Source organism: Pseudoalteromonas sp. (assembly GCF_041629635.1).
Lineage (GTDB): Bacteria > Pseudomonadota > Gammaproteobacteria > Enterobacterales > Alteromonadaceae > Pseudoalteromonas.
The window spans coordinates 1-57671 of record NZ_JBFKMX010000002.1 but is presented as its reverse complement, the minus strand read 5'-3'; the positions used below and the strand labels follow the sequence as shown (position 1 = coordinate 57671).

The following is a 57671-nucleotide window of genomic DNA, read 5'->3' as shown; positions in this document are numbered from 1 at the left end:
GCAATAACATCTACATCTCCTCGTTTGAGTAGAGCAACACACCTGGCAAAATTGGGTGATTGTAAAAATGTTAGATTTAGATCTAACAAAGTCGCTAATTTATGCAAGGCTGTAATATGAATACCGCTTGGGGGGTCACCGAGCACTTGATATGGAGGATGATCATCAATACACGCTAAAATGTCATTGTTATGGGCATTCGCATTTACTGAAAAAACGAATGCTAAGACTAATAGCATACTATTTATCGAGAACTTGTTAATTCTGAAAACCGTCATTTAATTTACAAAACACACCATTTTATTGAACCAAGAGAATGATAAAGAGATTCTCTTAATATTAGCATAAGGCCACGCTTGTCATACTTTTACCTACCTTAACACCAGATAAGAAACGATTAAATCCTCTTTCGTATTTTTGATAACTTCTCGGTATAAAAAAGTTCCGTCGGATGTATGGAGGAAAATTTTCGAGTATTTCTCTTATAGTAACTTAACATTTATTTGAGTAGCATAATCAGTGGGCAATTATTGCCATATAAAGGTTGCTATTTTAATCCTTCATTGAATCACTCTTAATCCTTACAAGGTCTAGATTTACAGCTCTGCTGATTGTATCAACAAAGCCTTTCCTTACAGTTTTGCAGTGAATGAACATATTGCTTCAGCATATTAAAAAATAATACTGGGAAGTGAGAGTGAATTTGCAAAAAGGTTTGCAACGTAAGTGCTAGCGCATTTCTGCAATCTAAAAAATGGGTTATTATTTTATTGATGATGCAGTAAGAGCTGCACGCTAACATTACAGTTATAATCGTTAACGGTTGGTTTGAAAGTGGGTCATGATGACCTTATCTGGTTCACGCCAATGGTTGGAATAGATAGCTATCTTTGGCAAGTATTACATTTAGTTGCGATGCGTCATTAATCGCTATGTAAAATTTGCTCTCGGGCGAGCTTAATGTTTTGCCAAAAACGCACAACATCACTTTTGTTTTTATTATAAAAGTGACGATTAAATGGCACATACCAGTAGGTGCGTTTTACAACACCTTGGCTACTAATTACATTATTATATTGATTCAATACTTTAACTCGCTCCATACCTATTCGTTTTTCAACTATATAACCATCTAGTCTTCCAAGGGCGACTTGCTGAATGCCTAAGTTAAGGTCGTAATCATTTTGCGCTGCGATATTATGTTGTTTTAAAAATTGCTCTAACACATAACCCGTAGGAGCCTGTAAACCATACATTTGGATATTTCTATAGTATTCGATATTGAATTTACCTTTTTCAGAAAATAATTTTCCTGCTAATTCAGCTCGATGAAGAAATGACCTATTTTTATACAGAATGATATAGTCAACTTCATTTAAGTAACTTTGTTGATCAGCGGGGTAGGCGAATTGTTTAGAGCGGTGTTCGGTTTTAATCATGGCAAATATGCCATCATAAATGCCATCTTTTACACCCTGTTTGCAACGTTTCCATGGTAAAGCAGTAAAAGAAAGCTCAATGTTCATAGTATTTGCGGCTTGATTTAAAATATCAATTAAGAGTCCAGAAGAAAGAGAATTTTCAGGGGCAACATAGATATAAGGTCGGTACTCTTTATCTTCATGACAAAGCCGCCATGGCTTTGCTATGCAATTAAAACAAATGACTAAGAGTAACAAGAGTTGAACTTTCAGTAGCATTTTATTTTTCGCTATTCAATAAGTTTTAGTATATGCAATTTAATCAATTTTTCTATTAAAGGGATCTACATCTGTGTCATACCAAATGAAGTTCCTCTCTTGCTGTCGTGTTTTATAGGTTTTTTTGGAAATTTATGTCAGAAGTTGATCATAAATACCTTTTGCTTTTATTGCTTTGATGACCTTCGTTATGCTTTAAATAATGTTTTATTGTCGGTGTATCAGATAAAGTGCTCTGCCAAGCAAGTATCAGCTTTCGATTTTGATACTCCAGAAATTTTTAAAAGCGCGTTTTTGAACTGGCTCGCCACAAAAGTAATAGCAGGACAAAAGCCTGAAGCACATAATTTTTCACAAGCAGTCAAAAGAAGTCCATTAAAAACCTTCATGATATTGTTTGAAAATGCCTAAAAAAACCTTGCCTATAGGCTTAGTGTGTTTGAAATAGATTCGTATTCAGAACAGGATTTGGCTAGCGTGGATAATTGATTAAAATGCAATTAAAAGTGCATATATTGACTTATAACTATCCGGCGTTAGCAGTTTAGTGTTAGAAAAGCTCTAGTATTGAATTATTTCTGGGTGCTCTTTCACAATATTGTGAATGGCATTGTCTAATGCATTTATAACATCAGACGATACTTGCGGATTGCAAGCAAAGCCTAAAAGGGATTTAAGTAATGGCTTTACTACCTTAAATTGATTTTCACTAATGTTAGCTCGTTCAAGTTGATAGCGTGCAATTACTTCACCATATGCGATAAAATCAACTCGTTTATGTTCAAGCATCTGGACCAGCTCATACCCTGTTTTTAAAAATACAAATTGGCTATCAGGGATGCCAAACTCCATTAATGTTTGATGACCAATGTCGTTTTTAACCACTCCAAATCGCAGATTTAAATCAGTTTTTAATTGTATCTCATCAACTGTTGAATCTGCATGACCAATAATAGCAACGGTATTTGGCATTACCGTGCCCAAGAAATTAAACACTTTTGCTCTTTCGGGAGTATACGTCATCGAAAATAAGCAGGCATTTTCTTCACTTTTTAACGTGTAATAAGCGCGTGTCCAAGGCATTATTCTGATATCTTCAGCCTGTAACTGCCAATTAAGTTGGGCATAGGCTTTTAGTAAAATGTTGACCGCAATCCCTTTTGTGCTACCTGTTTGATGATAATTAAAAGGTGGGTAATCTTCGGTGTACCAGTTTATTTTTGGATCAGGTGGGGTTGCAGATAAGTGAGGAATGCAAAAGGTAGCGCATAACAAGAGTAGGACTGATGATACCCTAAGTTTTAAAAATCTACGAAACACATCATTAACCAACAACAAAATAGCGATACACTTTATTCAGTTGAATTACCTTAATAGTGGCACAATTACACAAAACTGCTGTTTTTTTTATTGTTGCTTAAACGTTATTAGAGCAGTAGAAGTTTGTATATTAATCCCTTTGTTATACTCTAATTTGCTGCTTTTAAAACTAATGTTGCATTTTTTCCATCGCCTAAAATAGCAATATTCCCAGCCTTGGTAATAGCAATATCGCGTAACCTGCCAGATGTCTCAGGGAAAATAGCCGTTTGGCTTAGGCTGTTATTTGCTAAGTTTACAGCATAGACTTTTCTATCTACTAAGGTGGTTATTAATACTTGCTGTTGCAATGATGTAAATGCGGTATGTTTTGAGCCATAGTAGACCATGCCAGAGGGGGCAATTGAGGGAGTCCAATTTAGACTCGGTTGTTGCATGCCTTTATATTGCGTAAAGGGTGAAATAAGCGCTTGTGAATAGTCTTTACCATAAGTGATCACAGGCCAGCCGTAATTCATACCAGCGTTTATAAAATTAAGTTCATCACCACCTGCGGGACCATGCTCATGACTCACAATGCGCTTTGCATCGTAATCGAATACAAGTCCCTGCGGGTTACGATGACCAAAAGAAAACACCGCATGAGCATCTGGATTTTGATGTGCTATAAATGGGTTATCGTTAGGTAAAGTGCCATCTAAATTAATACGCAATATTTTACCCAGTTGACTGGTAATGACTTGCGCATGCTCACGGTAATCAAAGCCATCACCACTGGAAATCAGTAAGGTGTTGTCAGGTAAAATCAGGGCACGTCCTGCGTAATGCTGTGGTGTGCCTTTGTCGGTTGCAACAGTGTAGATAATACTTGGCTTTGAGAATACATTGTTATTAAATTGCGCTTTAGCAATTACCAAGCGATTTGACTTTAATGTACCTTGTGCGAAAGTGAAAAAAACGGTTTTAGATTGGCTATAATCGGGGGCTAAAAGTATATCAAGTAAACCACCTTGTCCTGCAAAGTATAAACCATCTAAATTAAGCTTTACGCGAACTTGTGTCTTGCCTTTTACGATAACGACATGGCCATCTCGCTCGGTAATTAACCACCTACCATCGGGTAACTCTACCATGCTCCATGGCGATTGCAGGCCAGAGGCCAATATATGTGTTTTGTATGACTCTAGAGGTAATGCTTCTGCTTTTGCCAATGAGAACGAATAAAAAACGCCGCAAGCAATATAGAACAACCATTGTTTGTATGCCAAGGCTTTGCTAGTGTTAAGAGATAACATTTTATTGAGTTCAACTAATTTTGTTACTATTAACACGCCTGCTACCTTCATTTTTTGTTGCCTGGTTGCTCAGTTTTTCTTTGGCTAGCTTGTTTCATAGCCTCTATGTTGTCAATCAGTTAGTTAATGTGGGCATTTTGGTGACATTTAATGACCGTGTGCATTTAATAATAGCTGATTGGCAAGGTTTGCTACTCACTTATGGAGCCATTATTGCAGTTGCGTATGCGCTGGCATTTTGGCTTGCGAATAGGATTAATCATAACGTAAATCAGCAAAAAGAACTTATTTACCTGCTGGCAGGATTGGGGGCGATAGCGATAGTTTTGATAGCTTCGGAGTCGATTATGCATGTTCACATTATTGCAGGTGCACGTGGGTGGGGGTTTTACGCTCAACTTCTTTCCGGCGCTGTTGGAGGACTGCTATTTGCTAGAATCAGTGCTGTGTTAGCTGTAAAAAATAATCATGAGATCAATTGTTAAGTAAATTTAAATTTCCTTCAATGACTAGTGAGCTTAGTAGAGCTTATTATCACCAAGTGATACTTCCATTTCATTATTGCTTTTCACTGGCCCACCGATCATTTCATCATATGCACTGTTTTGACGGATTACTTGTTTCTTGGCTTTAACGTTATTAAAGCGCTGTTGGAGTTGCAGTAGATTATGGTGCTTTATTCGTTCACCTTGCTCATCTGTAATGATGTATTCTTGCCCTTCAACTACAGCGCTAACATTGTAAAGTGCTAGGTCCAGACTATGGAATACTAGTTTTTCAACTTCAAAGTACTTTCCTAATTTGCTTAGTTTCATGCTGCGGCTCTTGATTTTATATAACAATTTTACGAAGCTCATTCTCAATTTGATCATGCTTGCAGCTAGTAAATACTTTAAATTATAAAATGGTGCTTTTTGGATTAATGAATGCTTTCATGGGATGCTTTACTAATACTAATGTTTATAGCTACTAAAGTTTAAATGATAATGTGGTTAGTTAACGAGCACACTCTGTATTCTATCAACCAATCGGAAAACTAATTGAAAATTGTGTTCCGACGCTAAACTCACTTGAACACCTAATTTCACCTTTAAGCTGTTGCGTGACAATATTGTAGACCAAATGCATTCCTAAACCGCAACCCCCTTTCTCACGATTTGTTGTGAAAAAAGGATCAAAGATATTTTGCAAAACCTCTGCTGGCATGCCGATGCCATTGTCACTTATTTTAATAAAAACCACGTTTGCTTGTAGCTTAACTGAAACGATGATCTCACCTTGTTTATCTGCACTAAAAGCGTGGATTAGTGCGTTATCAACAATATTGGTAACAATTTGTGCTATTGCACCAGGATAACAGTTTATCAAAATGTCTTTATCAAACGCATTGAAATTGATCTGGTGGGGACTATTGCTGAATTTAGGCTCTAGAGTGCGTATGATATCCTGAAGATACTGATTGAGTTCAACATTGCGTTTTTGTTCAGAAACTTGGTCGACAGATATTTGTTTAAAGCTAGATACTAACTCAGCTGTACGGTTGAGGTTATTTTTCAATATAAAACAGCTCTCACTCATCGACATTAAGTATGTGTCAAACTCTATCTTAGTTAATGTGTTTGTCTCAGCTTTTGCTAAAATTGCCGAGGTTTGATCTTCTAAATGAGATGAAGCAGTAATGCTGATCCCCAATGGAGTGTTAATTTCATGCGCAATGCCTGCAACTAAGCGACCAAGTGAGGCGTGCTTTTCTTGTTCTATCATTTGAGATTGCATTGACTTTAAACTATTTAGTGCATCTAACGCCTCCTGGGTCTTTAAGTTGAGCTCTGCGGTACGAAGTTTTACTTTTTCTTCTAATTCTGAATTTAATTGATCTATTTGAGATTTTGATTGGTGTAAAATATTATTTGATTCTTTAATGGTTTTGATATAGTCAATGACTTGCTCGTAAACCAAATTTAGTTCATCAACAATGGGTGTAAACTCATTCTCCTCAGTATAAGTTATTTGGTGAACACTGATTTTTCCTGATGCTTTATGAACAATGGACTTTTTGATGAGCTTCAACACCAGATCAAACGGATAAAATAAATACTTCAATAAAACAAACATCACAATAATAAACAGTGAGCCAATTAGTGCCCCACCAACTAGCGTGACAATCGAAATCTCTCTTACATCGTTAGTAATATCGGTGTGAGGACTGAAAGAACCAAAAATAAAACCACTTTGAGTTTCTACAAAGTACATATCAAACGCAATGCCATTTAAACTGACATTTCTGGCAATATTAAGACGTCCTTTCATTGAATTATCAATTGCTTGCTGCGCCCAATGAACGTTTGTTAATGGCTTCATTACTAAGTTTTTATCAAAGGGAAAACTGATAAGCATGTTTGATGTTTTATGAATTAGAAAAGGCCATGAATTTTTGGTGATCTTTACCTTACTGAGTAATTGAGTTAATTCAAACAAAGACCAATCAACGGTTGCCATACCTACAAAATGCTGTTGTTGGTTATAAATAGGGGAATCTACTGTCATCATTGGGGCAAAGCTTCCAGCCTCATCGATATAAGGTTCCGTCCAGACAGTGTGTTGCCTGAAATTGGCAGCTTGCTTTCCTAATCTATACCAATCTTGCGTGTGATAGTCGTACTCTGGCGTACTTAAGTCCCAACTAAAAATAACTTTATTTTGCTCTCTATATACATAAGGTCCGAAGTATTGTTCATCACTGATAATACTTGACGGTTCATACCACAATCCGCCCCCTAGGGCATGAGTGAAATATTTGAAATGATTGGTCAGTACCTGATTAAAACGCTGCTTTAAGATATTTGGTGGTAGTTTTTCATTTTGTTGTTGCAGGTATAAAGACGCACCATGCTGCGCTAAATTAAAGGCGCTTTGCTCCATAAGTAAGATAGAGTTATCAATACGCTCCATTTTAGATTCGAATATCTTTGATATTTCTTGCTTTTTTAAGGCTGACAATTCTTCGGTGTAAAAATAGTTATTAAAGAGCACAATAGATGAATATGCTAAAACTTCGAAAAGAATAACAAACAATAAAACACGAGTTTTAATATTTAAGCTTGGCATATGGTTTCGCTGAATTATTTTATGTATTAAGCATATAACAAAGTTAGCGTTCTGCTATTTAGATCGTTGTATTTAACTAACAATGTTATGCAGGTGATTACATATCTTAAATGAGCTAAGTGTAAATATATAAAAACTTGGCTTAAGAGTTGCGCGCAAGATCCACAAAAGTCCAGGGAAAATTAAAACCGCAAGGCTAATTAAAGACTAACCTACAGCGTATACTTTGAAAAATAACTAACAACGTCGAACTAACTAGAGTGTGGAAAGTTTGTTTTGATGATATTAATCAAGCCGTTGATTGGTTGTAGTCAGCAGGTTTTAACGCAACTACAACCAAAAAATGAGCATTTAAATCAAACCCTATCAAAACGCGAATTTAGCTGGGCGCTTGTTCAGTAAAGAATACTTTCAGCATATCATTCAATAAAGGCAGCCAGTTTTTCCAATTATGGCCCTCATTATTTTCAAAATAATGGACATCAAAATTGAGTTTTTCGAGTGAATCTTTAAATCGTCTTCCAGCCAAAATATTATCGTTTTTTGTGCCAAAACTAATAAACACCTGAGCAGGTTTTGGTTTTGCTTTATTATATGATTTTCTTATTACTTTGAGCATCTCAGTGTTGGCAGGTGAAAACATGGCAAGCCCACCAAAATAATCTGGGATCATTAAGCCAAAACACGCCGCATTCAATCCACCAAATGACACCCCCATAATAACATTATCCTCACGCTTTTTAGATGAAGGGTAATCTTGTTGAATTTGCGGCATCAACTCGTTGATAAAGAAAGCGGCATACTTGGAGTTACACATAAACTGATCATTACGTCGGTTTAGCGCTAAGTTATGCGGGTCGCGGCTATCAATAAACACACTAATAATTGGCTCAATATTATTGTTGCTGATATTTGAGGTGATTACCTCATGCAGTTTGCCAGTAAAGAGGAATGATTGCCCATCTACCACATAAAGAGTCTTAAACTGTTTACTTTGATCTAAATTGGCAGGCACATGGACCCGATACTGCAAATCATAACCGAGACTAGGGCTCGTAATGAGTAAATTTTTTGAAAGTGTATTGGCAATGAGTAAAGGCGGAGCCAGCAAAAATAATAACACAATAAGTCGTAAAATAGGCGTGTTGCACATGATAGCTCCGTGGTGATTTGATAGCTGATTCAAACGTGTATAGACACTCAGCTTTATTATAGATTGAATCTAAAAAGCCAATTAATATTGTTTTAGCACAGCGTAGCACCTCATTTCAAAATACAAATGCAACAAGGTTGTTCAATTTTAACAATCACTTTAAAATGAATTTAAATTACCGAGCAAAACAATGGGCGATTAGATTGATGCTAAATGGTCGAAAAATAGTCCAATTAAATTCAAAACTAGGTGTTTAAATTGTGATTGATGAGTTCGCATCGCTATAAAAGGCATAATGATAAACACCTGCCACTATGTTGCGAAAAATCCTGATGGAAAATTTATTGATATCACAATTGAAATTGCATTACCTGAGCCAGATCTTGAGATTGGTGGTGATTCTCGCTGTAAAGAGTCAATTGCGGCACTAGAGATAGAACAGTACGCCTTTGGTGTAGATGATATTCAAGCACATTGCTTGAGTTCAAAACTGTTGCAATTAAGGCTGATTGAAAAGCAAAAACCAAGGTTGGCAGTTTTATTATCCTAGTTACTTAGACCAACCTTTAGACTTTAATAATGGCTTCTTTTAAAAACGTTTTTAAATTATTTAAGTAGCATATTCGTTGCCATAACCACTAAAAGCCCTGCAAACATTTTTTTAATGGTGGCAACGGGTAAATGATGTGTCGCTTTTGCACCAAGTGGAGCGGTAAACCAAGAAGTACACACAATGCCAAAAAGTGCAGGTAAATATACAAAGCCTATAAATCCATGACTCATTGATAATTGGCTACTGCCAGAGGTGATGTAACCCAATGAGCCAAAAATCGCAATCACAATGCCACACGCAGATGCGCAGCCAATGGCTTTTTTCATATCTAGAGAAAAAAACGTGAGCAAAGGGACCAACAATGCGCCACCACCAATACCTATCATGGCTGATAATCCCCCCGTTATTGTGGTCAAAACAGTTAAAACCCCTTTGCTTGGTAGTTGACGTTGGCTTGGCGCCACATTTTTACTCGAAAAAAACATTTTAGCTGCGATAAGCACTACGCAAACGGTAAAAACAATTCGCACAATTTTATCAGGCAGAAGGGAAGCTAAAAAGCCACTTATCAGCGCACCAAATGCCACACCAACCATAATCCAAGGGGCTATCTGCCAAGGAACGTTGCCATTTTTATGATGCGCTAATGCTGATGATGTCGACGTGAATAAAATCGAAGCAAGGGAGGTCGCAATCGCGCACACTACAACTTGTTCAGCGGGCAAAACATTAAAATAAAGCAAAATAATACTTAAAATAGGCACAATAACTAACCCACCGCCGATACCCAATAAGCCCGCGAGAAAGCCAACGACACTGCCGAGTAATGCGCAGGATATAACTATTATTAGTAACTCGTTCATTCCATTTATCCCTGTTTTAGAAAGCCTAATGTCATAGCTAAATGCCTGCAGCAGATTAAAAAAGCTCTTAATTCAATAGAATAAAAGCTTAGGTTTGAATACTGCTTTAGCAATCTAAATAGCGTTTTAGCTAGTTATGCAAATGGCTTATTGCTGTGATGTGCCGCGCAGTATAGCGATTTCTTTATAGCCACTTGATACACAAAAATATTGAAATTGCTGAATATTATTCATATTGAAATTGAAATTAATTCAAAGTGGATGTCTGGATGGCTAGGTGTTTATATTTAGTTGGGTTGTTGAATTTAATTCATCTAATAAAAGTCACAAATTTACCCTTAGACGCTTTAAAAAATTGAAGGTTGTTCATGTTTTAAGTGAAATAAAACCGTTTTTTTTCATGTTGTGATCTGCGTATAAATCACTCCAGCGTTTCTTCAACAAAGATGTGAGCTTGTTATTTTCATGCCCTTTGGCACTTAACACAGCTACTTGGTTGAATATTGAAAGCGACACAAACTCAGGACTTATACTCGAAAAATGGACACACACTGTCATGAATAACGATTTTACCTTTACCATTAAAAGCCAAGCGCTTGATGAAAATTATTTACCATCCAATAGCACGCGTATTACTACAAATTTTGCCAACTTAGCGCGTGGTGAAAGTCGTCAGCAGAATTTACGTAATGCACTCAAAATGATTAACAGCAATTTTAATGCATTAGCACATTGGGATAACCCAGAGGCGAACCGCTATGCTGTTGAACTTGAAATTATCTCTGTGGATATGGCTATCGCTGGCAGTGAAACTGCATTTCCATCAATTGAAGTATTAAAAACCACAGTGGTTGATCACCTTACTAATGAGCGTATTGAAGGAATTGTTGGCAACAACTTCTCGTCTTATATACGCGATTATGATTTTAGTGTGCTGTTGTTTGAACATAATAAAGGACGCAACGGTTTTAGCATTCCAGAAAAGTTTGGTGATTTGCACGGTAAGTTATTTCAAACGTTTGTTAAATCAGATGCCTATAAAGCACATTTTAAAAAGCCACCAGTGATTTGTTTGTCTGTTTCAGATAACAAAGTGTATCAACGTACAGACAACCAGCACCCGGTGTTAGGCTATGAATATGTGCCAAATGAAGCATCATTAACCGAGCAATATTTCCAAAAAATGGGCTTGCAGGTTCGCTATTTTATGCCAGCAAACAGTGTTGCGCCATTAGCCTTTTATTTCTTTGGTGATTTATTAAATGATTACACAAACTTGGAATTAATCAGCACGATTAGCACAATGGCAACCTTCCAAAAGATTTATCGTCCTGAAATTTATAATGCAAATGCGGCTGCTGGAAATCGCTATCAGCCAAATTTAAAAAACCAAGATCATTCTTTAACGCAAATTGTTTACGACCGTGAAGAGCGCAGCCGTTTAGCAATAGAGCAAGGTAAATTTGCCGAAGCGCACTTTATTAAGCCGTACAAAACAGTTCTTGAAAAGTGGTCGGCGAATTTCGCTTAAGAAAAGATTAGGACATTATTTAGCATGAAAGTATTACTACCGACGTCTACTGCGGGCAGCTTACCTAAACCGCGTTGGCTTGCAGAACCTGAACAACTTTGGTCACCGTGGACATTAACAGGCGATGCGTTAATTGATGGTAAGCAAGATGCGCTGCGCGTGACATTACATGAGCAGCAATTAGCTGGGGTGGATATTGTCAGTGACGGCGAGCAAACCCGCCAACACTTTGTAACCACCTTTATTGAACACTTAGCAGGTGTGGATTTTGAAAACCAAAAAACGGTGCGTATTCGTAACCGTTATGATGCCAGCGTACCCACTGTGATTGGGCCAGTTTCAAGAAAAGCGCCAGTGTTTGTTGATGACGCTAAATTTTTGCGTACGCAAACAGATAAACCAATAAAATGGGCGTTACCAGGCCCAATGACAATGATTGATACCTTGTATGACGACCACTACAAAAGCCGCGAAAAATTAGCATGGGAATTTGCCAAAATCCTTAATCAAGAAGCAAAAGAATTAGAAGCGGCAGGGGTTAATATTATTCAGTTTGATGAACCGGCATTTAATGTGTTTTTTGACGAAGTAAATGATTGGGGCATTGCGTGCTTAGAGCGAGCAATTGAAGGCCTAAGCTGTGAAACCGCTGTGCATATTTGTTATGGCTATGGTATTAAAGCCAACACTGATTGGAAAAAAACATTAGGCAATGAATGGCGCCAATATGAAGAGGTTTTCCCTAAGTTACAACAATCAAATATCGATATTATTTCGCTTGAATGTCATAACTCACGAGTACCGATTGAATTACTCGCGTTGATCCGAGGTAAAAAAGTGATGGTTGGTGCGATTGATGTTGCTACTAATGAGGTTGAAACACCAGAAGAGGTTGCCAATACTCTTCGAGAAGCACTGAAATATGTCGATGCTGATAAACTTTATCCATCAACCAACTGTGGCTTAGCGCCTTTATCGCGTGAAGTTGCAAGGGGCAAACTGAGCGCACTTGCAGCCGGCGCAGCTATTGTGCGAGCTGAGCTCAATGCCTAGTTAAACACTTATTTAATGTGTGAAAGCGTTGCTTAACATGCTAACGGTTTTATCATTTCTGCCAAGCTAGAGGGTAAACTCGCAATACACTATACTGTCAGTTCGTCGCATTAATGATCGTGCAATAACGTCTTGCTGTATAACAAAGAATATATTTTAAGGAGTAAGCATGGGCTTGTTTTTAAATAAAATATTTTCTTATGGTTTTATGAGTTTGTTGCTCGTTAATGCATCCCAGCTGATGGCTGATGACAATAAGCTGAACTGGCACAATGAAGCTGACTTGCCGATTGCGATGCAAGAAATTTACCCTGTAACCTTTAACCAACGCATAGTGGTTGGCGGCGGATTTGTTCCTTCAGATTCGCCCAGTTTTAAAAGCGTTGGTCCAACTACAGCCGTTTTTCTGTTAAATCCCTCTAGACAACGATGGCGTCAGCTACCAGAACTGCCAGAAGCAAGGCACCACCTTGGAATGATAAGTAACCAGCATTATTTGTATGGTATTGGCGGATTTACTGGTAACAAAGACTCGGCATGGCAAATTCAAAACACGGTTTTTCGTATTGATGGTAACTTGCAGCGATGGCGTAATGCTCCAAATTTACCAATCCCATTAGCCGAATCAAGTTATGCAAGTATAGGTAAAAATGTTCATGTTATAGGTGGCCGAACGGTATCAAATGAATCGGGTAGTAACATTGATACCAATGCACATTATATTTTAGTGAATAACGCCTATTGGCGAAAAGCAAAGCCTGCCAGTATTTTAAGAAGCTCAGCAGCGAGCGCAGTAATAGGTAACCAAATTTATGTCATAGGTGGTCGTAGTTACTCACCGGAATTAAAAAATTTAAGTTACGCAGAAGTATATGACGTAAACACGGATAGTTGGTCCCAAATTGCACCATTGCCGATTTCAGCAGCAGGGCTGGCTGCGACAGTTTACAACGGCAAGTTAATTGTCTCAGGGGGTGAAGCATTTACTAAACAAGAAGGTAAACTTGTTGGCGACACGTTCGATACTGTTTGGCAATATGATCCAAACACAGATCAATGGCAAAATATTGGTAAATTGCCAAAACCTCGCCATGGTCACGGAAGTGTAGCTCTCAATGAGCAGATCTATATCATTGGTGGCGCTGCGAAAGCTGGAGCACAAGAAACACTCTCATCGGTGATAAAACTACGTAAATAAGCGATGAGAGCAGTTAGATATAACTGCTCTCTAAACTTTACTGATTACTTTTTCAAAAGCGCATCAAGCTTAGCTTCTAAGCGCAGAATATCTTCTTTTGTTGCAAAGGTTTGCTCTGGTTTACCTTCTTCCTCATGCATTACTTGCATGGCATCAACAATAATACCAATAAAAAGGTTAAGTACTGCAAAGCTGGTAATAATAATAAATGGCACAAAGAACAACCATGACTCAGGGAAGAGCTCCATGGTGGGGCGCACAATACCCATTGACCAGCTCTCAAGGGTCATAATTTGGAATAGTGTATAGGCCGATTCGCCAATACTACCAAACCATTCTTGCATATTGGCATCTGGGTGCTGGCCAAATAGCTTAGTGGCAAGAACAGCTGATACATAAAAGATAATGCCAAGCACACCAATCACCGATGCCATTCCTGGCAGCGAGTGACCTAGTGCACCAATAACACGGCGCATTTGCGGCACCACTGAGAAAAGTCGCAATACCCGTAATATCCTAAATGCTCGAAGCACTGATAGTGCACCGCTGGTTGGTGCCCACGAAATCGCAACAATAATAAAGTCAAACCAGTTCCAGCCTGATTTAAAAAATTGACCGCGATACACGACTAACTTCAGTACCAGCTCAATAGTAAAAATTAGCAGAATTACAAAGTCGATGATATGTAAGGTGGCAGCGTTGCTTTTGCCAAGTTGTGTTGTTTCAAGCCCCAATGTAAAGGCGTTAAACAAAATGACCGCAACAATAAAATTATTGAAAAATTTTGCTTCAACTAGCGTTTTCAATGGTGAAACAAGTGATTTAACGAAAGACATACACATTAAAAATTAAACACGGTTAGCTAGCATAATCTGGGTTTGATAGCTTTTTTTCAAGTTTAATTATGATCTTAATATTAGGGTTGTTGGTTTGTCTTAATGCTCTAAAAACAGTTGTTTGCAAATTAGAAAACATCTGTTTTTAAAGCTGAAAAGGGTTTTAAAGAAAAACATACTTACATTTTATTGAATAACTTTTATGTTTAATCAGGTCTTCACACACAAGATTTATTTAATGTGATTGTGTAGTTTTATGAAGTTTATATCTGAAAAGCAGCTAAGTTTTAGTTTGCTGGCTTTATCAAGTTTACTAATGGCAATTAGTACGTTGTTACTTGGTAAAGATCTAAGTATTGAGCGGGTTATCGGTTTTTACTTTTTTGATAATGTGTCAAATGCCAATAACGGCAGTGTATTGGCTGCATGTGCTTTTCTTGTGGTAGCGGCGTTGGTATTTTTTAGTCTTCGTGATGATAAATATGAGCGTTTTCTCGCTTATGCTTTATTACTGACAAGTTTCGTACCGCTTATTACGCTCTTTGACAGTAACCGCTGGATTGAATCACTTGGTGGTTTTCCTGCAATTGGCTCCGGGCAGGGTATTATCAAGTATTTTGCACTGCTTGCCATAGCAATTCATTTATTATCAAAAGGTGTTTTAAACCTATCTCAGCAAAAAATAGTGCAGCTATTTCCTGTGGTATTAGTGCTTCTTTGGATTGGTGGTATGAAGTTTACCGAAATAGAAGCGAAGGGCATTGAAGATATAGTGGTATCGTCACCATTGATGGGCTGGATGTATCAACTCTGGTCGCTGCAAATGACATCAAATATTATCGGTGTGTATGATTTAGTCGCGCTTACGTTATTAATATTGTCACTTCGCTATAGGGTATTACTTTTACCTGGGCTATTAATGGCTGGCGCAGTAATGATCACAACACAAACATTTCTCTTTACATGGCAAGGCGCACTTTCTAGCGAGTCGGTATTGACATCTGGTGGCCAGTTTTTAATTAAAGACGTGTGGTTTATTGCTAATTTAACGCTTTATTATGGGTTATCAAAACAAACAAAATGACCGGGGAAACCTTAGCTGGTTAAATACCATAACCAGCTTTAATTTTGTCATATAGCCCCGATGCCTTTGATGCTTTTATGCATTTGTCGAGTGTATTTAAAAATGCGTTTTTATCCTTTATACGAGAACTTTTTTTAGACACTGCTACAAAGTAGTCTTTGGTTTGTATATCAAAATCCATAGCAATGATGTCTTCACGCATACCTAATGTTGTCGAAAGCCAATAAACAGTGTCCACAGTATTAACAAACGTATCAATCTTTTGGTCATATAATAGTGTGATTAAACTGACATTAGTTGTGACACTTCTTACATAGCCAGAATCCAATTTATTTTCTAAATAACTTAAATAGTCAGAGGAGTACTTAAGCCCTTGTAAATGACCAATGCGAAGTCCTTTGAAATCTTCTATAGAATGTATTTCAAAAGGGGATTTCTTATTAATAAACGGCTTGTAACTAGTCTTAAAAATGGGCTCTTTACCAAAGTTTAAAAACGATTCGCGACTGGGTTTGTAAGAGTAGATATGCAGATCGATTTTGCCTGATTCGATGTAATTTCGCATACGTTTAATAGGATGATAAGCAAAGCGCGCTTGGTAACCCGTTTTGGGCAGGCAAAATTTAAGCACTTCTTTGGCAAAGCCAATTGGCTGATAACGTTCACCTTTAAAAAAATAAGGCGGCCAATCTGGGTCGTTAATAATAATTTCTTGGGCTGCTAATGTGTTGCAAAAAGCCGTTACAATAAATAAAAAAATTGCCGCTAGTTGACGCATCGCTTTTTAAACTTAAAAAATATGTTTATTAAGTATAGAGTTTAGATGTTTTTCTAGTTTGGTGTAATCCATTGACTCTTTAATGAAGAGAAATAGCCACTCTTCTTTAAATGATTGATTGCGCCATTAAGCTTAGAAACCACAGACTCACCAGATGATCTTTTACTTACCATAATCACTATGTCAGCACTGTAAATAGGTAAGGGATGCGCTTCAAATTTATTCCAAAGCTGATACTTTTTAATAAAGGCATACATAGTGTAAGGGTCAACCAGCAGTCCATCGAGATGGCCTTTTAAAAACAATGAAACATTTTGCTCAAGATCAATAGCTTCAATAATGTTTTCTTTGAAGTCATGTTGTTGAATAAGTTGATCATATTCCTCGCCATAATAATAACCGCTTTCCACGCCAATAATGTAATCACTGCCAATTAAGTCTTCAAGAGAGTTCATTTTGATTGACTCGCTGGTGCCTTTTTTAACAAAGAGTTTCACTGTTTCTTCGCGATAAGGCTCACTAAAATAAGCATACTCTGCACGTTCAGTTGTTTTTGACGCGCCCATTGCTAAGTCGACTTTACCTGTTTTAATAAAATGAAGGTGGGTTTTCCAAGGTATTTCAGCAATGGTAAAAGGCAGGTTAGCCTGTTTCATTATGGCTTTAAAAGCGTCGATATCGAGGCCAACCAATTCACTGTTTTTATTATGATATTGATAGGGATACCAGAGCTCCCAGCCAGCTGATAGTTGTTTAGAATTAACGTTAAAAATAGATAAGCATGTTGTTAATATTATTATCGTTTTAAGCATTTTGATTATTGATTTATACTTCTTTGATTATAGTATTGACGAAAATTATTAAAATTCAAATTTACGAATTACTGACACCTTCTTAATTAAAATTAACATATTAGTAGTATTAACTTACTTGCTGATGTTGCTTTTTATATTCAGAGGCCGTTTGACCCACAATCTCTTTAAAGGCTTTGCTAAAGGTAACGCGATTGGCAAAGCCCGATTCAAATGCAATACGCTCTAAGGGCCAATGAACACAGTTATCTTCAATCAATGAAATAGCGTGTTTAATGCGATAGCCATTAATAAGTTTATAAAAATTGGTCTTCATACTTTGGTTTATTACTTGCGAAAGGGTGTGGGCTTTAATCTCGGTTTCGTCAGCAAGCATAGTTAGGGTGAGTTTGTCGTTTAAATAAAGCTGTTTAACTTTAATTTGTTGTTCTAAGTGCTTTGCAAGCTGATTACATTGCTGCTCATTTAAGGCAGAGTGAAAGTATTTTATATTGCTGGATTCATCGTTCTCTGAAGATGGATTTTGCTGTACTAGAGCATGCTCTTCTTTACTCATTAATAAATCAGTTTTTTGTAGCGCGACATAACCAATTGCTAACACAATTAGGGCGACAAATAACAGCCAAACATTACTTACTAAGGCAAGGGTGCCTACAGCAAAAAACTGCTGTGCGACAAATAGAGCTACCCACACTAATTCGAGAGCGAGTAGTGACATCACAAGAAACTTAAGTTGTTTTAACACCGCCGTGCTATTATCTGCACGTAGGGTGTCGCACACGTCTTCAAACTTTTGAATATGCTGCCAACTTAAATACAGGTAAATACTCAAATGAGTTTTGATTGCTAAGAATAAAAAAATAAATTTCAGCGGTAAAGTACGTGCTTCAGTTTGCGAAAGCACAAATTGCCACATGTTAATTTTAGCATCGAGCGATTGAAAAACAGAAGGTGCGTTGTAACACCATAACGAAATAGCTGGTATAAAATGAAGCGCCAGTTGCAGTGGTTTAGGTTTTTCTTCACCTACCATCATACTGATATAAACAAATACTAGCGGCCCTATCAGCAACACTTCACCAGGCAGTAAATCCATTAAATGTGCTAAGTGGGTATATAAACCTAAATAGAGTGCACCGCCTTCAAATAACTTATAGCAGATAATGAAGCAGACGATTGAGAGCCATTTTGCTGAGTCGGTATGAGAGTTACTTGCTTTTTTCCATAAGCTGATAGCAAGCATGATTGCATGACTAAATGCAACAAAATAAATTATTCCTAATACCGTCTGAGACATAATTCTTCCGAAAGCGTAATGATTGACTACTTAGTTTAAGTCCACATTAAAAGCATGTGTAAGGTTCAAGCTAGTTTTACAGTTTATTATTTATCTTTATATGTTTCAGCATAAAAAGATAGCCCAGATTAATAGTAGAAAGGGGTTGTTTTTACTGTGTGTGCTGAAAGCCTTTCTTGAAAATAGGTTTTTTAAATTATTTAAAATCAATAGTTTGCGTTTTAATTTGTTAATCTCAAATTAGCTTTACACACAAAAAATGTTAATAAGTAACCTTATTTATCGAATTAACTTTTAAGGATAAATAATGTTTACTTTGTTTAAAATTAGTCGCTTTTTACTGTGTGCTTTTGTTGTTTTACTGAGTAGCTTTCCTCTAGCTGCTGCTGCCAAAAATGACTCAAAAACGTTTTCACAGCAAAAACACTACCGCCATATTATGTTCCGCGAAACGCCTTATGCATCGTATCGAGGTATTCACCTAATATCAGATAAAGTGTCCGAGACAAGTGCGCATTATCAATTTAGCTATGATGACAAAGGGCGCGTTAACGAAATACGTTATCAGATGGGGCAGCAACTCATTAGAGATAATGAAGTTTGGGATTCGTTTATTTGGTTTGCCCCAAAAGTAAGTATTAGTTACCACAAAGATAAAGAAATTCACACTTATTATAATGCACAAAATCAGCAAATTTCAGCACATGGTAATGTGTTTAAAGCTGTTTATGCACATGATGACAGTGGTAAACGAATTGCACTCAGTTTTTTTGATGAAGCAGCAAACCCAGTTGAAAGCGCATGGCGGATACACCGTTATGAATGGCGACATGAAAATGGCAAAGTATATGAAAAACGCTTCAATTTAAAAAATGAACAACAACCACTGCGCCCTGAATTTAAATTTTATGAGGTCGAACTGACCTATGATGAAGACAACAAGCTCACTTTCGTAAAAAACTTAGGCTTGAAGGGCACACCTACCAACAATGACAGTGGTGCAGGCATTGATCGTATTATTTACGACCAGCATGGCAATTTCACTCGCTGGCACGTTTATAGCAAAGATGGCAATCCGGTGGAAGGTAATCGCCCGATGGTGCATATCGGAGAGCATCTTTACGATGAATTTGGTAACAAAGTAGGGCTAAGAGGGTTTGATAAGTTTGGTAATCGTAAAGCCTTTAGTTGGGGGGCGTTTGAGCATAAAAGTACTTATTACCCGAATGGCAATCAAAAAAGTCATCAGATTTTTGACGAAACTGAGCAATTAAGTCGTCATTTACACCTGGAATATAACCAAGCGCAATCACATATATCGTGGTTAAAATCGCTCGATGAAAATAACCAATTAACAGCAAGTCCTATGCTCGGAGGTGCCGCTGCACTGAAATATGAATACCTTGATGATGGAAGCCGAAGCCCCACTTTGTTTAATAGCGATTTAAGTGAATTTAAAGCGCCAAAAACCAAAACAGGTGAATAATGTTAATAAGGCTGTTACTAATAAACAGTGTTGTATTGCTCACATCTGGTTATGCTAAGGCGAACGAATCTCACTTTGATGATGGTTTTAACGCCTTAGTTACTGAAGTAACACATCAGCCGTATTTGTCGCCGCAACTTGATTTTGCAAATGCGATAACGGTACTTAAAAATCAGCCGAAGATATCTGAGCACGCCCTTAAAGATTGGCAGGAGCAGCTTACAAACCATAAGCCGCAAACGCACTGCGATAAAATTGCTTATAACAGCTTGGCAAAACAGCTCAAGCTGATAGAAAAGCGAGAGAAGTTGAAAGCAGGGCTAAGTCAAAATAGTCGTTATCAAGGCAGTTTTAGTAGCTTACCAAATGGCCGTGAGTGGTACTTACACTGGCTAGATACGTGGCTAATGGACGATATCACTCCCTCACTACTTAAAGAAGTTGCACGTGCTGAACTTGAAAATGCGTTTGCAGAATATCAAAAGCTAAAAGCAGAGGGAGTTGAAGGTGATACAAATACAATTTCAGCGAAAGAGCATAACCTTATTGTTGACGCATTTCGAAAACGAGAGGCAGTTGCAAAAGCCAGTTTACATCGCTTATTTGCACTCAGTGATTTTGACGCACCTTTAACCATTGCCGCATCTGGGTTGCCAGAGAGTTTCCCTGCACCAGGTATTTATGACAATCAAAGCCAAACGTTTTTGTACCACCCTCATAGTGGAGTAATGAATCCTTCGCATTTTGATTGGCTTTATTTACACGAGGGGATCCCAGGGCATCATCTACAATTTAATGTTGCTCAAAAGCAAAGTCTTTGTCCAACAAATGCGTTTGCACCGATTACGTTTGTAACGAGTGAAGGGTGGGCGGCTTATGTCGAAACTTTGGGCAAAGAAATCGGCTTGTATCAAATGAAATCCTCTGAGGCTTATGCATTAAGCTGGCGAGTGCTACGTGCACTTCGGGTATTGATTGATATTGGTATTCATTACGAAAATTGGTCAGATGAAAGAGCACAAATTATTTGGCAAAAATATCTGCCAGAGCAGCAAGAAATAATGCAGCGAGAAATTAAGCGAATTAAAAATTGGCCTGCTCAAGTGATTACCTATGTGTACGGTAAATACTTAATTGAAAAGGCCATTGAACCACACGCTAATAATCGCACTATTGCGCTAAATCACGTGCTTAGATTAAGTAATCAAATGCCGTTAGCACTTTCACATTTAGATGCATTTATGCCAACAAATCAGAAGAATAATTAAGTGATAACTATGAAAATAAGCAAATCAATTTTATTACTTTTAACTACCCTTAGTGTCTTTAACCCTTATACAAAGAGTTATGCGATTGAAACGAAAACTACAGTTTTAAATGAGTTACCAAGAGCCACTCTATTAGGTGTTATGCCTAACCAAAGTGCTGATAATCAAGGGGTTACACTTGCTCATATTGCACCAAACAGTACGGCATCAACACTTGGATTAAAGGTGGGTGATGTGATAACCGAAGTGAATGGAGTAAAAACAAATGACTTTCAAGCGCTTCTTTCAAATGTAAGGCCGCTTAAATCTGGTGATGATATTCGCATCTCGTTTTTACGCGATAAAAAAGCGCTAACGGTATCAAATAAAATGCAGCCAAGGCCATACGAAATAAGCGATTATGCACACGTTGAATACAATGCCGTTAGTTATGAAGGCAATACACTTCGCAGTATTGTGCATGTGCCAAAACACTTAAAGACATCGCAACAAGCGCCTGCTATTTTCTTTATTCAGGGCTACACCTGTGACTCCATTGACTATGGCATGCTGCCAAACATCACCACACGACAAATGATTGATCAATTCACCCAAGCAGGCTATGTGGTATACCGTATTGAAAAGCCAGGAATGGGTGACAGTATTTCCGAAAAGCCTTGCCGAGATATTGACTTTACAACAGAGTCAAAGGCGTTTTTGCAAGGCTTAAATGCTTTAAAAGCACATGCACAAGTTGACCCAGAAAATGTGTTTTTATGGGGGCATTCACTAGGTGTATTACATGCCCCAGTAATTGCTAAACAGTCTCCAGTGAAAGGCATTATAGGTTTTGGTGGAGTGTTAAAGGGCTGGTATGACTATATGCTTGATATTTATTCTAAGCAGTCAGTCAAACACTTTAATGTGAGCGAAAGCCAAGCGCGTGAAAATACGGAACTCGTAACGCCTTTTTTAAATTTGTGGCTAAATACTGATACCCCATGGCAACACATCGTTAATGACGAGCGTGTTAAAAAAGCGATTGCTGCAAACTTAGTAGATATTAACGTCGAGTTATCAGTTAACCGTCATTACAGCTTCTTTAGGGATTTAAACCGCTATGACTTTAACAAGTTGTGGCAAGAATTAGATACTCCAGTGCTTATGATGCACGGCAGTCTAGATATTCAAGCCATTGAACCCACTTGGGCATTTGATATTGCAAAGTTAACAGCTAAGGAACAAAGTAAAGGGTTACTCATTGATAAAGCAGAGCATGCATTTATGCGTTTTGACAGTAAAGAGGCGTATTTAGAAGCCCGTCAGTCACGGCAATATAATCCAACATATCCGAAGGATTTATTTGATCCAAGAATTGGTGAACATACTCTAAGTTGGCTTGCACAATTTAAAAGTAGCGAAGCTACAAAAATATAAAAAGGGCTAGAAAGGGGAGTTTACTTCCCTTTTTCTTTTGACCAAATACCACTTTCGGTTTTGCCTTGGAAATCGATATTTGACTCATCAAAGCTAATTGGCTGCTTCTCTTTTAATTGCGTTTGATAGTCTTTGGTTAAATTAACGATAGTTGGCGTTAATAAATAAATGGCATAGACATTGACTAAGGTCATTAGGCCCAAAGCCACATCAGCCATGCTCCACACCAACTTTAATGATGCGCTGGCGCCCCAAAATACCATTAATAAATAAGCAAGGGTATAAAGCGTGCGCCCAATTTTATTATCAAGCTTAAATAAATGCAGATTACTCTCAGCATAGGCATAATTTGCCACCACAGAAGTAAATGCAAATAAAGTAATGGCTGCGGCAATAAATACCTCGCCCATATCACCCATATGGCTGGTCATCGCATTTTGTGTCAGGCTGATACCTTCCATATCGCCACTTACGTGCGCATCAGAGAGTAAAATAATTAAAGCAGTACAAGTGCATAGCACAATGGTATCAATAAAAACACCAAGCATTTGCACATACCCTTGTGCTACCGGGTGGTTAGGGTTAGGTGCAGCGCCAGCTGCTGCATGTGGCACACTGCCAGCGCCTGCCTCATTTGAATATAACCCCCGTTGAATACCGTTTTTGATTGCAGCGCCAAAGGCACCAGCACCAGCTTCATTTAAACCAAATGCACTGGTGATAATATCCCAAAGCATAGCGGGCAATAGGGAAATATTCATTGCGGTGACAATTAATGCCGTTAGGATAAATGCAATGCCCATAAATGGCACAATTCTTTCAGCAAATTTGGCAATGCTACGCAGTCCACCAACAACAATGATGCCAGCTAACACTGCGATGACTAACCCAGAATAATGATTGGGTATTTCAAAAGTATTATTTAGTGCCTCAGCAATGGTATTGGCCTGCATTGCACTGAATGAAATGCCGTAACCTAAAAACAAACAAAGCGCGAATAACACAGCAAGCCAAGGTTTGTTTAAACCAAGTTTGATATAGTAGGCAGGTCCGCCACGGAATTCGCCGTTTTCATCGCGAACTTTATAAAGCTGGCCTAACACACTTTCTGCAAAGCCTGTCGCCATGCCAAGTAATGCAATAACCCACATCCAAAAAACGGCGCCACTACCACCAAGTGAAATAGCAACAGCAACCCCCGCTAAATTACCAGTTCCAACGCGTGCTGAGAGTCCTGTGCAAAGTGCTTGAAACGAGCTAATACCAGATTGATTGCTCTGCATGCTGGTTTTCATCACCATCAGCATATGTTTGAAATGCCTAAGCTGAATAGCACGTAATTTATAAGAAAACCAAAAGCCAGCAGCCAGCAAAATAACAATAAGCAGTTGCCCTTGGCCCCAAAGTAGATTGTTGATTGGGTTAATGATATTGCTTAGCATATTAAGTCACTTTAGCGTTAACGATTTATTAACACTAAAGCGTTGAAGCGTGCTGTACAATCGCAAAAAATTAATAAGGCTAATATTTAACAATTAATCTGTTGTTGTAATTAGTTAAAAGTTAACAGTTAACCCTAGCACAATGCGTCTTTCTGCTTGCGGTAAACGAGAGTTATACCAGCCCTGACTACCACTCCAAGCTTTTGGGTTATCTTGGTCAAAGCCAATATCATCAAATAAGGCCGCATTTACTAATGGGTCATTCGCATCAGCATCGCGTATACCCGGGTGGTAATACTCTTTATCAAATAAATTTGTTACGCGTAAGCTGAACTCGACTTTATCTAATTTAGGCAATGAAAACTGTAATGCGAGATCAGTCACTCCATAGCCTGGAATTTCATCAAGAGGGTTAGAGTCTATCGTTTTACGTTTATCAACTAGACGTGTTTTTAGATTAATATTTACATAATCATTGGCGTGCCAATTTAAAATAAGCCAGAGTTTACTGGTCGCTATATCACCAATGGAGGCAGTACCTGTAGGTGTTTGCTTTATAACATCAATAACATCTTCATCTAGTTGCAAATAATGTGTGGCATAGAGGTTAACCTGCCAAGCACCATAATCCGTGTCTTCAAGAGATTTTACAAAGTGATAATCAATACCCGTCACATTACGCGCGCCAATGTTTTCAGCGCCACCAAGCGTTGTCACAATACTATCAGTATTTTTAATGTGATAAAGAGACAGTAAATGTTGATAGTTATGGCCTTGATAGGCGATGCTAGATTCAATGGTACGTGAGCGCTCAGGACTTAAGTTAGGATCTGCACCTAATCCACTCCAAGCACCATATAAATTGCGCGGAGTTGGCTCGTGGTATGCCTCACCGTACATCAACTTAAGATTCCATTTTTGATGATTGTAAATGTAAGCACCGCGTAAGGTTGTTTCACCTCCGTAAATATTATTATTGTCATAGCGCAGACCACCACTCAACATGTGTGATTGTCTGTATTTGTATTCACCTTGCAGATAAAAGCCAAAATCTCGCCAAGTCTCTCGGTTAGAGTCATCGCGATAGGCCCCTGATGCCGGGTTAGGTAAGGTTGGCAGTGGTGCTAAGGGAGAAATCGGCTCCCCACCTGATAATACATAAGAGCGTTGTAAATCTTGATAATCATATTTGACACCAGTTAGGAATTTAACCTTATCATTGAGCTGATAATCTAAATCTTGATTAAATGAGAAGGCATGATTTTTGGTTAGCCAATATTGAAAGTACGTCATCCGCGCAGACTCGTTGGGAGCAAGAAGAATGCCTCCAATATTTTGCGTAATAGCACTGGTGTTTGTCACATTCCACGCCTCTACGTCATAACCATCTCCCTTGACGCCATCGCTTTGAGCATGAAAACGAGAGCGAGATTCAAGTTGAGCTGATATCTTTTTGGTATATTTTAAGGTGGCACCATATTGATATATAGGCCATTTACCAGAAGCTGGCAGTCTGTCTGAAGGATAAGTGGCGCCGTAGCCATTTTGTTCTAATAGATAAAAAGAGGAAAGTTCAATATCTCCTAATGAAACATAGGCCTCGAAGCCAAGACGCTTGGTTTTAGAGCTAAACTGATTTGACATAACATTGCTGCTATCGACAAACTCTCCCCAAAGTTCAGAGTTGTAATGTTGATCTTGCAGCCAATAATTAGCGTTGTTGTCGATGCGATCTGCTACATCAAAATCTTCATAATGCATACTAAAACGCGTAGAGAATAAATCACCTTGATATGCATAACTCATATCAAAGTTGATATCGCCATTAATACTACTCCTTGTATTAGCTGTAAAACTTGCCCCTGATTGTTGTGGTTTTCTAGTGATAACGTTTACAACGCCCATAAAGGCATTTGCTCCATAAATCACCGAAGCTGGACCATAAACAATTTCAATTTGTTCAATACTGGTTAATGGGAATGAAGATATTTGTGTTACTTGATTAAAGTACAAACTGTTGACTGTAACACCATCAACCATCACCAAGAATGGTGTACCAATAGTATAGCGATAGCCGCGCATATAGTTCGAGAAGAAGGAATCGCCGTGGGTGTAAATCATTTCCATGCCAGGTAAATCTAGAAAGATCTCATCTAAACTTTCGTAGCCTCGGTTCTGAATGTCCTCCTTGGACACAACAATTACAGTCGCAGGTGCATTTTTAATATGTTCGCCACGGTTAGATGCCGTGGTTATTTCTAATTCAAATAAGTCATTGAGGCTCAGATCAAATACATCTTCATATTCAGATGCACAGAGTAAGGGCGCAAAAACAAAGTAAGCCGAAGCCAATAAAAATCGTTTCATAAATCGACAAAAAGTGTATTTTCAAAACGTTATAAATGATATAAAAGTGTAGATGGTATTTGTAATAATGTGAAAAAATGAAATGTAGAAATTGGATTTGTAAATTACTTCAAAGTAATCTAATGAATACGATAAAGTGTACATTTTTTTGATAAAACATAGTTACAATAATGTGAGGGTAACTCTTTGACAAACGTTAAACTTTTGCTTTCCGCACATCGGCGATTTAATGATTTATTAAGTGCGCTTGCATTGAGTGCAGATATTCAACCTTTTTTAGCAAAGGTTATTGCCGCGGTTGAGGAGTTTCTGCCGGACAGCAAAGTGACTATTTTGATTTTAAATCAAGAAACAAATACATTACACAGTGGTGCTAAGAACAATTTACCTGATTTTTACAACGAAGCGATTGAAGGTGTTGAAATTGGAGCGAGTATTGGCAGTTGCGGCGCCGCTGCATATTTAAACAAAACTGTTATTGTTGAAAATATCAACTCCCACCCTAATTGGCACTCTCTGTTACCACTAACCCAAAAGGCAAATTTACACTCATGTTGGGCAGTACCAATTTGTAATTCATCTAATGATGTCATTGGTACATTTGCTATTTATCACCATCAACCTAAAACGCCCACTGCAGTAGAACACGAAATTGTTAATGTTGCAGCCCTAATTACTTCTGTTGCAATTGAAAAGCGAGAGCTTGAAGAAAAGCTAAGGTTTAATGCTTCACATGATGAACTCACAGGTTTATTTAACCGAGCTTACCTTAATAATGTGGGTGATTCCTTTATTTCCTTGTGCATTAGAAATAACTTAAATTGTTCCATTTTGTTTCTGGATTTGAATAAGTTTAAACGTGTAAACGATGTCTTCGGTCACAAAAGGGGCGACAAATTATTATGCCAAATTGCAAATATCATTCAGCAACAAACACGCTCAAGTGACATTGCAGTGCGTTTTGGTGGTGATGAGTTTATTATTATTATGGAAAATTCTAACGATTTAGATGGTGAGAAAGTGGCTAGGCGGATCCATCAGTTGATACTTGAATCAGTATCGAATGAAATTCTAGCGTTAGATTTTGGCGTGAGTATTGGCGTAGCAATGCTCAACAATAAACCTCAGTCACTTAGTCAACTTATCAGTCGTGCAGATCAAGCCATGTATATTGCAAAACGCAGCAACTTAGGCATCTATTGTAAGCCCTGACGTCTATACACTATAAATCTATTGTTAACAAACATTCTCACTCATCGCAGATGCATTAGCAATGTTAAAATTAAGCTGCACTAAAGTTATTAATACGAATTAAATTATCATGCATTTTAGTTTACTAAATAGAGTGAGAGAGTTCGCAATTTTGATTGACTTGAGAATCAAGTTAAAATAATTGTGTTTCACAAAGAATCCAAAAGGGATAATAGGAAAAAATCAACGAAATACACTGCATTGAAACAAATTAACGAATTAAAGAGGTTATTTAAAAATGCTGTGTTTTACACCATCAAAGCTGCGCGAAGTATTGAAAATAGCAGTCAGCTAAAGCGAGTAATAATGAGTTATTCATTGCATGAAGGCAAAGTGCTATTTTAAAACGGTTAAAACTTACCACAGGTGCTATTGATATGGACAAGTGCATGCTTTCTCACTATACCTAAATAAGCTTAGTGTAACTCATATTTTTTGATGAAATTATCTTTTTACGGTACTCGTGGTTCAACTCCAACTCCCGGACCAGCAACAATTAAGTATGGTGGAAATACAGCGTGTACCATGATTAGTCAGGGTGATGAATTTGTGATTTTAGATTCTGGTACTGGCATTCGTGTATTGGGAGATGAGCTGTTAAATGATAAACGACCAGTCAATATACTCTTAACCCATCATCATTGGGACCATATTCAAGGCTTCCCATTTTTTGCACCCATTTATCAACTTAATCGTGAAATTAATATTTATGTTCCAAAGACAGAACCACGCGATGATAACGCTATTTTAGCACAGATGGATAAGAGTTATTTTCCCGTTAATTATCGTCAATTACCTTCTAAAATAACGTTAAAAAGTATACAGAAAACGTGTTTTGATGTTGCTGGCTTTTCGATAAAGTGTTTGCCCATTAATCATCCTAATGAAGGGTTGGCTTTTGTCGTATCACGTGATCAAAAGCATATTGCTTATGTTACCGATAATGAACTCTTTCCTGAATTACATCAGACCACTGATTACGAACTGTGGCTTGCGGTTTTAGAAAACATTGATGTTCTAATCCACGATGGGCAATATTTTGATTTTGAACTCCATAAAAAGCGCGACTGGGGCCACTCCAGTGTCGAACAGGTTTTAGTGCTGGCAGAGCAGTGCAAAGCCAAAAAGACATTCATTTATAGTCATGCTCCTGAACGCACTGATGATGATTTAGACGAATATTTTCAGCGGCTTATTAAAATAATGCCGTCGATTAATTTTGATTTTGCAAAAGAAGGGTTGCAGTTTGATCTTTCCGATTTGAAGGAATTTTGAGGATGTCAAGTTTAGATAGTGATAGTGCCCTTAAGCAATTACTCGACTTAAGCTACCGTCTTTCAACTGAACGAAATACAACTAAATTATTGGAAGACATTTTGTTGTCGGCTAAATCATTATGTCATGCAGATGCAGGTACCATTTATTTGCAAAAAGATGATCATCTTTATTTTGAAACCGTTATTAATAATTCTCTTGAATTACATTTGGGCGGTAGTACTAAAAACGAAATCACCTTTTCACCAATCGCACTTTATTACCCTGATGGCAGTGCAAATGAAAGTGCTCTTGTAACGATAGCATCACACAAAAAGCAAACCATTAATATTCCTGATGTGTATGAATGTACTCGGTATCCACTTACTCAAGCAATAAAAATGGATGAGCAAACAGGTTATTACACCAAAACAGTTTTGACGGTGCCAATGTTAAATCATGAAGGTGATGTTAATGGCGTCATGCAATTAATTAATCCCATGGAAAACGAAAAGGTGAAGCAATTTGATTCAGTAAAAATCGAATTAGTAGAAGCTTTGGCATCGCTCGCCGCTGTGGCAATGAGTAATCAGGCGCTAATTGATAATATGGAACAACTGTTTCGCTCATTTGCCGAGCTGATTGCTCAAGCAATTGACGAAAAATCGCCATACACTGGCGCGCATTGTCGAAGAGTGCCAGAGCTCACTATGATGTTAGCCCATGCTGTAAATGATATTGAACATGGCCCATTAGCGAGTTTTTCAATGTCTGAACAAGAAAAGTATGCCTTGAACGTAGCTGGCTGGCTTCATGATTGTGGAAAAATAGCCACACCTGAATACATAATGGATAAAGCAACCAAGCTCGAAACAGTCTACGACCGCATTGGGTTAATTAATACACGCTTTGATGTGATTGAAAAGGAGATTGAAATTGCTTATCTACGAAATCAACTGAGTGAACAAGCATACAATGAAAAGCTCCAAACACTGGCCAGTGATAGAAGTTTTATTGCCATAGTAAATATTGGTGGCGAGTATCTTTCAGATGAACAATGTCAAAAATTAATGCAAATTGCCGCACGCTACCAATATAATTCGAAATTGGGTCCTGTTAAATTATTGAATGATGAAGAGTTGAAATGTCTTCAAGTTCAGCGTGGTACACTCACTGAAGATGAACGTAAAATTGTGAACAAACACATTAATATCACCATCAAAATGCTTGAGTCATTGCCGTTTCCAAAGCATCTTAAACAAGTGCCTGAATACGCTGGGGGACATCATGAAAGAATGGATGGTCAAGGCTATCCAAGAGGGCTTGTTAAACATCAGATGTCAGTACCAGCACGAATGATGGCTATTGCAGATATTTTCGAGGCCCTCACTGCATCTGATAGACCCTATAAGGAAGCAAAAAAAATCAGCGAATGCGTCGATATCATGCTTAAAATGGCTAAAAAAGGTCATATCGACCCCGAAATATTTGCTGTATTTATAGAACAAAATGTTTATCAAGAATATGCAGAAAAATTTCTATCAGAATTCCAAAAAGACTCTATCAATACTATTGAAGTACTTGCAATGTTAAATGAAAAGTCGCATTAGTATTTTTAATCACTCTTCACACATGCAAAATGAAACTGCTATCAATTAGTAATAAGAATCATGTCATAACTGGTTTTGATTTTTTATTTAATCAATCGAGTTGAAAAAAAGCAGAACTTTTCTGGTTCAATAGTTCATATATAAAAACAGAAAAGAAGGAAACGAACGCTTAAAAAGTAAAGCGTTATCGCGCTGTAGATTTTAATTAACTTGACGAAAAAGCCCCCTTAAGGAGCTTTATATTCGACTAATTAACTGGAAGGTTATTTTGTTACTTTTTTGCGCTTAGTAACCATCATTTTTGCTTCAATACGTCTGTTCTGTTGATGTGCTTCTTGCGTGTTCGCGGTATTAAGTAAACGAGTTTCACCATAACCGACAGCTGTTAAACGTGATGCATCAACACCATATTTATCAATTAGCATTTGCTTGGTTGCCTTTGCTCGCGCTTCAGAGAGTGACAAGTTGTAATCGGCATTACCAGGCGCTGAACTGTGGCCTTCTATTTGAGCAGATACATCTGGGTACTTTTTCATAAACTCAGCGAAACGTCGTAAATCATCAATTTCCGAATCACGAATTTTGCTTGAATTATTTTCAAAATGTACCGCTAAGGTAATGCTTTCTTGAGTTTCGTTGAATAGTGTACAACCATCAGCGTCGGTTTTGTCAGTTTGTGGCGTATCGGGACACTTATCTTGGCTGTCGATTACACCATCTTTATCGCTGTCGAGTGGCAGGGCACAACCGTTAGTATCAACAGCCATGCCTGTAGCAGTATTGGGACATCTATCTTTCTCATCAATCACTCCATCGTTATCACTGTCTAGCACTGGAGCCGGTGCAGGCTTGGCTGGTGAAGTGTGCGTGCCAAATTGGTAAAGCAACCCAAGTTTACCGCTAAAATCTTTGTGTGATTCGCCAAATTCATGGTAGGCAGCGACTTCAGTGATAACTTTCCATTTTTCTGTTAGTGCCCAATGCTTGCCAAGACCTAAATTACCGAGGTTATAGCCTTGATCAAGCGACTCATGTTTTAAGCCAGCAAACACATAGGTGTCGTTTTCAAAGGGGAAATACATGGCATCAAAGCCCAAGCGATAGCCATCAATTGATGTTTGACCAGGGTATGCTTCTAAATTTATGTGTGCATACTCAAACCTGCCCCCCCAAGATGAATTGAAGCGCTCACCGAGCTCTAAGCCCCAACCCCAGTCTATGCGGTCTTTAGGTAATGTTTGAAACTTATCTTTATCAGCATAGTAATATTCGGCAAATCCCCCTAACCAAATTTGCTTATCGTTGGCCATTGAGGGGAAAGTACACAAAGCTACTAAAACAGATAGCGCTAGAGTATTTTTTTTCATGTAAACATCTCCGTATTTACGAGTGCAAAGCACATTATTTAATTGATTGTGGCAATATTTATAGACAAATTGCAGTTCGGGGTGTCGTTTTGCAAATCTCATTTTAATTTCATGCAGTTAAGCTGTCAGTTGAAACTGTATTATTGGTGATTGTTACGTGTTCACGATTTTCCCAAACAACCAAAGTATAGTGGGATTTTAATTAAACTCTTTAAAATTATACGATTTTTTTATTTTACCTAAACTTTTAGCTGCTAGTGGACTGGCAAACTTAATTACCCCGGAGTAAATACTGTGAATTGCTGAGTATACTTCACATGTGCTAGCACCATTCAAAGTATTATCTATCACCACCGAAAAATGAAAATGCACTATTTTATTTGCACTTAATTACTTGCCTAACGTTAGAATTAAGTGTTCATAAGATTAAATGAGTAGCTTCATGATGATGCTATGCTGGGTTATTGTTCATGAAGTATTATTTCTTATACAGCAAGCAGTCTGTAAAAGAGTGTTTAACATCTTATTGAAAAGGATATGAGTAATAAATTTACTGCTTGAAATTATTGTAAATCCTATTGATGACAATGTGGTCTTAAGCGGCTTCTCTTTTTGAGTTTAACGCTATTAAAACAAAATTGAGATAATGTAATGCTTGGTATTTGGGTTATAAAAGTGTTCTTTGTCCACACTCTTTCATCCAAAACATTAGTAAGTAACACTTGTTTTTTAGAGCAATCATCCTCAAGAGATAATTAATTGATATGCTCGTGGATTTGTTCGGTCAGTATTATCTAAATAAAATTTTTGGTGACGATAAATTTTTTTTACAACGCGCGCGGCCGAAATTAGGTATGCTCCGCACCCTTAAATTAGTTCTTGAAGATAACTTAAACTCGGAATGTATTATGAAAATTTGTTTTATCATGTACCCATGGGAGCGTGTAGAGCCTGAAACGGATTCAACTCTGCGTTTGATTCACGAATGTGTAAAACGTGGTCACACAGTGGCACTTTCAACAGTAAATAACTTAACTATTCGTGACAGTATCGCAAGCGCATTTTGTGATGTATTTGTTAAAAAGAGCAAGCTTTCAGATAATATTCCTAGCTTTTACCGTAATGCGGTGTTTAAACGTGCTCAATTACCGCTTGCAGGTTTTGATGCAATTATTATGCGTGCGAATCCGCCACTAGATACGCTCGCTTTGAATTTCTTAGACTCAGTTCGCGGTGATGCATTTATTATGAATGATCTTGATGGTCTGCGTATCGCGAACAACAAGGTGTACACGGCGTCGTTCCAAGATACTGAAAGTGAGTTTATTCCGGCGACCCATGTATCTAAAAATCGTGATTACTTAGAGCGTATTTTTGAAGAATCAGAAAGTAATAAAATGATTCTTAAGCCACTCGATGGCTACGGTGGGCGTGGTGTTATCGTGCTCGAAAAGGGAGCTCGTCATAGCTTCCGTTCACTGCTTGATTTTTATATTGGTGGTGATGAACACGGCAAAGGCAGTAACTATGTAATTTTGCAAGAATATGTGGAAGGTGCCGAAGAAGGGGATGTGCGTATCTTAATGCTCAATGGTGAGCCTATTGGTGCTATGAAACGTATTCCCGCATCGAATGATGTTCGCTCAAATGTTCATGCTGGTGGAAGAGTAGTTAAGCATAAGCTAAGCGCACAAGAGAAAAAATTATGCCGTTACATTGGCCCTAAATTGGTTCGCGATGGGTTGTACTTTACGGGTATTGATGTGATTGGTGGTAAATTAATTGAAGTAAACGTGTTAAGCCCAGGTGGGATCACCCGTATTAATAAATTAAACCGCATTAAACTTCAGACGCAAGTTATTGACTTTTTAGAAAGTGTTGTGCATGCAAAAGAGTGCGTTATCAATCGTAAAACCGAGTTTAGAAAAGTAATAGAAGAAGCCAATGCCGTTTAACTTGATCTTGAAAATGATGAGGAGCAAGTTAAAAAAATGAAAGCAAAAAAGGTTAGCCTTTGGCTAACCTTTTGGGTCTGTATCAATTTAATTAAAGCGTTTATTAGTCAGCTTTAATGTAGCTTTTGATTGCTTGTAATGAATCAAAAGGTTTGTAACCGAGTGACTTTAATTCGTCATTAACACAAAACAAAACGGCATTGTCTTTGTTTTCTTCATCTGCTGCCATATCAAGGCAGAATTCGTAAGAATCTTTAACTGTTTCAACGCTTGCTTGCTCTTCGCTAGCAATAACAAGTGTGCTTGCGAGAGCTAATACCATTAAAAAAATCTTCATATGTACCCTTTTACAATTAACTGGAGTGATATTTTTAACGCTCACAAATTAGGTTGATTTGAGAAGCAAGTAAAACGATAAATTATTGTCGTAAAGGTAAAAATTTATTTTGCTTTTATTTTTAAGTATTGCAGTACAAGCAGTGACTAATATTTGAATAAGTGATTGGTTTTACATACTAGGTTTACTGAATTAATAAAAAATGGCATTAAAAAAAGGTTAACAACGATAGTTAACCTTTTATTATTCAGAATAAATCCTGTTAGGATTACATTGCGGCGCGGAAAATCTCTGCAATTTCCTCTGCTGTAGCTTGAATCGGATTAGTAAAGCCACAAGCATCTTTTAAAGCATTTTCCGTTAGTGTTGGAATATCATCTGCTTTGGCTCCTAGTTGCTCAATACCTGATGGAATACCAACGTCACTGGCGAGGCTAACAATTGCATCAATTGCGGCATCAGCACCTTGTTTTTCTGAAAGGTTACTTACATCGACTCCCATTGCTTTTGCAACATCACGTAAGCGCCCTGGTACTGCTTTTGCGTTAAAGCGTTGCACGTGCGGAAGTAAAATAGCGTTACATACCCCATGTGGTAAATCGTAAAAACCTCCAAGTTGATGTGCCATTGCATGCACATAACCAAGTGAAGCATTATTAAACGCCATACCAGCCATAAACTGGGCGTATGCCATTTGCTCACGAGCTTCAATATAGTGACCGTGATTAACTGCATTACGAAGATTGGCTTGAATTAACTCAATCGCTTTGATGGCTACAGCATCGGTAATTGGCGTTGCTGCAATTGATACATAGGCTTCGATTGCATGGGTTAATGCGTCCATACCGGTTGCTGCGGTGAGCGAAGCTGGTTTTGCGAGCATTAATTCTGGGTCGTTTACTGAAACTAGTGGTGTTGTATGTTTATCTACAATGGCCATTTTAATGTGGCGTTCTTCATCCGTGATAATACAAAAACGCGTCATTTCTGAAGCTGTGCCTGCCGTAGTATTAATGGCGATAAGTGGTAACATAGGTTTCGCGGATTGATCTACGCCTTCGTAATCGCCAATTTTGCCACCATTTGCAGCTACAAGTGCAATGCCTTTCGCACAATCATGTGGCGAGCCTCCACCAAGTGAAATAACAAAGTCACAGTCTTCGTTTTTTAAAATAGCCAAACCATCGTTTACGTTACTTACAGTTGGGTTGGGTTGAGTACCATCAAACACAGCGGTTGCCACATCTCGCTTTGTTAATAGTGATTGTACTTTTTCAACAACCCCAATTTGGTTAAGAATTTTATCGGTAACAATTAGGCCTTTTTTAAATCCTTGTGCCTGAATATTATCGACTGCGTCAGTTAAACAACCTGCGCCCATCAAATTTACGGTTGGAATATAAAATGCGGTAGTCATAGCTTATCTGTCCTTGTGTAAGTGAGAGTTACTTTCTTGCGACAAAGATTGTCACATGCTAAACCGTTAGCCATTTTGATTTAAAACAAAGGTTGGTTGTACATCAACTTAGACTTTAATCTAATAGTGTAAATAGATGAGTTAAAGCGCTGTTTAGCGCTTTATATCTGCTCTGAATGTTCGTTATGCGTGCTTGTGAATTTCTGGATAAACGCCACTTACGCTTAACAATGCTTTAGATTTAAAAATTACGCTATGTTTAACTTACAAAATAATTGCCAAATAAACCCCCGACATAACAACTAATAAAGTGAAGTACGGGGTGTTTTAATAAGTGAAATTGTGGACTCAGTTGGTACCTATCTTTTTGGGTTCCATAAGCGTTTTTAATATTGCAATACCCTATTATCTGATGATTTTGAAATTAACGGTGGGGATTTTCGGTAAAACAGCACAAGACTTACGAAAATCACCAAAATACCAAACCCAATAGGTAAAAACGCACTGGCAATTGCGCTATCAAAGTTTAAAAAGTCGGGGACTCCGGTTTGCCATAATGTCCACTCTGATGCAATTCTACTTGCAAGGTGATCACCACCAGAACTTAATACGATTATTGCATCATTGGTATTTGGGTTGATGCGAAGCGCGCTATTAATGGCAGGCTCGTTTGCGCCATCATGGCCAAAAATAAAATTTCCCTCAGGTGTTGGTGCATACAACATGGCTCCCATGCCCCAAATCGGGGCGCCAAGTTTATACCCGAGCGGCTGGCTTAGATCTTTGATTGCCTGCTCTGAATTTGTATTACGTTGCTGTAAAGCAATGACAAATTGAGTTAAGTCATCTGCACTTGCCAACAAACCTGTTGCTGCGGGGCTAACATATTGATAAGAAGCTGATTTATTTCCTTCGCTATCATATGCATTTGCAATGTTTGTTTGTGCGCCAATAAATTGATAATTCGCACGGTTCATTTTAAGTGGCATAAAAACCGCATCCGCCATAAACGCCTCAAATGTGATGCCTGTAATGTTTTCGATGATGTGCTCGGCAATAAGGTAGCCACCGCCCGAGTATTGCCACTCTGTTGATGGTGCGTAGCCTATTTCAAGCTTTGCATTTCCGCGAGAGCTTTTTGGTTGTTGTAGAGATTCAAGCAGGCTTGGTAATGTTTGTTCTTTAGGTATGTCAGCAAAGCCTAATCCATCCACTAACCCTGAAGTATGTGACAGTAAAAGCCTCATTGTGATTTCGTTATGATCAAATGATGAAGAAGGTAACTGCCAAGCTGGAGTTAAATATTTAGCAATTGGCGCATCTAAATCAATTTGACCTTGTTGCGCTAATTGAGAAATACCATAGGCAGTAAATAACTTGCTCATTGATGCAACCGGAAACAAAGTTTCGCCGTTTATTTTATCGATTGATGGCGAAAACAGTTTTGATACCACACGACCATTTTCAAGAACGATGAAAGCCAAATTGCCTTTGGCTTCACTTAAAAAACGTTGATTAACAGCCTTGATAAAGTGATTTGTATCACCTTGCTTCGCAAGAGCTGTTAACCACCAACCGTTAAGTGCGCCATAAAGGCAAATACTGCTCCAACAAAGTATTAGTAGAGTAAAGCTCACCATATATTTAAATAAACGCATCACATTTCCTTATTCTGTAAAACTGATTAACGCGGGCTAAATCACTTCGAGTTCTTCTTTTTCTTTTACAAAATATATTGAAAGTAGTAGTAGAGCTGCTGGGAATAAAAATACGTTGGTAAATGATAAAACAAGTGTCATCTGTAAAAGACACATCAGTAACATTAAAACTGAAAACACTTTTAGAAGGGCCGGTAAATGCTGATTCACTAAACATACAATCGAAAAAACAGCGGCAACTAACGAAAATAGCCCAAGTGACCCTAGTGCAATAACCATAACTACCACGCCAGTTGTTTCTGATAAGGTAGTTTGATTTGATAAGGCAAAGTAAATATCAAACAAGACGGTTAAATGAAAGACAGACACAAGCCCTGCCATTATAAACAACAACATACGAGCAGCCGTTGCATTAAAATGATTTTTAAAGTGGTTGCTAAGAGCTAAGTAAATACTCACCTCTAAAGCACCGATTATTACAAACAGTAAATCAAGCCAATTAAATGTGAGCAGATCTTGCTTTAGTGCTTCTTCAAATCCAGCCATAGATTGGCCTAAAAAGGTAATCCAATAAAATGGAAACAGCACAGCGAGCAGCGCACAAGCGCCTGCAGTTAGTAAATTTTCACGAGAGTTCATATAGCGTGCCTTTTTGCTTAATCCAAATGGGTGTTTGGATTAGTTGATTCGTACTGCAAAATGTCACCAGGCTGACAATTAAGCGCCTGACAGATTGCTTCTAATGTTGAGAACCGAATAGCTTTTACTTTGCCATTCTTAAGCAAAGACAAATTAGTCATTGAAATACTAATATCGCCGGATAACTGTTTCAAAGACATTTTGTTTTTTGCAAGTTCTACATCTAAGTTAATTCGTATAGTCATGGCTTATAAATTAATCAGTTGTTTTATGATTGTCAAATGAAGTTTTATGATAAACATAAAATAATTTTCGAATAACATATTTGAATAGTGATGCTTCGAATTATGTTTTTGTAGCTGTTTAATGATGATTAATTGAAAAAATACGAAGCAAACAGAAATTGCTTAGTTGTGCTTCTAAAGCTTAATTAAGTCGGATCTTTTGTGTTTTTACATAATCAATGATGAAATAATTTTTAAGTTTTACTGAGAATTAAATAATTCTCTTAAATACATATATTTTTTAATGAACAGAATACAACTTTGAAAAATATGTATTTATTGTGGAACTTTAATAGCTGAATGGATATGAATAAAACGCCAAATATAGAAAAGGGCAACTTTGCCCTTTTCTATATTTAGTTTTACTTTAATTCAAATTAACAAGGCTTTGTCGTAAAACTATTTTGTCAGCTGAAAATAATAATATTACTCGAGAGGTATAATTTTCCCGCTATAAACAGCGTCATCATAAATTTCAAAAATACCATGCCAGTTTGGTGTTTCTAACACCGCTTGTTGCCATTCTATTTTTGCACCAAGCGCAGATAATGCAGCAACAGGTTGCCCATGGTTTATATTATTAAATGTCCAAGGTTTTAAGTGGTTTATCAATTTAGTGATGATCTGGATATTTGCCTTTGCTTTTGAAATTTCATCTAACAACGCAATTTCTCTTAAGTTACCATTTGCCAATAGCACAAATTTTTGTAAACAACCTGTGAGCAAGGCTGACTTATTATCTACATCTACAAAAGATACCATTGAATCTTTGTTTTTTATCAGAAACTGATCGTAATTAGCGTCGTTCTCAAAGCAGGGAAGTTTATTAAGATTTTTGATTTCAATTGGTTCACCTATGCTAAAACTATTTAACCTACTAAAAGTTGTTTCACCATCATGATGAATAGAGCTAAAAGTTACGTCAAAAAATATGTTTTGTAATTCGATTTTTTGTTTATCTGAAAGGTTATCTTTAATATTGATGCTCGATGAAGCTAGGTTAATTTCAAAATCCATCGCTTCTAGTTCTAGTTGATTTGCTAAAGACATTGGTAACAAACTGCTGTGATATTGATAATGAACCAGCTGATTGTCTTCAAATAAGAACAAGTGATTCCTCCCAATTAATGTCATTGTTACTGAATTATTAATTGGCCATACTAAGGTAAACCTTCCTAATTTAGTGATGGTATCATCATAACTATCACCAATAGCTATACCAAAAATAGCCCTTTTTGATATTTGACCATCAAACTTTATTCGTTCAATCTGTTTTGGTATTTGCGGCTCAAATGTATGCTCAGTATTGAATTTTATTGCAGGAAACGTATTTTCAGACAAAATTGTACTTAGTAAACGGAGGTTATCTTCGTTAATTTCATAGGTTTTCCCTGAGCAATTCGTAACCGGTTTGACAACGACGGTACCTATTAATTTCCTTGTTTGAATGTCACTTTTAAAAATTACACTCTGTTCAATCATGCCGTTTGGGTATTGGCCTAGTTGTTTTTTTATCAGAGTAAAAAGCTTTTTTCTTACCGCATTAAGTTGTTCTTGCTCGTCTTTGCTTCGATTGTAATTGACCGAGGTTTTGAATTCCTTTACTTCAGCATTTAAGTCAACAGTGCATTCACTCGCTCTGCTATAGAGAGTATTGGCGTAGCTTGCTTGGCATATTAATAATAAACATATAAAAATACCTTTCATCATATTTTCCCTTTTTAATTTATCTCATTAATATTAAAGAGCTTATTATTTTTATGGAAGGTATATCCAACGAATGTGTTAAGCGGCATATTATTAAATACAACCGGAATCTGTAAATTGTATAGCAAGGGTAGAGCTCAAAAAATAAAATGCATACTCATAACGTGACTAAACGTTCAAAATGAAAATTCTCTCTGTTCATTTCATTATTATATTCACTACAAATTTTTATCTTAACGACAATAATTTTTTGATTTTCTTCTTGGCAAAATTTAACTATTTTTCACTTGCGAGTGCACTGATTATTTGGTGCGAACAAAGTTTAATTTTCTAACATGTTGAGATTAAAAATATGGCAGCTGAAATTAGATTAGGTAGTCGAAAATTTTATGACGATGAACACTTTCCAGGTGGCATCGATAGGGCTGGCTTTTTTACTATTCCTGAGGCAAATTTTTTAATTAATTATGGCTATACATTAAACGGATTGTATTGTGGCGAATTACAACCTGAAAATGAAGTAGAGCAGCGTTTCGTTGATAATGTTAATTCAGAGGAAGAATCAGCATTTTACGAGGTGCGTATTTGGCGAAAGTATCTAAAGGCGCTTTATAAAGTAAGCCATAGAGCGAGCGCCAACAGTTCTCGCAATGAAATAACTAGGTCGTTTGAGAGTTTCGATGAAGCATGAGCAAAGTCAAGGTAGTTATCTTGAGAAAAACAAAGCACATAAAAAAGCAAAAAAGGATAAACCAAAAGATAAATTAAGTCATAAATCAAAACGTAAAAAGTTTGATGACGATGACTGGAGTGATGAATAACACTCCAGTCATTTATTCATTAAGTTTGATAGTCGACAGGAACACGTTCGCTGTAAACATTGTTATCCTTGTCGACTACCACTGAGTGGTTACGCTCTACCTTTACCCAGTCTGTATCTTCTTCTGTGAGCGGCTCTGAGCTGATAATCGCGGTTTTATTAGTATTAGCACCATGTAAACTAAAATCTTTTTCTGATGTTAGTTCTAAAGCGCCTACGCCATAAAATAAAGACGCTGGCTGACTATTTCGATCAGTGGCATAGCGTGTAGCAACTAATGATGTGCCATCTGATACTGCAAGATTAATAAATGCATTGGTGTTTGCCTCAGTGGCAACGCGAATATCAATGATTTTTTTGATGACCAAATAAAGCGCATGTTTAATATCATCTGTTGTTAAATTATCAGCAAATTCGATAGTGTCGAGAAAGAGTGCAAATATGCATTCTGAGTCCGTATTACCTTTAACTAAATCAAATGCTTTGTTTGAGAGTTGATTTAGTATACTGCGTCTAAATTTAACAAACTGATCTAACCGGCCATTGTGCATAAAGGTATATTTTTGAAAATTGAACGGATGGCAATTGGCTTGAGAAACTGGCATGCCAACTGATGCATCACGTACATGGGCAAAAAAACACTGGCTTCTGACTTTGCTCGCAATTTGTTGTAAGTTTTGATTGCTCCAAGCAGGTTCAATACTAACAAACCGTGCTGGGAAGGGATCATCATGGGTAGGATACCAGCTCAAACCAAAGCCATCGCCATTGAGTGGCTTTTTACGCTTCTTAGCATCTTTGCTCTGCTCAACGAGTGAATTGGTAGGTGAAATTACAATGTCGTTTAAGGTGACTTCTGCACCTTTATAAGCAATAAAGCGACACATAGATAAATCCTAAAAAAATTTTTTACACTATAGGTGAATTTTTAAAAAATCATACAAAAAGTAACGGTTTGTGCTCTTTGCATGTAATGAATGATTCTATTACATAGCATAAGTATATATATAAAACGTAGATTATCTGACAGCCTGTAACTAAAAATTCGTTAGAAAGCGCCACAATTAACATACGCTGGTTTTCTATTAGTTATAGGAATGAACAGCATGCTTTTTGCTTTTTATCCAGGTTGTTAGGAGAAGAATAGACCTAGTACCACTTTATAATATCCATTAAAATATAACTTGTTTTATTTGAGGAAGAACAATTGGCATTTTTCTTATGTAGAGTATTTAGTTTCAAAGTTATTACTACTTTGTTTAATATTAACTAATCGTTTGTCGTCTGTATGCTTAAGTATTTTAACTTTTATATTTAATAATTGCTTGTTTCGTTCTAAATTTAGAAAAGTAAACGAAATGGTTTCGGCGCCATTTTAGATAATTGGTTATTAATTGAATCAGTCGTGAATTAGAAGAAGTATTTGTTTAACGCAAAATCACGATTACATTGAAAGTTAACTCATGTTTCTAAAAAATTGATAGTTTTTATCATAGTAAGTTATAAGAATAAGGCACAATAAGGTGTTATTTAATACACTTTTTTGTGTCTGTATTAATCAATATAGGAACACTATGGTGCGTTTTGCTTGTTTATTGTTCATACTTGCCAGTCCATTAGTTTGGGGTGTAACCGTTGATGAACAATTGAAAGAGGCGAAAGATTACCTAACTGTAAAACCTTCTGAAAGCTACAGAATTCTTGAAAGTATTGATTTAACCGCAAACCTCACAGAAGAGCAGTTAATTGAGTGGTACATTCTATATATGCGGGCTTCTTTGCCCTTGGGTAAATTAGATAATTTAATTGATTCAGTAGCAAATGCATTCGAATATCATAAGTCTGATTATTTTTCTGAAAATATCACTACGATTACCAGTGCTTTAGGTATTTGGCTAAGACGAAATAATTATTTGATTGATGCTGAGTTAAGTTTTAAATGCTCTTATCGAAATGCCAGTAATGACCGTTTGCGTGTTATATTAAATAACAGTATTGCTCTTCTTGCCCGAGAAAATCAAGACCTTGACCGCGCGAAGTCACTATTTGAATATTCTGCAAGGCTTGCTGAAGCTGGCAAAAATATCAATATGATGGGAATGATTAATTTCAATCAAGGTGTGATAGCCTTTCAAGAAAAAAAATTTGCACTAGCTGAACAACACTTTCGAAAAGCGCTCGATCATTATCAGTCAATTAATAAGCAATCGGGTAAAATTTTAGCAGCTACCTATTTATTGTTTTCTTTTGTAGTGCAAAAAGAACTAACAAATTACCAGCGTCTTTATTCGCCTACTTTTCAACAAACTGAAGCATTTCCAAATGTCACTTCTAAAGCACTCTTGGCATGGGTTCATGCAGGTTATTTACATCACATAGGTTCGCAGATAAATGATGAAATGCGTAATTCACTGTTAACGCAATTTAAAAATATTACGGATCATCATGAGCAGAAGCTCATTGAAAAACACCTGGCAAAACCGTTGGGTATTTCGCTCAAACTTCCCGAAGTAAAAGTGCATGTGGAGCGTTTTAATGCTAGGTGGTTTGCCCTTGTTCGACAATGTAATTTTAATCAAATAGTACACCCATAATGGACTTTTCAGCCAAATGTGCGAGTGCTAATGGGAATCTAATTAGCCTGAATTTCAGATTTTTATTTGGCGTGAGGCCACAAGCCATTATCTAAATTATCCTTAAACTATGCATTAAATTCAGCATAATTCCGTTATTTTTCTTAGGTTTGACTATATTGAAATAAGTAGAAAATAAATGAGCTGGTAGATTTATGCACCATCTTTCGATCAGAACAAAATTAATCGCATTTATATCAACAACTTTGGCACTTTTAGTAATTACCTTGGTGGCAATTAGTTGGTTCCAATTAAACACCAATAATCAAATGCAAAGTAAACGTGTGCAGTCGGTTTTGTTGGATGAAATAAACGACAAGCTGATGAGTAAAACACAATATTATGCAACTCAAATCGCAGGCTATATCAATACAGAATACAAAATACCGCTTACACTTGCTGGTGGTTTATCAAACACCGCTAAATCAATGCCATTATCGCGAGACGGGGTATACCAATTAACCCTAGGGGCGCTTTCTAAAAACCCTGATATATCATCGATCTATGCTCAGTTCGAGGCGAATGGTTATGATCAGAAAGACAGCGAATATATTGAAGGTTTCACTCACTCTGTTCCGGGAGCAGGTACCCTTGAGATTTATATCACACGGGAAAACGATGGTAGTTTAGTACAACACCAAGTTGAGGATGCAGCAGAAAAGTATTTGAATGATAAAAATGAATTTGGATATCGCGAAAGTGAATGGTATTTGTGTGCTAAGGATACCAAAAATCCCTGTATTATGGAGCCATATCTATACGAAATTGAGCCGGGGCAGTCAGAGTTAATGACGTCATTAACAGTACCTATTATGAACAATAGCGACTTTATTGGCATTGTAGGTGTTGATATAAATTTACCTAAATTTCAGTTGCTTACAAATAGTATTTCGAACAGTCTTTACAATGGAAAAGCCAAAGTTACCATTTTAAGTAACATTGGATTGGTGGTTGGATCAAGTCATTATAAAAATTTAGCACGTCCACTAAGTGAATCACTTACCAACAATGATGCAAACAGCATAATGAACATTCGAAAGCGCCAAGAGAAAATTGAAGTTAGTAATAATTTGGTTTTTTCTATGCCAATAGATATTACTGTTGCAAATACAACGTGGAGTTTAATCATCGAATTGCCGAAAGATGTGGCATTAGCTAATGCAGCTAAACTCGCTGAAAATCAAGCAACTGCAACTGCCAGTGTGGGAAAAACCATGATGCTCATTGGGGTAATTGTGTCTGTAATTGCAATTGGCATATCTATCTTTATTTTGAGAACCATTGTTAAACCTATTACTGATATTAAACAGCGTATTGAGAACCTTGCGAGCAGTGAAGGTGATCTTTCTGTTAGCTTATCTGTAACCCAACACGAAGAACTAATCTCACTAGCTGCAGGATTTAATCAGTTCACACAAAAACTAAGGACTATGATTGACGGTTTGAAAGATCTTGCAAATGACTCTTTCAGCCAATCTGCGAACACCTCTCAAGCTGCGAAAGAAATTAAAGCAAAAGTGAATATGCAGCATATTGAAATCAATAGTGTGGTTACTGCAATAAATGAGCTTAGTGCTACAGCGACTGAGGTAGCACGTTCATCTGAAAGTGCGGCTACTACCACTAACAATACCAATCTTAAAGTTAAAGAAAGCGAACAAGGCATTGTTGCTGCATCACACTCTGTGGAAACTATGACTGAACATGTTAATAGTGCAAAAGAGTCAATAATTGCAGTTGCCCAAAGAAGTAAGGATATTACCCATATTTTGGATGTAATTCGCTCTATTGCCGAGCAAACAAATCTATTAGCACTTAACGCAGCTATAGAAGCTGCTCGTGCAGGCGAGCAAGGGCGTGGCTTTGCTGTTGTTGCTGATGAAGTTCGCTCACTAGCCTCAAAAACTCAAGACTCTACAAATGAAATCAGTCAATTAATAGATAATTTGCAAAGTGAGGTGGGAACCTCCGAATCGATTATCGAAAAATCTGTTGCGCAAGCAAGTGATGCGATGGAGCATTGTGCTAGAGCTGCATCGCAAATGGGAGAAATGGTAAATGAGCTTGCGTTAATCTCAGACGAAGTTACTCAAATTGCCACAGCCGCAGAAGAGCAAAGTGCAGTGACTGAAGATTTAAGTTCTAATATGACTGGTATATCGGATGCGGCTGCCGAGTTGTCACAACTTGCTGATACAGTAGAGCAAGCGGCGGCGCAGCTTACTTATTTGGTTGAGCAAAAATATAAGCAGTTAAGCCAACTTAAAACTCAATAATTTAACAGAACAGCGGCTCCTATGTGGGAAACATTGGAGCTGCATCTAGAGTATTTGCCAATTACTTCTTTTTAAATTCCATTTGCACTTAACGTCTTACCAATTATCACCGATTATAACCGTTAAACACAAAGCAAAACTATACAACAACTATTCAGCTTATATTTAACGCATCAACAGAACAGGGCTAATATTATGACATCGACAGACAACACCGCATTGGATTTTGAGGTTTCTCATCTCATCGAGGGTGGTTTGGCAATATTTGCACTCGGGGTAACACTCGGCATGCTAATCGCTGCTGGAATGACTAGTGCGGTTTTTATTGGTGCTTTAGCTGCCATCGCTACTTATACAGTGCGTCATCGATAAACATACATAACAACTCGATCATATCCCAACCATAAAAACACTTGTCTTCAACCAGCAAGTGTTTTTTATTAGTTCTAATAGTAAATCAGCAATTGTCATTGGGCGTCGTTTCAATCTCAATAAAGCTAGGTTTCAATATCCAGTACGGATAGACTATTTGTGGTGAATTAACCCTATTTTTGCAAGTTTCGATGGTCTTCTAAGCAACAGGGTTTCATACTTGATGATTTTTTTGAAAGTACATCATTCAATGCCAGTAATCTCTAATAAATAATTAAAGTGATGTTATACATCACTATTCTTATCTAATTTTTTAAACCTATAGTCCAAACACACTAATATGAAGACCAAAGGCATTTTCAAAACCATTCTCGGCGAAGAAATTAGAATAATTAAATTGAATATGTATGTTTTGAGTTAGCTGATATTCAATAAACCCCTTTGCATACATCGAACTTTCAAAGTCATTGAGCTCTTGATTTTCACAGGTGTCACAGCGAAACACTGAACGTTCAATATTGTTATAGCGATAACCGCCAAGTATTCCGATGCTCAATCGGTCTAAAGTTTTAGGTGTAAATTTTAAACCTGTTTCTGCATACATTGCAAAACCTGTAATGGTCGATTCTTTACTACTCACTTGTCCGGTAAATTCGTTTTTAACCATTTGTACAAAAGGTACAGTATCTTCCATGTACATATAATCCAGACCAGTGGCAAATTGCAGGTATGGGTGGGGTTCGCCCTTATAATACAAGCCAATGGCATGGGCCTTGCCACCATAAATCAACGGCCCATCCGTGGTGGCGCGGTAATCACTGGCAGTTAAGTTTTGGTAACTCACACCGATTGAATAATCGTAAAAATTAATTTCACTTTTTGCGCTTGAATTCGCTGAGAAAAAACACAGCAAAAAACCAATTGTGCTTACTATTTTCATAACTTGTCTCCTAAAATGTGTTACAGCTCCGCACTAAGTGCACGTGATGTTTGTTCTGTCGTTCACTGTAGAAAATAATGCTGTTTTGATACTGGTATTGGTAACTTGCGTTATCGTTACGCGGCGTAGGTGTACTGCTCCACACTTCACCAAATGGAATATTTTTAAAGGCAAATGGATTAAGCGGTGGCTCTTCACAGGCCAGCTCAATATTTTGTTGTAACTCTTTTATACTGGGCATTCGCCACGGATTTGCATTAGGGGTTGAATCATTTAAATTACTTGCAAAATCAAGGGCTTGTTGCCAATCTAGCTTTTCAGCTTGTCCTTGTTCACAATTTTCACCACTGAGTCCTACCACACATTTTTGCCAAATTAAGCCTGTTAAGGTATCGAGCACATTCCCTTCACTATCTTGTTTATAACGACTGCTTGGCGCTGTGTTCTCTTCGATGGTATTGCAACGTTGTTGAGGAGCAAATAAATGACGGTTATTTACTAATTGCTCTTTTCCTGTTGGGGGTGAAAATTGATTTAGCAACCGGTTTTGACCACGTACAGCACGAATATGACGGGTAGTGGAACTCCCTCCCCCAACGACACGGCCAACATTAAAATCTACCGCCCAAATATTGCCTTCATCATCTACATCTAGCGTGCTTGACCAATAAAAATTTGATTTTGTGTTTGGAAAATAATTGCTATCTATTGCTGGGGAGAATGTGTTGTAGTTGACCAATTCTTGCAACTCCACTTTACTTGGTAATCGCCAATCACTAAAGCCACATAATGCTTTTTGATTTAGTCGATTTAAGTAGCTTTGGCTATCGCATTCACTGTCACACTCACCTCCATTTACGGTAGAAAAAGATGGGTAGTTATCATCTCGAAAGCTATAGGTATGTGTGGCATCTTGTAAATCACCAGAGCCAGCAAAGGTTTTAACTTCCCAAACTAAGTCAGTGATGTTATCAAGCACACAAACAGACGTAGATTCATTGTCATACAAAGCATCGCCGTTACCCTTTAATTTGGTGAAGCTAAAACCTGCATGACCGTCGTCATTATTAGTTTGTTCAATGTCAGCGCCTACATCACAATCCTGTAAAAAGCCAGACTGGCTAGTACAGTTTGGAAAATTCCCTTCGGGAAAATCACCTGCCAACAAAGAACCTGTATCGTTAAAGTCGATTTGCGCTTCATCGCAAGTGCATTCACCATCGCACATAGGTAAAGCAAAGTCGCTGGCGCTAACTTCATTTGAAACGGAATCTGAAGATATGGCTGGTAATTCACTCACCGCTTCATATTTACAAGAGGCAACAAACACCAGTGCCGTGATTAACAACACGTTTTTAATATTTGCGGCTTTATAAATTTTTAACGCCATTACTTTGCTCCATCCTTTTTAACTTGATGAATAAAGTGCAAATTTAAAACCAGTGACATGTTAAGGATCTGAAAAACACATCTTTAACACTTCAATCGCTACATTTAATTTTTTGATAAATAAAGGGTAATGGTTTGAAATAGGCAATTTATTTCGTGTTGGAGAGAGTCTACTTCAAGGCAAATTTTCGATTAAAAAGTTACATAAAATGGAAATCGGGTGCTAAATATTTGCAAAATGCGAAGCATTATCTGAGAGCTTATGGCGAAAGTTTATTTTACAAGTGTTGGTAAAAGGCACAGTTAAGAATATCAATAGATTGATTCTTAATGCTTTATTTAAATTTTGATATGGTTTATTCCGGTACAGACTGTTTTGGATTGGTAATTGCCTAAATGTTGGAAAGCGTGTTGTGTTGTTTAAGAAAAACAACAAGCGCACAGCCCTAAATTACGTTAGCAATCTAATAGGAGCCGTTATGGAATCAGTCGACCCAATGTTAATTGCGTTTCTACCTAAAGACATTCGCAATATGTTTTTCCCTTACGCCAGTGTGCAGCTTGCGTCACTGGTATTCAACCTTATCATTGGTTTTGTAATGGCGAGCATTATAGGGGCGCATTTTCGCAAATACGCCAGTGCATTTTGTAACCGCCAAGACTTTTCGCGTTTATTTCCACTTTTAATGCTAAGTGTCATTTTAATCATCACCGTGGTTAAAGCCTCACTTGCGCTAGCGCTTGGTTTAGTTGGGGCGCTTTCAATAGTGCGTTTTAGAACGCCGATTAAAGAGCCAGAAGAACTGCTTTATCTGTTTTTAAATATTGGTATTGCAGTTGCACTTGGTGCAGGGCAAACCCTTGCAGCAGTAGTGTCCTGTTTTGTCACTTTATTGCTGATAGCTTGGATAAAAAAACGTGACAGTCAAACAAAACAAGAAAATGGACTCTTTCTCTCACTTAACCATGTATCAGATACAGGTTATCAAGACACTCAATTGGTTTCACAACTCAAAGAGTTACTTTCAAGTCACGCCGACCGCATTGAGTTACGCCGCATTGATATTGCAGATACCCGTTTTGATGCCAGCTTTTTTATCTCAGTGAGCGATGAAAAGCAAATCGATGCTTGCATGAATGCCCTTTCAAATGCGTTTAACGGCATCAATATTTCGCTTCTCGAGCAACATAATATTGCAGGAGTCTAGTTATGCGTTTAGACACAGCAAAACAGCAATTTAACCGGAGTGAACAACTTAAACTGATATTCAGCCTGGTACTGTTAACGATTTTATTGTTGCCATCCACTGGTGCAGTAAAACGCTTTTTAGTAGATAAAGGGTTTGTCGCAACACACCTTTCAAATAAAGAAAAAGCGTTGCAGTTGGCATCGAGCTTAATCACCTTGCCACACAGCTACCTTACGGCGAAAACTGACTTGCCGCTTATTAAGGTCGATATTAAATACCAAGACTGGCTCAAACTGGAAGAAGACAGACGCAGCGCGTTTGAGCGTGGCATTATTCCTGAGAATCGCAGCCAAGTGAGCGGCGTAATTTACTTTGGTAAAGAAAAGTACGCGGCAAAAGTAAGGTTACAAGGTGATATGCTTGATCATGTTAATAAAGCTGATCGTTGGTCACTTAAAGTTGAGTTAAAGAAAAAACAAGCGATGTTTGGTTCGCGCAAATTTGCCCTTGTTGCACCAAGTGTAAGGGTCAATCAAGGGCCAAACCTGTTTGCCAAAAGCTTAGACGTGAGTGGATTTGATATTATCTCGCCAAAAAATATACCTGTTAAGCTTGTGGTAAATGGCGCTGATTGGGGCGTAATGTTGTTTGAACAAGCTTTTAGTCAAGACTTACTAGCAGTGAATAATCGCACTGAAGGTTTAATTACACGTCTCGATTTGCTATCAGAAACAACCAATAGCCACGGGGAAGTCACTCGCACCTTAAAACCGCGAGTATTGCAACAAAAAACCATTTTAGCTAATCAGGCCCTTGCCAATCAGCGTCAAATTGCACTTGCATTACTTGATGACTTTTTAACAGGCAAACGTCCTGCTAGTGATGTATTTGATGCTGCGCGTTTAGGTCAATACCTCGCTATGGTTGATTTGTGGGGGGCGTGGCATGCATTAACCTGGAACAACTGGCGTTGGTATTACAACCCGCATATTGCAAAGCTAGAACCTATTCAAAGTGATGTGGCAGTCACGCCAGCCGCACACATTTGGTTAATGAAACCGCCAAGCCACCGTTTTGCTTTAAGTAAAGCAATGCTTGCCGATGATGTGGTTAATGCGCACTATTTAGCGGCAAAAGAGCAGCTTTTAAGTTCACTCGAAACTAAATTAATCCCGGCGCTTGAAAGCTATGACATAACATTTATCAAATCTTTGCATCTAGATAGCCCGCTTATAACTCCCTTCAATTATCATGTAATGAAGCAACAAGCGACCTGTTGGCAAAATAATTACCAAAGTTCAGAGTGTAGCCAATTTTCTGATGTTAGCCGTGAGCTTCATAAACAAATGGATAACTATAAAGCCAAAGCCAATTGGGATTTATACAGTCGTTTAAATGAGCAAAATGGCAAGCTTGTTTGGCAGGTAACAAATACTGAAGAACAGCCACTTATAATTAATAGTATCGAAGGCATCACTAAGCAGCAAGAAATCTCACCGCTCGAGAAAATTAATGATGAGTTACCGGTTAGCATTGCACCGGGAGAGTCACTCGCATTAACACTACCATCTCGCTTAAAAGCAATTTCGGCAAGAGTTGCTCTTAAAGGTAAAGGAAATGAAACCTTTTTCTTTCAAAAAGGCACAGCACCACTTGCCTTTATTCCTCGCGGCGGAATGAATCCGTTTGATAGTGCTAAATATGCCCATTTTATTACTCAATCGCAAAATAAATGGGAGTTTAAAGTAGGAGAGTGGGAAATAAATGATTATTTAGTCACCCCTGCTAATACGGAAGTGGTTATCCCTCAAGGCACCACACTTAAATTTGCACGAAATGCGGGCTTAATGGTGTTTGGCACGTTTTATAGCAAAGGTACGCTAAGTGCGCCAGTGATAATGACAAGACAACAAAATACATCAAAATGGTCAGGGCTTAGTGTGTTTGCAAAAGAGCAAAATACCGCCCATCAAATAGATCATCTTTACATTAGCTATGCCAGCAGCCCGAAACTTGGTTTATGGCAACCACGTGGCGCAATTTATTTTGTGAAGGGAAATGTCAATATGCGCAGTGTACAAATTACTGACAATCAATCAGAAGATGGTCTGAACATTATTAACGCAGATATCAATATTTATGACTTAACCATCAAAAATGCACTTTCAGATGCGTTTGATTGCGATTTTTGCACAGGGGTACTGGATACCAGTCAATTTACCAATATTGGTTTTCGCTCAGGTGGCGATGGAATTGATGTGAGTGGATCAACTCTCACAGTAAGACATGCCAAGTTCAAAAATGTACGTGATAAAGCAATCTCAGCAGGTGAGCAAAGCCAGTTGGTGGTCAGTGATACTCATTTTGATGATGTGAATTTCGGTCTTGTAGCGAAAGATAACTCACTAATAGAGGCGCATCATGTGCGTGCATCAAATATCCAACATAAAGCATTAATGAGTTATTCAAAAAAACGCATATTTGGCCCAGCGATAATGCGCGTTACAGACTATTTTTGCAGTGATAGCGATTGCAATATTAAGCAAACTGCAGAGCTTGGCAGTCAGCTGCTGGTAAATGGTCTTGCTATTCAGAGCGAAGCGCTAGATGTGAAAGATCTGTACAACACAGTAATGAAATCGGACAAACCAAAATGAATATACAACCAAGAGAATATCGGTTTGAAGTAAAAGTACCTGTGCCACTTAACCGATTACAAGAAGTACAAATTTGGCTACAGGCGCACAATATGCAATTTCGACAGCATTATGCTCCGCGAGACATTAACAGCTTGTATTTAGATACGCCTTTGTTGGCACGCTATGAGGAAAACTTAAGCGGTATTAGTACACGTAAAAAAGTACGCATTCGTTGGTATGGTGATTTAACTAATGCCAAAAAAGCAAAGTTGGAATTCAAACATCGCCAAGCGGGCAAAGGATATAAAGTGATATATGACACAAAGCTTGATTTTAGCATGCCACAATTTGCTTGGCATCATGCCCTTAAATCAGCCTATGGCAACTTACCTATAGAAGCACAATGTATGTGGGCAACAGAGCATAGCCCAATTATTATTTGCCGTTATCATCGTGAATATTATATTTCCAGCGATGAAAAAATGAGGGCAACCTTTGACTCAAAAATTGAATCGTTCGATCAACGTTATCGTCAACAGGCCAATTTAAGTAAAGGCATTTCTCTGGGTGAATATGTGTTGTTAGAGCTTAAAACCAATGCAGAATACGAAAATGAACTCAGTAATTTATTGGCAACTTGTCCGCTCAGGCCTTCTCGGCACTCTAAATACGTAAACTGTATTCGCAGTTTGATGTGGCGCTAAGTTAGGAGGGGTATGAGCAATTAATAAGCTATTAGGTATTTAAAAATATTCAAAACTTAAATATGCCTAGGAAGAATACAATAAGCCTTATATTTTAATCGACAGTTTATTATATAGGCCATAGTAAAAATAAAATTGTATTAATTGCACGTAGCACTTTGCTATGAAAGCGTTGTTAAAAGAAAGATAAAAACTAGTACAATCACCCTTTAGTACGACAAGGTTATCCCCAAAAAAAGTGTGTAACTCTGTTAAAAAGTCTTATTTTAAATTATTAATCAATGTAATAAGTGACATCATACTTTTGACATAAATAACTAAATTAATGTTTATTTTAACAAAAAGATCTAAGAAAAAATGAATATTAATAAATCTGCTTTAGACATCAATTGCATATCTATTTACTAGCTTACCAAAGCAAGCTCGGCAGTTTACACTATAAAAAATGAATATTTACTTATAGCCAAGCTCTCGTTTTTAAAGAAAAAAATTATAAAATCAAACTCAAATAGTATTGTCGGTAAGTAATATTTATGGAACTATGATTTCTCGTTACACGATACTTTTCAAAAACCTCACATCGCTTTGCATCGTAGATTTAGTAAGGAAATGACATGTCTACAACACAAATAAAACGATTTCCATACTCACACTTTTTTCGTTTCTGCGCATTAGGCCTATTTATTTCATCAAGCTTTTCTTATGCCAATGAAAGTGAATTAGAAAAGCGTCTTAGCGAACTTGAAGCGCGATTATCTAAATTAGAAAACGCATTACAGCAAAAAGATAAGCACATTGAAAAGTTAGAAACGCAGCTACACACTGGCAAAAAACAGAAGCTAAAACTCTCTCATATCAGCAAGATATTGAAAAAAATAGCTAGTTGGCTGTGTTTAAGCAAAGGCCAAGCCACCAATACAAAGCACCTGAGCGCAGTATTCGGTTAAGCGGTACCGATACGCGCTTACAAATTGGCGGTCATATTTGGTTAGATGCTATCTATAATAGTGGCGAAATGACCAATCACGCAGGTTTCCAAACCTCGTCTATTGCTTATGAAAAAGACACTGTCGACGACAACACTTTGTTAAGCGCTGGACAGTCGAAACTCTATTTAAAAAGTTTTACACTAACTAAATATGGCGAAATGAAAACGCGCTTTGAATTTGATATGTTTCAAAGCGATGGCAACGCAGGATTCCATTTAACCCATCTATGGGGTGAACTCGGTAACTTTGGTGCGGGTCAGACTTTCACCGGATTTATGGATATTGATTCTTTCCCTAATATTCTCGATTACTGGGGACCAAACTCAATGGTCTTCACACGTCAACTTCAAGTTCGTTATACCTTTAATTTAGACAAACAAAGCAAATTTGCGGTATCGCTAGAGCGCTCAGATTCTGATTTTGCATACCCTAGTAGCACAGACGAGCGAGTGTACCTTTATGATGAAGTAAACGAGCTACCAGACATAACAGCTTATTATTTAAAACAAGGTGAGTTTGGTCATTTTAAAAGTTCGTTTATTTTACGCAAACTAGGCTACGAAACGCCTTGGCAAAGTGATGAAACGTTAGGTTGGGGTGTTAATTTATCGGGCGCTTTTAATGTAAGTACGCAAAGCAGCATTAAATATCAAGTGGTGCATGGTGATGGTATTAGCCGTTATATCAATGACCCTTGCTGCAGTGTGTATTCAGCACAAACAGGTGGTTCTGATGCAGGTATAAATGCCAAAGGCAACCTTGAAGCAATCACAGCAACAGGCGGTTTTGTTTACCTCGACCATCAATGGCAAGATGATATGAGCAGTAGTTTGGGTTTAAGTGTGATGACACTTGATAACCTATCTACTCAGTTTAATCGCTCGTTTAAACAAAGTATTTATTCCACCGCAAACTTAATTTGGTCACCAACCGAAATGTCGAAGTTAGGCATAGAGCTTCAGCATGGTGAAGTAGAAGATAAATTTGGTACAAAAGCAGATAACTTCAGACTACAAACGTCGTTTGGATTCAAATATTAAGGAACAATGATGATGAAAAAATGGTTACTTACACTCATCCTTTTAGTGCCATTAAGTGGTGTTGCAAAGGTTGCAAAAGTTAATGAAATCGAGGCGCTTTTAGCAAAAGCGCATAGTATGTATAAAGATGAAAAAGCAGGTGCTAACGCCGATTATATTCCGGCACTTGCAAAAGTGAACCCCGACCTTTTTGGTATAGCCCTTGTCACGAACGATGGCAAACTTTATAGCTATGGCGATGTGGATGCACGTTTTTCAATTCAATCAATTTCAAAGGTGTTTACATTAGCACTTGCACTTGAAGCGAAAGGAGCTGAACAGGTAGCTTCAAAAATTGGTGTGAATGCAACGGGTTTACCCTTTAACTCAGTTGCTGCAATTGAGCTAAATAAAGCGCGCAGTGTTAATCCATTAGTAAATGCAGGCGCAATGGCGACAGTAAGTTTGCTTGAGGGAGAGAAAGAGAATAAGTGGCAAGGTCTATTACATTGGTATAACGAATTTGCAAATACAGAACTACCTGTATTAAAAAGTATTTATCAATCTGAGTCTGAAACAAATGGCCATAACTTAGCTATTGCTGAATTATTAAAGTCATATGATCGTTTTTATGGAGATGTGAAAGATAACCTCGATATTTACACACGCCAATGCTCAATTGGTGTAACTGTGTCAGATTTAGCTGTTATGGCATCACCATTTGCAAACCGTGGTGTGCATCCAATTACTAAGAAAAAACTAATGAGTGAAGAAAACGTAGAGCGTTTGCTTGCGGTAATGACCACTGCCGGTTTATATGAAACAAGCGGTGATTGGGCATTTAAAGTTGGCTTACCTGCGAAAAGTGGTGTTGGCGGCGGCATTATTGCGGTTGCGCCAGAGCGATTCTCTATTGCAGTATTTTCACCGCGTTTAGATCAAGCGGGCAACAGTGTTCGCGCTCAAAAAACCATTGATTACATTGCTGATGCAATGGATGCGAATATTTTTTAACCTTATTTAAAACAAAAAAGCGCAGTAAAATCTGCGCTTTTTTTATGAATATTGTTTTTACATATTGCCAAGTTTTACCATCATGGCGGTATACATTTTTAGGTTAAGCGCCATTTGCTCAGGCGTTAAATACTCGTGCTCAGAGTGACCTGTATATTTTTTACCAGGCATCGACGGGCCAAACGACACAGCGTTATCAAATAATTTGGCATTGGTACCACCACCAATTGAAACAAAGCTTGCATCTTTATCACCAGTGAAATGTTTAAAGATATCTAAAAGCGCTTCAGCATGCGGTGCATCATTCAGCAGCATCGGCGTACCAATATGAATTTCCACGTTATTTAATGTCACATTGTTATTAGCTTGCCAATTATTTAGGGCAGTATCAATTTGAGATTTTAATAGCGGCTCTGTTTTGCCAACTGGGCGGCGTAAATTAACGGATAATTTAATGCCGTTGTCGCTGCGCTTTAATAATGTTGGCGCGACAGTCATTGGTCCCATAAAATCGTGACGGTAGGCAATCTCACCAAATTGTGCGCCGTATAAATCAAGGCCGATTAGTTGATTAATAAATTCGATTGCTTGGCCATCACTGTTGTTTTCTAAATCAATGCCTTTAAATATTTCAGCTAAATGAGCAATGGCATTGTGTCCTGCTTCAGGTTCTGAAGAGTGCGCCGATTCGCCTTTTACATTTATTAAAAATGTATCTCCTTGTGGTGTAAGTGTAACGTGAACATCTTTAAGTGAATCGATGTTTTGTTTAAGCTTTGTAAGTGTAGTTTCATCAGCATTATGAAGCACTATACTGGCATCTTCTGGGATTTGGCTAACAAATGCACCGCCTTTTAACTCGCTAACATAAACACCTGTTTGTGGTGATGACCCTGAAAATGTTGGCGCAATTAAACTCCAGCCTTTCTCGGCTACAACCACAGGGTAAGACGCATCAATAGTGACGGCGTATTTTGGTTGATGATAGCTTTTCATAAAGCGCTTTAGTGGCTCCCAATCTGATTCTTCAGCTAGGTAGACCATAAGCTCGATGCGATTGTTAAGCTTAACATTGTTATCTTTAAGCGTTTTCATAGCATAAAGCGCAGTCGCAATTGCGCCTTTATCATCTTCTGTGCCTCGACCAATTAATTTGCCTGGTTCAGAGGTTTTATCAAGTAAAAATGGGCTTTGTTGCCATTTTGTTGGGTCTGCTGGTTGCACATCGCCATGGGTTACTATGGTTACTTTCTCTTGTTGTTCACCCATACCGATTAATACGGTGTGACCAAAATCTTGGTAATCAAAACCAAGCTCCGCCGCTTTCATTTTTAATAGCGACTTAAAACCAATAAAGTCCGGATTTTGCAGTGTATCAATGTCTTTTTTATTAACGGTTGGGAATGACACCATATTGCCCAAAGTATGAATTTGCGCGTTTTGATAGTGTGTTACGGCATAGTCTGCCAACTTATCAGTTGCTGGGCTAACAGATGCAAAGGTATGACTTGCAAATAATGCAGCACATGGAAGAAGAGCGAATTTCAAGGGAGCACTCCAAAGGTAATTTACGACTAAAGAAGTGCCAAGTGTATCACCGCTGAACACTAAAAAAAGGGTTTTACGATCAATCCGATCTATGTTTTT

Annotated in this window: 49 protein-coding genes (1 of these 49 running past the window's edge); 24 read left to right on the top strand and 25 right to left on the bottom strand. The window is 37.7% G+C overall.

Annotation, left to right across the window (positions count from 1 at the left end; genetic code table 11):
* From ABYD77_RS00580 to ABYD77_RS00565, 4 genes are all read right to left on the bottom strand, one after another.
* A protein-coding gene (locus tag ABYD77_RS00580; RefSeq protein ID WP_372765959.1) for a substrate-binding periplasmic protein crosses the window boundary here: on the bottom strand, positions 1 to 239 show its 5' end (the start). The gene continues 469 nt to the left of window position 1, outside the view; the window shows 239 of its 708 coding nt (coding positions 1-239); the start codon lies at positions 237 to 239; the stop codon falls past the left edge of the window.
* A gap of 684 nt (positions 240 to 923) precedes the next feature.
* On the bottom strand, positions 924 to 1700 hold the full coding sequence (locus ABYD77_RS00575; protein ID WP_372765957.1) for a substrate-binding periplasmic protein: 777 nt from the start codon (positions 1698 to 1700) through the stop codon (positions 924 to 926).
* A gap of 561 nt (positions 1701 to 2261) precedes the next feature.
* On the bottom strand, positions 2262 to 3020 hold the full coding sequence (locus tag ABYD77_RS00570) for a substrate-binding periplasmic protein (RefSeq protein ID WP_372765955.1): 759 nt from the start codon (positions 3018 to 3020) through the stop codon (positions 2262 to 2264).
* Positions 3021 to 3169: 149 nt separating this feature from the next.
* Positions 3170 to 4351 carry a PQQ-dependent sugar dehydrogenase gene (locus ABYD77_RS00565; RefSeq protein ID WP_372765953.1) on the bottom strand — a complete coding sequence of 394 codons (1182 nt, stop codon included), beginning with the start codon at positions 4349 to 4351 and terminating at the stop codon, positions 3170 to 3172.
* Here ABYD77_RS00565 and ABYD77_RS00560 point away from each other — a divergent pair.
* Entirely contained in the window at positions 4336 to 4800 is a 465-nt protein-coding gene (locus tag ABYD77_RS00560) for a hypothetical protein (RefSeq protein ID WP_372765951.1), read from the top strand. The two genes, ABYD77_RS00565 and ABYD77_RS00560, sit on opposite strands and share 16 nt — an antisense overlap.
* 33 nt (positions 4801 to 4833) lie before the next feature.
* On the opposite strand, the gene ABYD77_RS00555 is transcribed toward ABYD77_RS00560, so the two are convergent.
* The 3 genes from ABYD77_RS00555 to ABYD77_RS00545 form a co-directional block, all read right to left on the bottom strand.
* Positions 4834 to 5130: a DUF6482 family protein gene (locus ABYD77_RS00555; RefSeq protein ID WP_372765949.1), complete on the bottom strand. Its 297-nt coding sequence runs from the start codon at positions 5128 to 5130 to the stop codon at positions 4834 to 4836.
* 205 nt (positions 5131 to 5335) lie between these two features.
* The gene (locus ABYD77_RS00550) at positions 5336 to 7423 is read right to left on the bottom strand and encodes an ATP-binding protein (protein WP_372765947.1); all 2088 of its coding nucleotides are present in this window, start codon (positions 7421 to 7423) and stop codon (positions 5336 to 5338) included.
* A gap of 379 nt (positions 7424 to 7802) precedes the next feature.
* Positions 7803 to 8576 carry an alpha/beta hydrolase gene (locus ABYD77_RS00545; protein WP_372765945.1) on the bottom strand — a complete coding sequence of 258 codons (774 nt, stop codon included), beginning with the start codon at positions 8574 to 8576 and terminating at the stop codon, positions 7803 to 7805.
* 295 nt (positions 8577 to 8871) lie between these two features.
* On the opposite strand from ABYD77_RS00545, the gene ABYD77_RS00540 reads away from it, so the two are divergent.
* Entirely contained in the window at positions 8872 to 9126 is a 255-nt protein-coding gene (locus tag ABYD77_RS00540; protein WP_372765943.1) for a hypothetical protein, read from the top strand.
* A gap of 56 nt (positions 9127 to 9182) precedes the next feature.
* On the opposite strand, the gene ABYD77_RS00535 is transcribed toward ABYD77_RS00540, so the two are convergent.
* Complete coding sequence (locus ABYD77_RS00535; protein ID WP_372765941.1) at positions 9183 to 9992, bottom strand: sulfite exporter TauE/SafE family protein; 810 nt, start codon at positions 9990 to 9992, stop codon at positions 9183 to 9185.
* 556 nt (positions 9993 to 10548) lie between these two features.
* Between ABYD77_RS00535 and ABYD77_RS00530 the strand changes: the two genes are divergently transcribed.
* The 3 genes from ABYD77_RS00530 to ABYD77_RS00520 all read left to right on the top strand — a co-directional run bounded on the left by ABYD77_RS00530 (position 10549) and on the right by ABYD77_RS00520 (position 13774).
* On the top strand, positions 10549 to 11523 hold the full coding sequence (locus ABYD77_RS00530) for a DUF1852 domain-containing protein (RefSeq protein WP_372765939.1): 975 nt from the start codon (positions 10549 to 10551) through the stop codon (positions 11521 to 11523).
* Positions 11524 to 11547: 24 nt separating this feature from the next.
* The gene (locus tag ABYD77_RS00525; protein WP_372765937.1) at positions 11548 to 12576 is read left to right on the top strand and encodes a methionine synthase; all 1029 of its coding nucleotides are present in this window, start codon (positions 11548 to 11550) and stop codon (positions 12574 to 12576) included.
* Between the two features lie 169 nt (positions 12577 to 12745).
* The gene (locus ABYD77_RS00520) at positions 12746 to 13774 is read left to right on the top strand and encodes a Kelch repeat-containing protein (RefSeq protein WP_372765935.1); all 1029 of its coding nucleotides are present in this window, start codon (positions 12746 to 12748) and stop codon (positions 13772 to 13774) included.
* Between the two features lie 44 nt (positions 13775 to 13818).
* Here the strand turns inward: ABYD77_RS00520 and ABYD77_RS00515 are convergent, their stop codons facing one another.
* Positions 13819 to 14610 (bottom strand): ion transporter, encoded by a 792-nt coding sequence (locus ABYD77_RS00515; protein WP_372765933.1) that lies wholly within the window; start codon positions 14608 to 14610, stop codon positions 13819 to 13821.
* 256 nt (positions 14611 to 14866) lie between these two features.
* Here ABYD77_RS00515 and ABYD77_RS00510 point away from each other — a divergent pair, with 256 nt between their 5' ends.
* The gene (locus tag ABYD77_RS00510) at positions 14867 to 15694 is read left to right on the top strand and encodes a DUF417 family protein (RefSeq protein ID WP_372765931.1); all 828 of its coding nucleotides are present in this window, start codon (positions 14867 to 14869) and stop codon (positions 15692 to 15694) included.
* Between the two features lie 19 nt (positions 15695 to 15713).
* Here the strand turns inward: ABYD77_RS00510 and ABYD77_RS00505 are convergent, their stop codons facing one another.
* The 3 genes from ABYD77_RS00505 to ABYD77_RS00495 all read right to left on the bottom strand — a co-directional run bounded on the left by ABYD77_RS00505 (position 15714) and on the right by ABYD77_RS00495 (position 18581).
* Entirely contained in the window at positions 15714 to 16472 is a 759-nt protein-coding gene (locus tag ABYD77_RS00505) for a substrate-binding periplasmic protein (protein WP_372765929.1), read from the bottom strand.
* 53 nt (positions 16473 to 16525) lie between these two features.
* Positions 16526 to 17284: a substrate-binding periplasmic protein gene (locus tag ABYD77_RS00500; protein WP_372765927.1), complete on the bottom strand. Its 759-nt coding sequence runs from the start codon at positions 17282 to 17284 to the stop codon at positions 16526 to 16528.
* A gap of 109 nt (positions 17285 to 17393) precedes the next feature.
* The gene (locus ABYD77_RS00495; RefSeq protein ID WP_372765925.1) at positions 17394 to 18581 is read right to left on the bottom strand and encodes a helix-turn-helix domain-containing protein; all 1188 of its coding nucleotides are present in this window, start codon (positions 18579 to 18581) and stop codon (positions 17394 to 17396) included.
* Between the two features lie 307 nt (positions 18582 to 18888).
* On the opposite strand from ABYD77_RS00495, the gene ABYD77_RS00490 reads away from it, so the two are divergent.
* From ABYD77_RS00490 to ABYD77_RS00480, 3 genes are read left to right on the top strand one after another with little or no spacing between them, the layout of a single operon-like run.
* The gene (locus ABYD77_RS00490; protein WP_372765923.1) at positions 18889 to 20067 is read left to right on the top strand and encodes a hypothetical protein; all 1179 of its coding nucleotides are present in this window, start codon (positions 18889 to 18891) and stop codon (positions 20065 to 20067) included.
* Positions 20067 to 21335, top strand: a complete 1269-nt coding sequence (locus ABYD77_RS00485) for a DUF885 family protein (protein ID WP_372765921.1) — start codon at positions 20067 to 20069, stop codon at positions 21333 to 21335. Before ABYD77_RS00490 ends, ABYD77_RS00485 begins: the two co-directional genes overlap by 1 nt.
* A 9-nt stretch (positions 21336 to 21344) precedes the next feature.
* On the top strand, positions 21345 to 22751 hold the full coding sequence (locus tag ABYD77_RS00480) for a PDZ domain-containing protein (protein ID WP_372765919.1): 1407 nt from the start codon (positions 21345 to 21347) through the stop codon (positions 22749 to 22751).
* 20 nt (positions 22752 to 22771) lie between these two features.
* Here the strand turns inward: ABYD77_RS00480 and ABYD77_RS00475 are convergent, their stop codons facing one another.
* Together ABYD77_RS00475 and ABYD77_RS00470 are read right to left on the bottom strand one after the other, a co-directional pair.
* The gene (locus ABYD77_RS00475; RefSeq protein WP_372765917.1) at positions 22772 to 24193 is read right to left on the bottom strand and encodes an alanine/glycine:cation symporter family protein; all 1422 of its coding nucleotides are present in this window, start codon (positions 24191 to 24193) and stop codon (positions 22772 to 22774) included.
* Positions 24194 to 24307: 114 nt separating this feature from the next.
* A complete protein-coding gene (locus ABYD77_RS00470) occupies positions 24308 to 26560 on the bottom strand; it encodes a TonB-dependent receptor plug domain-containing protein (protein WP_372765915.1) in 2253 nt (750 codons plus the stop codon).
* 186 nt (positions 26561 to 26746) lie between these two features.
* Here ABYD77_RS00470 and ABYD77_RS00465 point away from each other — a divergent pair, with 186 nt between their 5' ends.
* The 3 genes from ABYD77_RS00465 (at position 26747) to ABYD77_RS00455 (ending at position 30675) form a co-directional block, all read left to right on the top strand.
* Entirely contained in the window at positions 26747 to 27772 is a 1026-nt protein-coding gene (locus tag ABYD77_RS00465; RefSeq protein WP_372765913.1) for a diguanylate cyclase, read from the top strand.
* A 477-nt stretch (positions 27773 to 28249) separates the two neighbouring features.
* Positions 28250 to 29086, top strand: coding sequence for an MBL fold metallo-hydrolase (locus ABYD77_RS00460; RefSeq protein ID WP_372765911.1), 837 nt, complete (start codon positions 28250 to 28252; stop codon positions 29084 to 29086).
* Between the two features lie 2 nt (positions 29087 to 29088).
* Positions 29089 to 30675 carry an HD domain-containing phosphohydrolase gene (locus tag ABYD77_RS00455; protein ID WP_372765909.1) on the top strand — a complete coding sequence of 529 codons (1587 nt, stop codon included), beginning with the start codon at positions 29089 to 29091 and terminating at the stop codon, positions 30673 to 30675.
* 263 nt (positions 30676 to 30938) lie between these two features.
* Here the strand turns inward: ABYD77_RS00455 and ABYD77_RS00450 are convergent, their stop codons facing one another.
* Positions 30939 to 32042 carry an OmpA family protein gene (locus tag ABYD77_RS00450; RefSeq protein ID WP_372765907.1) on the bottom strand — a complete coding sequence of 368 codons (1104 nt, stop codon included), beginning with the start codon at positions 32040 to 32042 and terminating at the stop codon, positions 30939 to 30941.
* Between the two features lie 908 nt (positions 32043 to 32950).
* Here ABYD77_RS00450 and gshB point away from each other — a divergent pair.
* Positions 32951 to 33997, top strand: a complete 1047-nt coding sequence (gene gshB / locus ABYD77_RS00445) for a glutathione synthase (protein ID WP_372765905.1) — start codon at positions 32951 to 32953, stop codon at positions 33995 to 33997.
* 103 nt (positions 33998 to 34100) lie between these two features.
* Here the strand turns inward: gshB and ABYD77_RS00440 are convergent, their stop codons facing one another.
* The 6 genes from ABYD77_RS00440 to ABYD77_RS00415 all read right to left on the bottom strand — a co-directional run bounded on the left by ABYD77_RS00440 (position 34101) and on the right by ABYD77_RS00415 (position 40042).
* A complete protein-coding gene (locus tag ABYD77_RS00440) occupies positions 34101 to 34334 on the bottom strand; it encodes a hypothetical protein (protein WP_372765903.1) in 234 nt (77 codons plus the stop codon).
* Between the two features lie 268 nt (positions 34335 to 34602).
* Positions 34603 to 35751, bottom strand: coding sequence for an L-threonine dehydrogenase (gene yiaY / locus ABYD77_RS00435; protein WP_372765901.1), 1149 nt, complete (start codon positions 35749 to 35751; stop codon positions 34603 to 34605).
* A gap of 386 nt (positions 35752 to 36137) precedes the next feature.
* Positions 36138 to 37409, bottom strand: coding sequence for a serine hydrolase domain-containing protein (locus tag ABYD77_RS00430; protein ID WP_372765899.1), 1272 nt, complete (start codon positions 37407 to 37409; stop codon positions 36138 to 36140).
* A 36-nt stretch (positions 37410 to 37445) separates the two neighbouring features.
* Entirely contained in the window at positions 37446 to 38048 is a 603-nt protein-coding gene (locus ABYD77_RS00425; RefSeq protein ID WP_372765897.1) for a hypothetical protein, read from the bottom strand.
* 17 nt (positions 38049 to 38065) lie between these two features.
* Positions 38066 to 38293 (bottom strand): helix-turn-helix domain-containing protein, encoded by a 228-nt coding sequence (locus ABYD77_RS00420; RefSeq protein ID WP_372765895.1) that lies wholly within the window; start codon positions 38291 to 38293, stop codon positions 38066 to 38068.
* 465 nt (positions 38294 to 38758) lie between these two features.
* Complete coding sequence (locus ABYD77_RS00415) at positions 38759 to 40042, bottom strand: hypothetical protein (RefSeq protein WP_372765893.1); 1284 nt, start codon at positions 40040 to 40042, stop codon at positions 38759 to 38761.
* A 349-nt stretch (positions 40043 to 40391) separates the two neighbouring features.
* Between ABYD77_RS00415 and maoP the strand changes: the two genes are divergently transcribed.
* Together maoP and ABYD77_RS00405 are read left to right on the top strand one after the other, a co-directional pair.
* The gene (gene maoP, locus ABYD77_RS00410) at positions 40392 to 40730 is read left to right on the top strand and encodes a DUF413 domain-containing protein (protein ID WP_372765891.1); all 339 of its coding nucleotides are present in this window, start codon (positions 40392 to 40394) and stop codon (positions 40728 to 40730) included.
* Positions 40720 to 40860, top strand: coding sequence for a hypothetical protein (locus ABYD77_RS00405; RefSeq protein WP_274759834.1), 141 nt, complete (start codon positions 40720 to 40722; stop codon positions 40858 to 40860). The genes maoP and ABYD77_RS00405 overlap by 11 nt, the downstream gene beginning before the upstream one ends.
* 19 nt (positions 40861 to 40879) lie before the next feature.
* Here ABYD77_RS00405 and ABYD77_RS00400 read toward each other — a convergent pair whose 3' ends face one another.
* The gene (locus tag ABYD77_RS00400; RefSeq protein WP_372765889.1) at positions 40880 to 41746 is read right to left on the bottom strand and encodes a class II glutamine amidotransferase; all 867 of its coding nucleotides are present in this window, start codon (positions 41744 to 41746) and stop codon (positions 40880 to 40882) included.
* A gap of 687 nt (positions 41747 to 42433) precedes the next feature.
* Between ABYD77_RS00400 and ABYD77_RS00395 the strand changes: the two genes are divergently transcribed.
* From ABYD77_RS00395 to ABYD77_RS00385, 3 genes are all read left to right on the top strand, one after another.
* A complete protein-coding gene (locus ABYD77_RS00395; protein WP_372765887.1) occupies positions 42434 to 43453 on the top strand; it encodes a hypothetical protein in 1020 nt (339 codons plus the stop codon).
* Positions 43454 to 43647: 194 nt separating this feature from the next.
* Positions 43648 to 45768, top strand: coding sequence for a methyl-accepting chemotaxis protein (locus tag ABYD77_RS00390; protein WP_372765885.1), 2121 nt, complete (start codon positions 43648 to 43650; stop codon positions 45766 to 45768).
* 195 nt (positions 45769 to 45963) lie between these two features.
* Positions 45964 to 46140, top strand: a complete 177-nt coding sequence (locus ABYD77_RS00385) for a hypothetical protein (protein ID WP_372765883.1) — start codon at positions 45964 to 45966, stop codon at positions 46138 to 46140.
* Between the two features lie 319 nt (positions 46141 to 46459).
* On the opposite strand, the gene ABYD77_RS00380 is transcribed toward ABYD77_RS00385, so the two are convergent.
* Together ABYD77_RS00380 and ABYD77_RS00375 are read right to left on the bottom strand one after the other, a co-directional pair.
* On the bottom strand, positions 46460 to 47080 hold the full coding sequence (locus ABYD77_RS00380; RefSeq protein ID WP_372765881.1) for a hypothetical protein: 621 nt from the start codon (positions 47078 to 47080) through the stop codon (positions 46460 to 46462).
* Between the two features lie 10 nt (positions 47081 to 47090).
* Complete coding sequence (locus tag ABYD77_RS00375; RefSeq protein WP_372765879.1) at positions 47091 to 48470, bottom strand: DUF1566 domain-containing protein; 1380 nt, start codon at positions 48468 to 48470, stop codon at positions 47091 to 47093.
* A gap of 478 nt (positions 48471 to 48948) precedes the next feature.
* Between ABYD77_RS00375 and ABYD77_RS00370 the strand changes: the two genes are divergently transcribed.
* The 6 genes from ABYD77_RS00370 to glsA all read left to right on the top strand — a co-directional run bounded on the left by ABYD77_RS00370 (position 48949) and on the right by glsA (position 56024).
* Positions 48949 to 49677, top strand: a complete 729-nt coding sequence (locus ABYD77_RS00370) for a DUF4956 domain-containing protein (protein WP_372765877.1) — start codon at positions 48949 to 48951, stop codon at positions 49675 to 49677.
* 2 nt (positions 49678 to 49679) lie between these two features.
* Positions 49680 to 52316, top strand: a complete 2637-nt coding sequence (locus tag ABYD77_RS00365; protein ID WP_372765875.1) for a hypothetical protein — start codon at positions 49680 to 49682, stop codon at positions 52314 to 52316.
* Positions 52313 to 53002: a polyphosphate polymerase domain-containing protein gene (locus tag ABYD77_RS00360; protein ID WP_372765873.1), complete on the top strand. Its 690-nt coding sequence runs from the start codon at positions 52313 to 52315 to the stop codon at positions 53000 to 53002. The genes ABYD77_RS00365 and ABYD77_RS00360 overlap by 4 nt, the downstream gene beginning before the upstream one ends.
* Before the next feature lie 614 nt (positions 53003 to 53616).
* Entirely contained in the window at positions 53617 to 53949 is a 333-nt protein-coding gene (locus tag ABYD77_RS00355) for a hypothetical protein (protein ID WP_372765871.1), read from the top strand.
* The gene (locus ABYD77_RS00350) at positions 53892 to 55031 is read left to right on the top strand and encodes a DcaP family trimeric outer membrane transporter (protein ID WP_372765869.1); all 1140 of its coding nucleotides are present in this window, start codon (positions 53892 to 53894) and stop codon (positions 55029 to 55031) included. The genes ABYD77_RS00355 and ABYD77_RS00350 overlap by 58 nt, the downstream gene beginning before the upstream one ends.
* 12 nt (positions 55032 to 55043) lie before the next feature.
* Positions 55044 to 56024: a glutaminase A gene (glsA, locus tag ABYD77_RS00345; protein ID WP_372765867.1), complete on the top strand. Its 981-nt coding sequence runs from the start codon at positions 55044 to 55046 to the stop codon at positions 56022 to 56024.
* Between the two features lie 57 nt (positions 56025 to 56081).
* On the opposite strand, the gene ABYD77_RS00340 is transcribed toward glsA, so the two are convergent.
* Positions 56082 to 57572 carry a dipeptidase gene (locus tag ABYD77_RS00340; RefSeq protein ID WP_372765996.1) on the bottom strand — a complete coding sequence of 497 codons (1491 nt, stop codon included), beginning with the start codon at positions 57570 to 57572 and terminating at the stop codon, positions 56082 to 56084.
* Positions 57573 to 57671 lie beyond the last annotated feature (99 nt).

What these genes read in the sequence shown, in the direction of transcription:
- ABYD77_RS00355 (WP_372765871.1), top strand. Translation starts at nt 53,617, where the DNA reads ATGTCTACAACACAAATAAAACGATTTCCATACTCACACTTTTTTCGT.
- ABYD77_RS00470 (WP_372765915.1), bottom strand. Translation starts at nt 26,560, where the DNA reads ATGAAACGATTTTTATTGGCTTCGGCTTACTTTGTTTTTGCGCCCTTA.
- ABYD77_RS00495 (WP_372765925.1), bottom strand. Translation starts at nt 18,581, where the DNA reads ATGTCTCAGACGGTATTAGGAATAATTTATTTTGTTGCATTTAGTCAT.
- ABYD77_RS00425 (WP_372765897.1), bottom strand. Translation starts at nt 38,048, where the DNA reads ATGAACTCTCGTGAAAATTTACTAACTGCAGGCGCTTGTGCGCTGCTC.
- ABYD77_RS00480 (WP_372765919.1), top strand. Translation starts at nt 21,345, where the DNA reads ATGAAAATAAGCAAATCAATTTTATTACTTTTAACTACCCTTAGTGTC.
- ABYD77_RS00555 (WP_372765949.1), bottom strand. Translation starts at nt 5,130, where the DNA reads ATGAAACTAAGCAAATTAGGAAAGTACTTTGAAGTTGAAAAACTAGTA.
- ABYD77_RS00550 (WP_372765947.1), bottom strand. Translation starts at nt 7,423, where the DNA reads ATGCCAAGCTTAAATATTAAAACTCGTGTTTTATTGTTTGTTATTCTT.
- gshB (WP_372765905.1), top strand. Translation starts at nt 32,951, where the DNA reads ATGAAAATTTGTTTTATCATGTACCCATGGGAGCGTGTAGAGCCTGAA.
- ABYD77_RS00500 (WP_372765927.1), bottom strand. Translation starts at nt 17,284, where the DNA reads ATGCTTAAAACGATAATAATATTAACAACATGCTTATCTATTTTTAAC.
- ABYD77_RS00475 (WP_372765917.1), bottom strand. Translation starts at nt 24,193, where the DNA reads ATGCTAAGCAATATCATTAACCCAATCAACAATCTACTTTGGGGCCAA.
- ABYD77_RS00390 (WP_372765885.1), top strand. Translation starts at nt 43,648, where the DNA reads ATGCACCATCTTTCGATCAGAACAAAATTAATCGCATTTATATCAACA.
- ABYD77_RS00540 (WP_372765943.1), top strand. Translation starts at nt 8,872, where the DNA reads ATGATAAACACCTGCCACTATGTTGCGAAAAATCCTGATGGAAAATTT.
- ABYD77_RS00450 (WP_372765907.1), bottom strand. Translation starts at nt 32,042, where the DNA reads ATGAAAAAAAATACTCTAGCGCTATCTGTTTTAGTAGCTTTGTGTACT.
- ABYD77_RS00535 (WP_372765941.1), bottom strand. Translation starts at nt 9,992, where the DNA reads ATGAACGAGTTACTAATAATAGTTATATCCTGCGCATTACTCGGCAGT.
- ABYD77_RS00440 (WP_372765903.1), bottom strand. Translation starts at nt 34,334, where the DNA reads ATGAAGATTTTTTTAATGGTATTAGCTCTCGCAAGCACACTTGTTATT.
- ABYD77_RS00420 (WP_372765895.1), bottom strand. Translation starts at nt 38,293, where the DNA reads ATGACTATACGAATTAACTTAGATGTAGAACTTGCAAAAAACAAAATG.
- ABYD77_RS00365 (WP_372765875.1), top strand. Translation starts at nt 49,680, where the DNA reads ATGCGTTTAGACACAGCAAAACAGCAATTTAACCGGAGTGAACAACTT.
- ABYD77_RS00455 (WP_372765909.1), top strand. Translation starts at nt 29,089, where the DNA reads ATGTCAAGTTTAGATAGTGATAGTGCCCTTAAGCAATTACTCGACTTA.
- ABYD77_RS00375 (WP_372765879.1), bottom strand. Translation starts at nt 48,470, where the DNA reads ATGGCGTTAAAAATTTATAAAGCCGCAAATATTAAAAACGTGTTGTTA.
- ABYD77_RS00415 (WP_372765893.1), bottom strand. Translation starts at nt 40,042, where the DNA reads ATGATGAAAGGTATTTTTATATGTTTATTATTAATATGCCAAGCAAGC.
- ABYD77_RS00485 (WP_372765921.1), top strand. Translation starts at nt 20,067, where the DNA reads ATGTTAATAAGGCTGTTACTAATAAACAGTGTTGTATTGCTCACATCT.
- ABYD77_RS00380 (WP_372765881.1), bottom strand. Translation starts at nt 47,080, where the DNA reads ATGAAAATAGTAAGCACAATTGGTTTTTTGCTGTGTTTTTTCTCAGCG.
- glsA (WP_372765867.1), top strand. Translation starts at nt 55,044, where the DNA reads ATGAAAAAATGGTTACTTACACTCATCCTTTTAGTGCCATTAAGTGGT.
- ABYD77_RS00370 (WP_372765877.1), top strand. Translation starts at nt 48,949, where the DNA reads ATGGAATCAGTCGACCCAATGTTAATTGCGTTTCTACCTAAAGACATT.
- ABYD77_RS00510 (WP_372765931.1), top strand. Translation starts at nt 14,867, where the DNA reads ATGAAGTTTATATCTGAAAAGCAGCTAAGTTTTAGTTTGCTGGCTTTA.
- ABYD77_RS00430 (WP_372765899.1), bottom strand. Translation starts at nt 37,409, where the DNA reads ATGCGTTTATTTAAATATATGGTGAGCTTTACTCTACTAATACTTTGT.
- ABYD77_RS00515 (WP_372765933.1), bottom strand. Translation starts at nt 14,610, where the DNA reads ATGTCTTTCGTTAAATCACTTGTTTCACCATTGAAAACGCTAGTTGAA.
- ABYD77_RS00385 (WP_372765883.1), top strand. Translation starts at nt 45,964, where the DNA reads ATGACATCGACAGACAACACCGCATTGGATTTTGAGGTTTCTCATCTC.
- maoP (WP_372765891.1), top strand. Translation starts at nt 40,392, where the DNA reads ATGGCAGCTGAAATTAGATTAGGTAGTCGAAAATTTTATGACGATGAA.
- ABYD77_RS00525 (WP_372765937.1), top strand. Translation starts at nt 11,548, where the DNA reads ATGAAAGTATTACTACCGACGTCTACTGCGGGCAGCTTACCTAAACCG.
- ABYD77_RS00530 (WP_372765939.1), top strand. Translation starts at nt 10,549, where the DNA reads ATGAATAACGATTTTACCTTTACCATTAAAAGCCAAGCGCTTGATGAA.
- ABYD77_RS00545 (WP_372765945.1), bottom strand. Translation starts at nt 8,576, where the DNA reads ATGTGCAACACGCCTATTTTACGACTTATTGTGTTATTATTTTTGCTG.
- ABYD77_RS00460 (WP_372765911.1), top strand. Translation starts at nt 28,250, where the DNA reads ATGAAATTATCTTTTTACGGTACTCGTGGTTCAACTCCAACTCCCGGA.
- ABYD77_RS00360 (WP_372765873.1), top strand. Translation starts at nt 52,313, where the DNA reads ATGAATATACAACCAAGAGAATATCGGTTTGAAGTAAAAGTACCTGTG.
- ABYD77_RS00520 (WP_372765935.1), top strand. Translation starts at nt 12,746, where the DNA reads ATGGGCTTGTTTTTAAATAAAATATTTTCTTATGGTTTTATGAGTTTG.
- ABYD77_RS00400 (WP_372765889.1), bottom strand. Translation starts at nt 41,746, where the DNA reads ATGTGTCGCTTTATTGCTTATAAAGGTGCAGAAGTCACCTTAAACGAC.
- ABYD77_RS00505 (WP_372765929.1), bottom strand. Translation starts at nt 16,472, where the DNA reads ATGCGTCAACTAGCGGCAATTTTTTTATTTATTGTAACGGCTTTTTGC.
- ABYD77_RS00490 (WP_372765923.1), top strand. Translation starts at nt 18,889, where the DNA reads ATGTTTACTTTGTTTAAAATTAGTCGCTTTTTACTGTGTGCTTTTGTT.
- ABYD77_RS00395 (WP_372765887.1), top strand. Translation starts at nt 42,434, where the DNA reads ATGGTGCGTTTTGCTTGTTTATTGTTCATACTTGCCAGTCCATTAGTT.
- ABYD77_RS00575 (WP_372765957.1), bottom strand. Translation starts at nt 1,700, where the DNA reads ATGCTACTGAAAGTTCAACTCTTGTTACTCTTAGTCATTTGTTTTAAT.
- ABYD77_RS00405 (WP_274759834.1), top strand. Translation starts at nt 40,720, where the DNA reads ATGAAGCATGAGCAAAGTCAAGGTAGTTATCTTGAGAAAAACAAAGCA.
- yiaY (WP_372765901.1), bottom strand. Translation starts at nt 35,751, where the DNA reads ATGACTACCGCATTTTATATTCCAACCGTAAATTTGATGGGCGCAGGT.